This window comes from Streptomyces sp. UNOC14_S4 (genome assembly GCF_020740835.1).
Taxonomy (GTDB): Bacteria; Actinomycetota; Actinomycetes; order Streptomycetales; family Streptomycetaceae; genus Streptomyces.
On record NZ_JAINFC010000007.1, the window covers coordinates 1 to 42,243 of the forward strand.

The window sequence follows — 42,243 nt, forward strand, 5'->3', positions numbered from 1 at the left end:
GCGGCTCGACCAGGGCCCACTCATCATCCGTCAGATCACCACGCGCCATACCTCCGGCCTACCAGGCCACAGGACATGGCGCGGCCGAAATCCACCAACTCGTGATCGCAACTACGAACACGCTCTAACAGAGGTGCGCGCCTATCTCACGGCGGAGGACTTCGCTGACCCGGTCCACCAGCAGCTCTTCCGGGCGCTGGCCGCCCTGGACCACCGCGGCGACGCAATCGACCCGGTCACCGTCGTCTGGGAGGCCCAGCAGCGTGGTGTCTTCGTCCGCACTACGGCCACACCCGACTACGTCCTCGCTATCTGTGAGCGGTCCGGCGCGGACCCCGCCTACTGGGCAACCTGCGTCATACGCCACGCGCTACTATCCGCTGCCACCGACACGGCCAGCCATATTGGGCGGCTCGCCGCTGACACCACGCTCACACCCCATCAGCTGATCACCACGTCCCGCCGCACTCTCGCCGACCTCACCGCCGTCCGGCTTCGAACGCTCCGCGCCCGAGGCGAGGTTGCGCCCCGACAGTCGACGGAATCGCGACGCAGACCCCCGCCAGTCACAAGCAGTCACACGACCTCGACGCCATCAGTGCAGACACCCGCATGCCCAAGCCCCCCATCGAAAGCCACTCCGCTTCTCGATTTGTCTACCGCTCCATCCGTGTCAGCACCGTCACAGATTTCTTCGCGGGCCCCATCACCACGGCAACCCGCGTCAACCTCCCCATCCACCCCGATCGCCCGCTCGTCGAGCAGGCGTTGATCAACCCCTCCCTCCAGCCCAAAGAAGCGGCGAACGGCGGGCACGGCACACACCCGCGCACCAGCGACTCAGCCCGTCCGGCGAGTCGAGTGTCAGGCTCTCCTGCGGATGGATCCGTGGCTGGCCTTACCCATGGCCCGTCGTGCCACCCTTGGCTAACACGGATTCCACAGCGCGCTCGGCTCATACCGCAACTGGTAGGAACGAACCCCAGCTCCGTTCATGCGGTAGATGGTGATCGCGCTCAGGAACTGTGACTTGATCTCCGAGGTGCGCTGCCGCTCTTTTTCCTCAACTCCGCTGATCCACTGCTCGATGTGCTCCGGCAACTTAAAGGTAAGCCGGTAGGCATCCTCATCAGCACCCCATGGAGACAGAGTCCACTCAGCAGCCTCACCATGCCCAGTCCGCCGGAGCCGAACCGAGTGGTCCGGACTGGAATCGGCGTACTTCAAGAACTGCTGTTTGTCATCGGCGGCCAGTGGCAGGATGAACGGAGCAGCGGGGAATCCCAACAGCAGCTCGGCCTCACTGTGCTCCTCAAGCACAGCAACGAAGTCCGCGAGGAGCTGACTGGCCACGCCCTCGAACTGCGTCGCGCTGGTACCCACTTCAGGCAAGAGGCCGGCGGGGCCCATACCCAGAGCTTTTCTCAGCTCGTTCCGCATCCAGGACACGGGGAAGGACCTCAGGTGGTACGTATTCTGGGCGTCGAACAGCGCACGCGCCGTTGCGTAGAGCGCGTTGCGGAGCCAGTCGAAGGACTCACCCGACAGGTCTACGAGCGATATCTGGTGAGCCAGGGCATACTTCTGGGCGTCGGTGGTGAAGCCGTTGGCTGAGAACAGGGCGTACGAATATTGGTAGCGCTGGCGAGGACGGGTACTCGGCAGGGTCATGAAGTTCTCGTTGACGTCGTGAAGCACTCCGTGGGCATTGCGCACTACCTCCAGACGACACGGCGTGCGGTAGAACTTGGCCTCCAGGAACAGTCGGACCGGCAGCGAAAAGGCTGGCGTGAAGGCGAACTCTCCCAGCACATCTACCTGATGCAGAGCACCACGCCCACGGACCCGGAGCGTGTTCCCTTCTGAAACGAGCTCTACCGGGTCCTGTTTGGCGTCGACCAACAGCCGGTAGCCGCTGTGCCGAAGCAACCAAGCCAACGACTCTTCCAACAGATAGCCCCTCAACGTGGCACGCGTGGCCATGTCGCCCTCCTCTAGTCAGCCTGCCGAGCAACGGGAAATCAGTCTGCGATCATCTCATTCAACTGCTCCTGAGCCGCGTCAACTTGTCCATTGATGCCACCCTTTACCAGACCACTGGCACTAGACCGTGCAATCCAAGCTGGACGCGTTCGCAAGTTCAGTTCTGGGGGTCGATGGGGTACGGGATTGCCAACTCGTGCTCTTCCAGGCTGCGCAGCACCACCGTGTCATCCAGCACCTCCGGGCGTATGGGTGCGGGCAGGCAATCGAAGAGCCGTAGCACGGTAGACGGCAAGGCAACGCTGCCATATTCGGACGTCTTGGAGTCTCCGCGAAGAAGATCCGTGAGCGACCAGATATGTCAGGAAAGCTGCGTCCCCGAATCACTCATGGCGTTCCCCTCCGGCCACCCGGCCCTCTCCCACGCTCAAGGTCGATCTTCACACAGTCAACGGACCTTACGCTCAGAGGGCATCACCGTGACGGCCCGTTCCTGCCTACAGCTCCCCCGGCAACCGGTGGCGCATGGGCGCCGCTCTGGCATCGCCGCGTCAGCCATCGTTGCGACACAAGGCATAACGTCACCGTTTACGGCGATACGATCGCTGGCCCCGCAACCCACCGCTTCATCCGTACATGCATCGACTCGGCACCGCCACGGCTGAAAATCACTCTGGTCCGCCTGGCCGAATCCTTTCGCCGTGCCCTCCGCCCCGGTCCATCCCCGCCAGGTCTGGGCTGCAGGGCCTCTGCCGTAGCAAGCTCAGGCTGCCCTTGGCGTCAGTATCACCCTTTAAGATTCATCCGAGGGTTGAGCCGGGTTTCCTGACACGCTGACAGGAATGCGGCAGGCACACATGCGCACAAGCAGACACAGGCGGGGGGCCGCATGCTGGAAGGCCGGTGGACGACGGTCACCGAGTCCGAGTACGAGCACGAGCGCCGCGGTCTTGAGGCGATCCGCAGGCGCCTGCCGGACGAGGAGCCGTGGCGCGCCTGGGCGAACTTCCAGTTCACCGCGAACAGCGGGCACGTCCGTGAGGTCGATCTTCTGGTCGTGGCGCCGGCCGGAGTGTTCCTGGTCGAGCTCAAGGATTGGCACGGCTCGGTCCACGGCGGCGGCAACGACTGGGTGCAGACCACGCCGGGTGGGACCAGCCGTCGGCACGGCAACCCGCTGCACCTGTCGAACCGGAAGGCCAAGGAGCTGTCGGGTCTGGTCAACGGTGTCTCCGGTCGGCCTGCGGGCCGAACGAAGATCTGGGTGGGTGAAGCGGTCTGCTTCACCGACGACAAGCTTCGGGTGAACCTTCCGGCCGCCGATATGAACGGCGTGTTCACGGTCAAACAGCTCGTGGAGATGCTGGCCGTTCCGCCGGGAGACGCCCGGTACCAGACCACAGCGGCGACGTCCCGCCTTGTCGATGCGGCTCTGAAGAAGCTCCGTATCGCGCCGATCCGCCGTCAGTACGAGGTGGGCTCCTACCTCCTGGAGGCGAAGGCGTTTGACTCCGGGCTCACCTGGGCCGACTATCTGGGCCGCCATTCCCAGCTGCACGATCTGGCACGGGTACGGGTCTTCCTCAGCGAACGTGGCGCCTCCGACGACGAGCGGCGCTCGGTGGAGCGAGCCGCCGCCCGCGAAGCATCGGTGCTCAGCCGGTTTCGTCATCCAGGCGCAGTGCAGCTGAAGAACTACCTGCCGTCGGGGCACCCCGCCGGCCCCGCGATCCTCTTCGACTACCACCCGGAGACGCTGCGCCTGGACGACTACCTGGTCCAGCACGGGGACGGTCTGGACCTGAAGGCTCGCCTCGCTCTGGTGCGGCAGCTTGCCGAGACGGTGCGCTCCGCGCACTCCCGGCGGGTCCACCACCGCACGCTCTCGGCACACGCGGTGCATGTGATTCCGCGTGACCGCGGCCCGCGCGGGCGGGAGCTCAGCGAAGAGCAGCGCTGGCTGCGCCCGTGGCCGCAGATCGCGGACTGGCAGATCGCCACCGGGGAAAGCGCCAGCCGCGGTCGGCCGCTGACCTTGGCTCCGACCAAGGTGTCGGGGTTCCATGTCGCGGAGCAGGCCGATCCGTATCTGGCTCCGGAGCTGAAGATCCCGAAGGCCGATCCGGTACGCCTCGATGTATACGGGCTCGGCGTGCTCACGTATCTGCTGGTCACCGGGCAGGCGCCGGGCGCGAGCCAGAGCGAGGTCATGGCACGCCTGGAGGCCGGCGAGAGTCTGCGTCCGAGCGCGCTGGTCGACGGTCTCCATCCGGATGTCGACGATCTGGTGGAAGCGTCCACTGCGTACGAACCCGGTCGGCGTCTGTCCACGGTCGACGATTTCCTGGAAATGCTGGAGTACGTCGAGCAGGCGTTCGTCGAGGAGGTCCCGGGCGGCAGGGATACGGCTGCAGGTGCAGGCGGGGACGGCGGTTCGGCCACAGCCGGGGGCGAGGAACGGTCCGAGCCGGAGAAAGATCCGCTGGAGGCGGTGGCCGGGGATGTGCTGGCCGGGCGCTGGGAGGTCGTGCGCCGGCTCGGTACAGGCTCGACCGCGCGGGCATTCCTGGTGCGGGACCTGGAGGGCGAGCCGCGGCGTAGCGGCGCCCTGCCGGTGGCGGTGCTGAAGGTCGCGCTGAGCGAGGCCAAGCACGCAGTCCTGGATCGGGAGGCAGAGGTCCTGGGCCGTATCCACCGGGATTCCAGCATCATCTCGCTGTACGAGCCCGGGCCTCTCACGCTGGCCAAGCGCCGGGTCCTGGTCCTGGAGTACGTGGGCGACAGTCGGGAGCTGAAGGACCAGGACGGCGGGACGGTCAAGGGGCCGCGCCGCCGTGAGGACACCGTCGCCCGCCAGCTGCGGGACAACGGCCGTCTCGGCATGGACCAGCTGGAGGCGTACGGGAAGTACCTGTTCGGCGCGGTGGAGCACCTCGAGGCGGAGGGGATCTGGCACCGGGACCTGAAGCCGGACAACATCGCGATCCGGATCCGCCCCAACGGCACCCGGCAGCTAGTGCTGATCGACTTCTCGCTCGCCGGATATCCGGCGAAGGAGATCGAGGCAGGCACCGAGGGCTATCTCGACCCCTTCGTAGGGATCATCACGCGCGGCTCGTACGACGGACACGCCGAACGATATGCGCTGGCCGTGACACTGCACGAGATGGCGTCGAACGAGCTGCCCCGCTGGGGTGACGGCTCGGTCACGGCCCGGCAAACGGATGCGAAGGAGTGGCCCTACCCGCAGCTTGTGGCCGACGCCTTCGAGCCGGCCGTCCGGGACGGCCTGGTGGCGTTCTTCCGTAAGGCCCTGGCCCGGGACGTGAAGGACCGCTTCCCGGATCTGAAGCCGATGGAGCGCGCCTGGCAGAAGATCTTCCTGGACGCACAGCAGACGACGGCGCCGAGCACTGGTCATGGTGAAAAGTCGGCGCGCGGAGCGAAGAGCGGCACGGACGTGGTTGCCGGGTCAGCGGCGGAGCCGCGGATCGGGCGGGAGGACGACGACGTCTCCGCTGAGCAGGTCCGCGACCAGCAGGCCGAGCGCGCCGACCGCAAGACGCCGCTGTCGGTGGCCGGTCTGACGGTGGCGGCACAGTCGCAGCTGTTCGCGATGGGGCTGAACACCGTCGGGGACGTCCTGGAGTACTCGGCGAAGAAGTTCCTCACTGCGCCGGGCATGGGCTCGCGTACCCGGGAGGAGATCCAGCGCCGGCAGAAGGAGTGGAACGCGCGCCTGGGCAAGGCGGCTCCCGCGCCGCTCAGCGCGGAGGCCCGCAAGGCGGCGGGCCAGGAGCTCTCCGACCTGGAGCGGGCGGTCGCGGAGTCGATCGCCGCAGCCGACGAAGACGTCACCGACCCGCAGGTGCTGGGTGGCCTGAGCCTGGACGCGCTCGCCGCCCGCTTGGTGCCGAAGCCGTCCAGCGGCAGCGCCCGCTCCAATGCCAAGGAGCGCGAGGCGGTCCGGCTGCTGCTGCGGCTGCCCGACGAGGCGGGCACGCTGCCCGTGGGCCTGGCGTGGGTCCGGCAGCGGGACGTCGCCGACGCGGTGGGGCTCACTACGGGCCGAATCCCGCAGATCGTGAAGAAGGCGCGCGAGCGCTGGTACAACGACCCCGCCCTCGCGCTGCTGCGCGAGCAGGTGGTGGAGCTCCTCGCCGAGCGCGGCCGGGTAGCCCCGGTGATCGAGCTCGCCGACGCACTCATCGCCCGGCGCGGCACCCAGCACGTGGAGCGACGCGACCGGCGCGCGCTCGCCTTGTCGCTGCTGCGTGCCGTGGTGGAACGTGAGAGTTACGACAACGAGTCCCCGCCCCTCTTCCGCTACTTCCACGCCCGGATACCCAAGGGCGCCGATCCGGTACTCGGCCTGCTCGCCCTGGATGTCCGGGAGGACTTGGACGGCCCGGACACCCCGGCGCTGCCGGCCCTGCAGGAATACGCGCTGAACCTGGGCGTGCGGGCCGACCGGCTCGCGGCACTCGAGTCCCTGCCGACGGCGAGCACGGTCCTCACCGACCTGGACGCGGTGCGACGTCCGCCGGGCAGCCTGGGCTGGGACGAGCGACGCACCGCCGAGATCGCGGTCGCCGCGTCCACCCGGGCTGCTCTCACCCCGCGCCTGGAGATCTACCCGCGTGACCTGGACCTGGTGCGTGCGCTGCGGATCACCCAGGCCGGCGTGGTCGCCGTGCAGCCGGGCGTCGAGGAGGAACGGCAGCCGGGCCTGACGGTGGACGCCCTACACAAGCGGGTCACCACCCGCTTCCCCGACCTCGGCACCGATCCACTGGCTCCGCGCGAGCTGCCCACGGGCAGCGCCCTGGTCCGCGACCTGAAGCAGGCCGGCTTCGAGCTGAAGCTGGCGACCCGCTACGACAAGGTGCTCCGGCTCATCCCGGACCGCCCGTACGGAGACACCACCGCCGGGCTCACCTCGGCGAGTTGGGGTGCCTCGGCAGCGCGCCGCTCTGCTCCCACCCAGTACGACGCAGACACGGCCGTCGCCGCCGCCGTCAAAGCTGAGCAGCGGCTCGCGCACTCGGCACGGCAGGACGGATTCCGGGTCCTGACCGTGCCCCAGCGGCGCGCCGAGGACGCAGTGCGGCGGCTGGCCGACGAGCCGTACGGGGCTCGGCCGGTGTCGCTGACCGGACTGTTCGTGGACGAACTGCGCGGCGTAGTCAGCGAGGCGGCCCGCCCGACCTGGGAGACCGTCCTCAAGGCGGACGCCGCCGAACCAGGCAGCCGGGCCCACCAGCAACTGCGGATCCGCACCGACAAGGCGTGGGGGCGGATCGAGCCGCGATTGCGGGAGCGGCTGGCGGAGGGACATGGCCCGCTGCTCCTCACCGACACCGCAGTCCTGGCCCGGTACGACGCGCTCGACCTGCTCGGGCGGCTCGCGGAGGAAGCGCGACAGGGCGGCAGCCCACTGTGGCTGCTCGTCGCCCAATCCGATCCAGCGCGGGCCCCGCGGCTGGCCGGACAGAGTGTTCCGTACCAGGCAGGGTTCGACGAGTGGATCGCCGTGCCCGACGCCTGGGTCGCACGCAAACACCTCGAGCCGAACGCCTAACCCGCCTCCCCCCTTCTGCTGATCTTCTCCGTCCTCTCCCATTCCCGACTGGAGCCGTTCGTGATCGACCGTCAGAACCTCCTCGCCGACCTGCAGAAGCAGGTCAAGGCGGCAGAGACCGACCTTGAGCAGCAGGTCAAAGCCGTCTCGGAGGTCGGAACGCGGCTGCGCGGCGAGTACGACCAGGCCCGGAAGCTAGGCCGTACAGCGGCGACATGGAATGCCTGGCTCGGCGAGCGGATCACCCAGGTCGCGGTGGCTTGGGTACTCGGCACGGTCTTCGTGCGGTTCAGCGAAGACAACCGGCTGATCGCCGAGCCGTACATCACCTCTCCCGACGTGGCGGGGCGGGAGACCGCGCAGGCTCGGTACGAGGAGTACCTGGAGAAGGACGCCGACCCGACGTACCGAGGCTGGCTGGAGACGGCCTTTGCTGAACTCGGTGCCGGGCAGGCCGGCCGACTGCTCTTCGACCGCGACCACAACCCGCTCTACCAGATCCCGCTCTCGCACGACGGAGCGGGCGCGCTGCTCGCGTTCTGGCGGGAGCAGCGGGCCGGCGAAGGCAGTGGAGACGAAGGTGAAGGCGGTACGGTCCTCGTGCACGACTTCAGCGACCCGCTGAGCGAGGACGGCACCGAGGGCTGGGACACCCGGTTCCTGGGCGACCTGTACCAGGACCTGAGCGAGGCGGCTCGTAAGACGTACGCGCTGCTGCAGACGCCGGAGTTCGTGGAGGAGTTCATCCTCGACCGGACGATGACCCCGGCGGTGCGGGAGTTCGGCTTCGAAGAGCTGAAGATGATCGACCCGACCTGCGGGTCCGGCCACTTCGTGCTCGGCGCGTTCCGGCGCCTGGTGCGAATGTGGGCCGAGCAGCGGCCCGAGGTGGGCGCGTACGAGCGGGTGCGAGCAGCGCTGGAGTCTGTGCATGGGGTGGACCTCAACCCGTTCGCGGTTGCGGTGGCCCGCTTCCGGCTGCTGGTCGCGGCGATGGCCATGAGCGGCATGCGAACGTTCGAGGAGGCACGGCGGTACGAGTGGCCCATCCAGCTCGCGGTGGGCGACTCGCTCATCAAGGACCGGCAGTTGGAGCTGCAACTGGGGTTCGCGCTTGATGGGGATGGCGGCGGACCGGCTGGTGACCCGCTGGCCGAGTTTTCCTACGCGACGGAGGACGTGCACGAGTATCCCGGGATTCTGGAGCAGGGGCGTTACCACGTGGTGGTGGGTAACCCGCCGTACATCACGGTCAAGGACAAGAAGCTCAACCAGCTGTACCGGGGGCTCTACGACGCCTGCGCGGGGACGTACGCGCTGTCTGTCCCCTTCGCCCAGAGGTTCTTCGAACTGGCAAAGCAGGGCAGGACCGATGGGAACGGCTATGGCATGGTCGGCCAAATCACAGCGAACTCCTTCATGAAGCGAGAGTTCGGCACGAAGCTCATCGAGGAGCACTTCGCACACAAGGTCGAACTCACCGAAGTCATCGACACGTCGGGGGCGTACATTCCGGGACACGGGACGCCGACGGTGATCCTCGTGGGACGGCCAAGGGGCGGATCGAAGCGGCAAGCGACGATTCGGACAGTGCGAAGTGTGCAAGGGGAACCCTCCGCGCCGGAAAAGGCCGAGGAGGGGTTGGTCTGGACGGCAATTGTCGAGCAGATCGACCACCCCGGTACCACAAGTCAGTGGGTGTCGGCAGGTGACCTGGCACGCGACCGATACTTCAATCAGCAGCCATGGATTCTTACAGACGGCGGCCTCGAAATGAACGAGGCCATTAGCCAGGCTGGCACAGCAACTCTGTCGCAAGTCTGTCAGAGCATTGGATTCAACTGCGTAACACGCGAAGACGACGCCTACATGCTGGGCACGGAAGCGGCATGCAGGCTTCGGGTACCCGACACGCATATTCGAATCTTTCACGGTGGCGGCTCGATCCGCGACTGGCAAAAGACCGAAGGGGTCGGCACAGTCTTCCCGTACCTGGAGGAGAGCCGCAAAGCCGGAATCCCGGAAACCGTCGAGCGCCTCCTATGGCCCAGCCGCACCCCCTTGCGGCATCGCCGTGCCCTATCAGGTACGCAGGAGGAGCAGGGTCTCGAATGGTTCGAATATTCCAGCTTCAACCCTAAGCGCTACTGGTCAAAGTTCCTGATCGCATTCCCATTTGTTGCGACACACGGCAGTTTCACCCTGCGACGTGATCAAGATGGTTTTATCCGCACCGCCCCAGTAATCATGCTGCGAGAGGGCGCGACGGAAGAGGAGTACGTGCGGCTGCTGGGGCTGCTCAATAGCTCCACGGCCGGGTTCTGGCTCAAGATGGTGAGCCAGGCGAAGGGTGGTAGTGGCCTGGGGCGTGGGATTCAAAGTGAAGCCTGGGAGGAGCGCTACGAGTTCACGGGAACCAATCTGGAAGATTTCCCCCTCCCTGCCGAATACCCCGCTGCCCTCGCCACCGAGCTTGACGCCCTCGCCCAGCAGCTCTCCGCGACAACCCCCGCCGCCCTCGCCACCGAGGCCGTCCCGACCGCCACCGCTCTCCGCGAAGCTCAAGCCCACTACAACTCCACCCGGGCCCGCATGATCGCCCTCCAGGAGGAGCTGGACTGGCAGGTGTACTCCCTCTACGACCTGCACTTCGAGGAACTGCGTATGCCCGACGTCTCCGCCGTGCCCGAACTGGCCCTCGGCGAGCGGGCTTTCGAGATCGTGCTCGCACGACGGGCCGCGGCCGGTGAGGCCAGTGGCGAGTGGTTTAAGCGGCACGGGTCCGAGCCGATCACGGAGATCCCCGCGCACTGGCCCGCCGACTATCAGGCGCTCGTGCAGAGGCGGATCGAGGTCATCGAGTCGAACCGTGGCATCGGCATGGTGGAGCGCCCGGAGTACAAGCGGCGCTGGGCCACCGAGGGCTGGGACGCGATGCGGCAGAAGGCGCTGAAGTCCTGGCTCCTCGACCGCACCGAGGACCGTACCCACTGGTTCGACGTCAGCGGCAACCCCACCCTCACCACCCTCGCCCGCCTTGCCGAAAACCTGTCGGCCGACGAGGACTTCGCATCCGTTGCCGAGCTGTACGCACCACGGCAGGATTTCGTGAAGACCGTGCGGGAGCTGCTGTCCGAGGAGCACGTGCCGTTCGTGTCCGCACTGCGATACAAGCCGACCGGTCTGAAAAAGCGTGCCGACTGGGAGCAGGTGTGGGAGTTGCAGCGGGAGGAGGACGCTGCGGCCGACGAGCCGGCCAAGCGGCAGGTCCGTGAGCGGACGCCCATGCCGCCGAAGTACACCTCGGCGGACTTCCTGAAGCCGAGCTACTGGCGTGCACGCGGCAAGCTGGATGTACCCAAGGAGCGTTTCGTGTCGTACGGCGCGGTCAACGCGCAGTCACCGGAGCTGTACGGGTGGGCCGGCTGGGATCACCTGGAGCAGGCCCTCGCGCTCGCCTCGTACATCCAGCAGGCTGGGCTCGATATTGGCGAGCTCGTGCCCTACCTGGCCGGGTTGCTTGAGCTGCAGCCGTGGCTGGAGCAGTGGTACGGCGAGTACGACCCGGAGTTCGGGGCGTCGCCGGCCGCCGAGATCCTGGCGTTCCGGCAGCAGAAGCAGGGCGAGCTCGGGTTGACGGACGATGCGCTGCGGGCCTGGCGTCCGTCCGCGGCCACGCGCGGACGCGGCGCGAAGAAGGCCGCTGTGCCGAAGCAGCGCACGAGCACGAAAGCCGCCGTCCAGACGTCCTTCACCGACGCCGACACGAACACCGTCACCAATGCCGTCAGCGGCACAGAGTCCGCCTGAACAGGCGAGGAGTTAAAACACCATGGCCTTCATGAGCAGGAACACCCCTCGCCCCGAGGACCGCCCGCTGCTGCGGGAGTTGATCGACATCCCGGAGTCGGTGTCCACCTCCGACTTCGTGTTGAAGCTGAACGAGGCGGTCACCCCCGAGGGGGCCGAGGCGGCGCTGAAGGACTACGTCGTCACCGACCGGCTGCTCGGCAACTTCGACGAGGCCCTCGACTTGATCAAGTCGGCGCTGGACAGCCGCTCGTCGAAGGCTGCCTACCTGCACGGCTCGTTCGGTTCCGGTAAGTCGCACTTCATGGCGGTGCTTTACGCGCTGCTGTCGCGGAACCAGGCCGCCCGGGCGCGCGGCGACCTCGACCCGGTGCGGGCCCGGCACTCCTGGCTGGACACGGACGACCGCAAGTTCCTGCTGGTGCCGTACCACATGCTGGGCTCCAAATCCCTGGAGCAGCGCGTGCTCGGCAAGTACGTAGAGCACGTACGCAAGTTGCACCCCGGATGCCCGCTGCCGCAGGTCTACCGGACCGACGGACTCTTCGAGGACTTCGCCGAGCAGCGCCGCCGCAACGGCGACGACCGGGTAATCGAGCAGCTCGCCGACGCCGGCGACGGCCAGGAAGACGAGTGGGGCGACTCCTTCGCCTGGACCACCGAGCTGCTCGACCAGGCAGTGAACGCGCCGGAGGAGCACGAGAACACCAAGGACCTCGACCTGGAGAACCCCTCCACACCGCGGGAACTGCGGGCGCGTCTCGTCCAGGACCTCACCCAGACCCTGTTCCCCTCCTTCTCGCGCAGCGCCTCCGAAGATGCCGACGGATTCGTCTCGCTGGACAAGGGGCTCGGCATCATATCCGCGCACGCCAAGTCCCTCGGCTACGACGGTCTCGTTCTCTTCATGGACGAGCTGATCTTGTGGCTGGCCTCCCGCATCCACGATCAGAAGTTCGTCTCACGCGAAGCCGACAAGATCACGAACTTCGTGGAGGGCGGCGACGAGCGGCGCGCCATCCCAGTGGTGTCGTTCATTGCCCGCCAGCGCGACTTGCGCGAGCTGGTCGGCGAGGAAATGTCGGGGGCCGCTGAGGCCGCCGTCCAGGACAGTCTGAAGCTCAGCGGCGGACGCTTCGACAAGATCGTTCTGGAGGACCGCAACCTCCCGCAGATCGCGCAGGCCCGCCTGCTCACGCCCACCAGCCCCGAGGCCGAGGCGAAGGTGGACGTGGCGTTCGCCGAGGCCAAGAGGCTCGGCCCGGACGTGTGGGACACCCTGCTCGGCCACGACAAGTCCACCACCGGCGCGGACGAGGACGCCTTCCGGCGGACGTACCCGTTCGCGCCGGCGTTCATGGACACCCTGGTGCACATCTCCGCCGCGCTGCAGCGCTCCCGCACCGGCCTGAAGCTGATGAGCCAGCTGCTCATCGACCACCGCGACGACTGGCGGCTCGGGCAGCTCGTACCGCTGGGCGATCTGTACCCGGCGATCGCGGGCGGCGGTGACAAGGCGTTCAGTGGCGAGACCAGTGTTCACTTCGAAGCCGCCGACAAGCTGTACCGGGACAAGCTTCGCCCGTACCTGCTGAAGACCAACCAAGTCACCGAGGACCAGCTCGAGGCGTACCGGCGCCGTCCCGATACCCTCGGTGATCCGCAGCTCGCCGCCCGTTGCCGCGACTTCACCGGCGACAGTCGGCTGCTTCAGACCCTGCTGCTCTCCGCACTCGCGCCCAGCGTGCCCGCGCTCGCCGACCTCACCCTGGCGCGGCTGCACGCCCTCAACCACGGCTCCATCACCACCCGCATCGCGGGCACCGAGGTCGGTCGGCTCGAGCAGAAGGCCAAGGAGTGGGCGGCGACCTTCCCTGAAATCAAGGTCACCGGTACCGGGCCGGGTGCCGTGGTGCGTCTGGAGCTCACCGGCGTGGACCTGGACGCCGTTCTCGCGAACGCCCAGGTCCACAACAACCAGGGCAACCGGCGTGCCAAGATGCGCGGCCTGCTCAAGGAGGCGCTCGGCGTCAGCGACGGGCCCGGTGGCTTCGACGCATACGACGTGCTCAACTTGGTGTGGAGGGGGACCGAACGGCAGGTTGAGGTGGTCTTCGGTAATGTCGCCGAGGTCGACTCGCTGCCCGAGGCGACCCTGCGGCCCAGCCAGGACGACGCTTGGCGGCTCGTTGTCGACTTCCCATACGACGAGGGCGAGTTCGGGCCGATGGACGACCTGCAGAGGCTGCGTGCCCTGCGGGAGAAGCCGGGCGGCGACTCGCGCACCCTGGCCTGGCTGCCCACCCACCTGACCGATGCCTCCCGGGGCGACTTCGAGCGCCTCGTCGTTATCGACAAGGCCCTCGCCGATGAGGTCCGCTTCGACTCCGACTTCGCGCGCAGCCTCAACGCCGACGACAAGGCACGCGCCAAGGGCATGCTTCAGTCGCAGCTGGCCATCCTTACCGAGCGCGTCACCCAGGCGCTGCGGCAGGCGTACGGGCTCGCGCAGAAGCAGGAAGGGGTCGTCGACCTCAGCTTCGATACCCATCTGGTCGCCCAGCAGGATGTCCCCGAGCTGCGGCTTCCGCTCGGCGCATCCCTGGATGCCGCCGCGCGTGACCTGGCCGGCAAGCTGCTCGCCCATCAGTACCCTGCCCACCCTGACCTGGACCCCGACGGCACGGGCAAACCTGTGAAGCCTGCAGATATCAGGGCCGTCTTCGAGTACGTGCGCAAGGCCGCCGAGGACCGCGACGGACAGGCCGAGGTCGACTCCAAGGACCGCAAGACCATGGCGCGGATCGCGGGCGGCCTCGGGCTCGGCGCCATGCGGGAGGCGTACTACCGGCAGTCCACGGCCTGGCCCGACCACTTCAACGCCCAGGCACGCCGGAACAGCACCGCCGAGCCGACCCTGGTCAAGCTCTCCGACTGGAGCGATCTTCCCGATCCGCGCGGACTGCCTGAGCCCCTGCGCCGGCTGCTCGCCGCTGCGTACGCGGAGATGACCGACCGGGTGTGGGTGCGCGGTCGCATGCCGGTCGAACCCGCGCCGGCACCACACGAGCTGAAGCCGGACTACGCCCTGCGCGAGCAGCAACTGCCCGACGAGAGCGACTGGGCGGAGGCGCGCAAGCGCTTCGAGACCGTGCTCGGCGACCGGGCGCCGCAGCTGCGGCGCGGGCGGATCGTCAACCAGTTCGCCGGGCAGATCAAGCGGGCCGCCGCCGCGCTCGCCCAGGACGCCGGACGGCTCGTCGGGGAGCTGGAGAAGCATCGCGACTTCCTCCAGCTGAATGACGGTTCACCCCGGCTCGTCCTCGCTCGGCGGGCGCAGGAGCTGGTCAAGGAGGTGACGGAAGCGGGGATCGAGGCGAAGACCGTCGTGGAGCGGCTCGCCCGCTTCGACCTCGGCGATTTCACCGCCCACCGGTGCGGCATGTCGTTGAAGAGCGCCGGGAAGGTCGCCGGCGCGCTGCAGAGCACCAGCTGGGACCAGCTGGGCCTGGCCGACACCCTCGGCGTGGACGGCGCGGCCGTCCTGGAGCGGGTGCGGGATGCCGCTGCCGGCGACCCGGGTGACTACCCCGACCTTCCGGGCGTGTTGAACACCAGCGGCCGGGAGGTGCTGTCTTTGCTGAGGTCTCGCCAGACCCCGGGCGAGCGCCCCCAGCCGTCGCCCATTCCGCCGTCGAGCTCCGACAGCGTGGACTTGAACGGCGGTTCCGCCCACCCGTTGGTGCTGCCGGAGTCGACGCAGCGGCCGGGCCCGCGCACATCGTCGCGGACCGCGGCCCGCTCCGGCGGCGGGCGGACCACCGCCGCACGGGCCGCCGCCGAACTGCAGGCGGAGATCGCGGCGCTGGCGGCCGAGCAGCCCAACGCCACCGTCGAGGTCATCTGGAAGGTCGTCGACTGATGTCCGACACCGTCACCACAGCTTCCGCGACTGCCGGCCCCGCCCGGCTGTCCGCGGGAACCGTCCGCCAGTACCTCGCAGCCCGCAGCCGGCTCGGCGACGGCGCGGTTCGCGTACTGCTGCTGCGGGCCGCTCCCATCTGGGACGGGCCCGCCGTGCAGCGGACAGCGGGCGGGCTGCAGGCGCGGGTGGCCGTCGCGCCGTCGGTGCTGGCCGTGCACGAGCAGATCCTGGGCCATCTCGATGCGGCGGCTCCTCCCGACCCCAAGGTCCTGGTCGTCCTCACCGACCGCGAGGACACCGACCTCGACCCTGGGCTGCTCGCCCGCGTCTACGGCGGAAGGATACGGTCCGTCGACAACTGGGAGGTCGTACAGGAGGCATTCGACGCGCGCGGCCTCGACGGGCGGCTGCGCAGCGAGACCTGGGCGGCCGAAGCGCTCCTCGACGCAGCGGCAACCCGCGGCTGGCCCTCGCTCGGCAAGGGACTGCTCTCCCGCGACGAGGCCCTCACGCGGCTGGCCAGGCGACGGCTGAGGCTCGACCGCCACAACACGGACGCGTTGGGCGGGCCGGCCGCACACGACGACGGAGACCGCATCGACCCCGTCGCACTGTTTCGGTGGACCCTCGCCTCCGGCGGCCCCGACCTCCTGCGTGACCTGCGCGGACCGGAACGGGCCGGCCTGGCCCGCTTCCTCGCCGAACCCGAGCACGGAGGCTCCACCGGCAGGATCGTCACCGCCCTGGTAGACGCCGAGCACGGGGCGGACGCGGCCGCATACGCGGTCGTCTGCGCGGCCCTGTGGGGGCACGCAGAGGCCGACCACGACCTGTACCGGGCACGCGGTCGCGCCGAGCGGTGGCTCGGCGACCAGCCGCCCGCCCAAGGCGACGAACTCGACAGACTCCTGACTTCCTTCGGGCGCAACGGCGAGGCGTACGTCCGCAGCCTCGTCGACCGGGGCGAGCACCGGCTCGCCGACCCGGTCCTGAGCCGGGCCGCACAGCTCGTCGCCCAGTTCGGGGCGCAGACCGCCGCCGCTGCCAGCCCGCTGCTCGCGGCCGGACTCGACGCCCGCTTCACCGCCGCGGGACGCGCCCTCGCCGACGGCGGTACCGAGACGGTCACGGCCACCGTCACCGCGCTGGCCGAGCACGCCCTGGCCTCCGACGGCGCCACCCGCGCCCGTATCGAACGGGTACGGATGGCAGCGCGGCTGCGGCGGTGGCTCGCGTCCCAGCCTGACTCCGACATTGCCTCGGTGGCCGACGGTACGGCCCGCCAGATCCGCGAACTCGGCTGGGTAGACAGGGCATTGGAACACCTGGACGCGGGTGGCGACGCGGACAACGCCCTCGCCGACGCCTACAGCCAGATCGGCGCGCAGGTGCAGGCCAAGCGCCGCGAGCTGGACCGCGCATTCTCCGAGCGGCTCGCAGTGTGGACCGCGGACGGCACCGTCCCCGGCGCCATGCTCACCGTGGAAAGCTTCCTGGACCGAGTCGTCGCGCCCGTCGTGGCCTGCCCCGGCCGACGCGTCCTGCTCCTCCTCGTCGATGGGATGAGCGCGGCGATCGCAGCCGAACTGGGCGAGGAACTGCACGGACACTGGTCCGAGTTCGATCCGCTGCAGGACGCGGCCGGAGCACCGGTCCGGCGTGCCGTGGCCGCTGCGCTGCCCACCCTGACCGCCGTTTCCCGCACTTCGCTGTTCGCAGGCACCCTGATGAAGGGCGACCAGAGCGACGAGAAGCGGCTCTTCCCCCTGCACCCCTGCTGGAGCGGGGCCCCGGCGGCCGTCTTTCACAAGGACGACCTGCGCAGCCCCGACACCGGTTCACCCTTCTCCACCGCTCTCACCGAGGCGCTCGCCGATGGGCACACCCATGTCGCGGTCGTCCTTAACACTGTGGACGACCGGCTCGCCAAGGAGCAGAAGCTCGGCGACGGCACCTGGGAGGCCAAGGAGATCGGCGGCCTGGAGCCGCTGCTGCGGGCCGCCCGCGCCAACGACATGACCGTGCTCCTCACCTCCGACCACGGCCACGTGATCGAGCGACGCAGCAGCAAACTCGATGTGACCGGCGCCACCATCGGCTCGGCCCGTCACCGCAACCCCGGCGGTCCCATCACACCGACCGAGATCGAGCTGGCCGGGCCGCGGGTGGTCTGGCCAGAACCCGGATCACAGATCGTCGCGCTGCGGGACCATGACACCCGGTACACCGCGCTGAAGGCCGGCTACCACGGCGGAGCGACCCTCGCCGAATTCACCATCCCGCTGCTCGCCCTGCTGCCGTTCGGCGCTGAGCCGCCCACGGGGTGGCGGGAGTTGGGCGACCCGGCACCCTCCTGGTGGGCGGAGGACGCTGAAGACAGTGCCGAAGCAGAGAGCGGGGCCATCGGAGCCGACGCCGGTGCCGTGCCCGACGGCTCCGTAGCGCGCCCGCGTCGGAAGCAGGCCACGAAGGCCGCCGCGCCCGTAACCGAGGGATCCATCAGTCTCTTCGGCGAGGACGAGGTCGCGCTGGCCGCGCCGCAGGAACCTGCCTCCCCTGCGGTGGAGCCTGTGACCGTACCCACCTCCGCCTCAGCAGAGGACCCGGCCGCCGCTCTGGTGGAACGCCTCATGGCCACCGAGCTGTACCAGGCACAGCTGGACCTGCTCGCCCGTAAGCCACGCGACAAGGCGGTCCTCCCGAAGGCCCTGGCCGCGCTCGTCGAAGCGGGCACCCTGCCGATGACGGCCCTCGCAGAACGTGCAGGCCAACCCGCTACCCGGGCCCCCGGCTTCGCCGCGACCCTGGCCCAGCTACTCAACTACGACGGCGCCCAGATCCTGGAGATCCTCCCCGACAACCGCACCCTGCGCCTGCACCGGGCCCAGCTGATCGAGCAGTTCGGGCTGTGAACCGGAGTTCTGCGACCGCGACGGGCGGAGCGGTTTGCCAGACCGCCCCGCCCGCGTGCCGGCGACCCGGTGCCCGCATGGGTCTCCGGCCAGGTGGGCGGCCGGATGGGAGACTGTTCGGGTGAACGCGTTTGGATCTTCAGCATCCGGGGCCGCCGTCCCGGTCGGCGCCGTGCGACGGCGGGCCGTGGTGGACGCGCTGCGGCGCGGTGCCGTCCCCGAGAGCGGCCTCGACCTGCTCGCCACCGGACTCGGCCGCTTCGAGCAGGCAGTCGACGAAGAGCTGGACACCGTCGCCGCTGGCGGCTCGGTGTTCAAGGCCGTGCGCGGCGAGTACGGCTCCGGCAAGACCTTCTTCACCCGCTGGCTCGGCGAGCGCGCCAAACGGCGCACCTTCGCCGTGGCCGAGGTGCAGGTGTCGGAGACCGAGACTCCTCTGCACAAGCTGGAGACGGTCTACCGGCGACTCACCGAACGCCTGACCACCGCTAGCTTCCCGCCCAGCGCCCTGCGCCCGGTCGCTGACGCCTGGTTCTACGCGCTGGAGGAGGACGCACTCGCCGACGGCGCGGGCGAGAGCGAGCTGCCGGAGGCCGTGGACAGGCTGCTCACCGCCCGCCTGGCCGAAGTGTCCCGGCAGGCCCCCGCGTTCGCCACCGCCTTGCGCGGATACAAGCAGTCTCTGGACGCCGGCGATGAGGCTACCGCCGCTGCGGTGATGTCCTGGCTCGGCGGCCAGCCGCACGTCGCCGCAGCCGCCCGGCGCAGCGCAGGCGTCCGCGGCGACCTCGACCACTTCGGCGCTTTCGGGTTCTTGCAGGGCCTGCTCACCGTGCTCCGGGACGCCGGGCACGCCGGACTTGTCCTCGTCCTGGACGAGGTGGAGACCCTGCAGCGGGTCCGCTCCGACGCCCGTGACAAGGCGCTCAACGCGCTGCGGCAGCTCATCGACGAGGTCCACTCCGGTCGCTTCCCCGGCCTGTACCTCGTCATCACCGGCACGCCCGCCTTCTACGACGGACAGCAGGGCGTGCAGCGACTCGCGCCGCTCGCCCAGCGACTCGCCACCGACTTCACCACCGACCCCCGCTTCGACAACCCTCGGGCCGTCCAGATCCGGCTGCCCGGATTCACCGAGGAATCACTGACCGGCCTGGGCGCCACCATTCGTGACCTGTACGCCGAGGGCTCCCAGTCCCCCGACCGGATCAAGCAGCTCGCCGACGACGCGTACCTCACCGACCTGGCACGGGCCGTGGGCGGGGCCCTCGGCGGAAAGGTCGGAGTAGCACCACGGCTGTACCTGAAGAAGCTGGTCGGAGATGTACTCGACCGGATCGACCAGTTCCCCGACTTCGACCCGCGCTCGCACTACAAGCTGACCGTGGGCAGCGGCGACCTCACCGCCACCGAACGGAACTTCGCCGCGCCCGCGTCGGCCGCCTCGGCGGACGACCTCGAACTCGAACTCTGACGACCCATTTTCCGAAGTCCCGAACTCTGACGACCAGCGCAGGAGTCACAGACGTGCAGGAGCAACGACGCGACACCGACCCGGTGGAACGCCTCGACGCGGTAGTCCTGCACCACATCGTCAACACGCTCGGGTGGCCCGATCTGCGCCCGCTGCAGAAGGCCGCCGTGCATCCGCTGATGGACGGCGAGGACGCGGTCCTTCTCGCGCCGACGGCGGGCGGGAAGACGGAGGCCGCCACCTTCCCGCTGTTGTCCGCCATGCGAGAGAAGCGCTGGACCGGCACCTCCGTCCTCTATCTGGCGCCGCTCAAGGCGCTCCTCAACAACCTGGTGCACCGGGTCGACAGCTACGCCCAGTGGCTGGGGCGCCGAGCCGCCCTCTGGCACGGCGACACCCCCGAGTCCGTACGCCGTCGCATCCGCATCGATTCCCCCGACTTCCTGCTCACCACACCCGAGTCCCTCGAAGCGATGCTCATCAGCGTCAAGACCGACCACGCACACATGCTGGGCCGGGTGCGTGCCGTCGTCGTCGACGAGGTGCACGCCTTCGCCGGGGACGACCGCGGCTGGCACCTGCTCGCCGTACTCGAACGCCTGGAGCGACTGGCCGGTCACCCCATCCAGCGCATCGGCCTGTCCGCCACTGTGGGCAACCCTGACGACCTGCTCACCTGGCTCCAGGGCGCGCGCCCTGCCGAACGCCTCGGCCGGGTCGTCGCCCCCGGCGTCACTCTGCCCGCCACTAACAGCACCACCAGCACTACTGAACTCCCGCGTCCCGCAGGAGAGGTAGAGCTCGACTACGTCGGATCGCTCGCCAACGCCGCCAAGGTGATCTCCGCCCTGCACCGGGGTGAGAAACGGCTCGTCTTCTGCGACTCCCGCAAGCAGGTGGAAGAACTCGGTGCGGCACTGCGCGCCCGCGACGTCACGGTGTTCCTCTCCCACGCCTCGCTCTCCACCGACGAGCGCGCACGCTCCGAGCAGGCATTCGCCGAAGCCCGCGACTGCGTCATCGTCTCCACCTCCACTCTCGAACTCGGCATCGACGTCGGTGACCTCGACCGCGTCATCCAGATCGACTCACCCAGCACCGTGGCCTCCTTCCTGCAGCGCATCGGCCGCACCGGGCGCCGCACCGGGACCTCCCGCAACTGCCTGTTCCTCGCCACCCGGCCCGACACCCTGCTCCAAGCCGCCGGCCTGCTCACCCTGTGGGCCCGCGGCTGGGTGGAACCCGTCACCCCGCCGCCCTCACCCCGCCACCTTGTCGCACAGCAACTCTTTGCCGTCACCCTGCAGGAACACCGCATCGGAGACCGTCTGTGGCCCGAGCAGTGGAACGGCCTCACACCATTCGACCGGTCCGCCGTGCCCATCCTGTCCCACCTGGTCGCAGGCGGCTTCCTCGACAGCGACGGCGGCATGCTGTTCATCGGCCCCGAGGCCGAGAAGCACTTCGGCCGCCGGCACTTCATGGAGCTGACCGCCTCCTTCACCGCACCCCCCGAATTCACCGTGCTCGCCGGACGCACCGAGATCGGCACCACCGATCCCACCGTCCTCACGGAGGAACGCCAGGGCCCGCGCCGCCTGCTCCTGGCCGGCCGCAGCTGGCAGGTCACCTTCATCGACTGGGCCCGACGCCGTGCCTTCGTGGAACCCGTTGAGGACGGTGGCATCGCCAAATGGCAGGGCAGCGAAGTCCGCGGCCTGTCGTACGTCCTCACCCGTGCCATGCGCGACGTCCTCCTCGGCACCGACCCCGACGTACGCCTCACCCGCCGCGCCACCGCCGCCCTCGCCGAACTCCGCATGGACCGCGCACCCCACGAAGTACACCCAGCAGGCACTCTGCTGGTCCACGACGCGGACGCCGCCCGCTGGTGGACCTGGGCCGGCTACCGCGCCAACGCCACCCTCGCCGCCTCCCTCGGCAACCTCGCCGACCCTGTGCAGCGCCCAACCGACACCCATGTCCGGCTCCGCCAGGACCTCTCCCCCGCCGACTGGAAGACGGCCCGTGCCGAACTCCCCGACTCCCTCACCCTGCCCACCGTCGACCCGCGAGCCGTCCGCGGCCTGAAGTTCTCGGTGGCCCTCCCTCCCCGCATCGCCACCACCACCCTCGCCGAACGCCTCGCCGACTTCGATGGCGCCCTCGCCGTGGCCCGCGAACCGGTACGGGTGGAATGGAGCGCCTGAACAACGCGCGGCCCGCCGACCCTCAGCAACAACCGCAGCCCCGTCCCTGCAAGAGTCCATCGGGGCGCCACTCCGGCCTCCAACTCCCTGCCCTCGCCATGCCGGGATGACCCACTTCGCGTCGAACTGCCGCCCGTCCGGGGTCTGTGCGGCCGATGGAACATCTGCCGCGATCCCAACTGGATGTTCACCGGCCGGGGTCAGGAACCAAGCCCTGTTCACGAGCCGTGCACGCCAGAACTCTTCCGGTTGCTCCTGCCCCTCCTCGACATTGGCGGCTTCGAGGAACACCGCACCAGGCATAACCAGCCATCGTGAGACGCTGGGGCAAAATAGCAAATAACTGCTAATTCCGGTAGATCATCGTCAGCAGTCTCTGCCAGGAGCCCGGTTCCCCTCTCAGGAGGGCTGCTCGTGGCACCAGCCGCTTCCCATGCATGGGCGCACTCCGGTTGCCACGGTCTGCAGCTAAAACCTCTACAAGATCGAGAAGTGGGATCGGCGATTACTTCCGGCCAGAAAGATGAGAATCCCTTGTGGCCTGTGTTGTTTTTGTGAAAATCAAGTCCGCGAAAGGTAGCGGCAGCGCCGGGGGCGACTGTGTGACAGAAGGCCACTGTCCTTGATTCCGAGGGGCGGGGACTCAGACCTGATCGTTTGCGTGGCACGGCCCTGATCGACGGTATCGACTGAACCCAACGCGACCCGGAGGACTGCCTGCCATCGACGGGTAGCAGGGGCGGGCGGACAACGAGGCCGATATAGCGCCTCACATAAGGAGAGTTACCCGGACCCGGCAAGACGTGAATCAGCGTAAAGACGAACTGAACAACGTATTTGATCGACCGTTCACACTCAGTGATTTGCCCCTGCGCAGGTCACACAGGCTTTATCTTGGGGAGGGCGCTGTGCTGCCTGGCCGCTCGGATCGTATCCGAATCCTGCTGTGTCTCGCTGTAGTTTGGGCTGTACTGCTGACCGGCACGGCCTCCGCGCTTCCACGCTACCGGAACTCGAACGTCACTTCCCTACCTGTCGGGCGCGAGAGACCCAAGCCAGCCCAAGCGCAAAGAGCCATGACGCTCGATCAGCGGCGTGCGCAGGTACAGCGGGAGCGATTCAAGGAACCAACCTCAGCGGCGGACCGCTCACAGCGGGGAACCGCAGCTGAAGCCGAAAAGGCGGCGGCTGCGGCCCACAATGCCGCCCGGAAGGCCGCGGGGAATGCCACTGAGCAGTCGGCTTCCGGCTCCAACCCTCCCTGGGGAGTCCCTGCTGACTTGCGCGTTGTCGGCTCTGAAGGCTCGTACAGGGCGGTGCTCGATGCGAGGCCAGGCCACAAAGGTGGTGCTCTTACCGGGCAGGTCTTCCCGGGGGAGAAAGTCGCCGTCGCAACCGTCATGCAGAACTCTGACAACAAAACGGTGAACGGCCAATGGGTCGACACTCTGCATAAAGTCAAGGTCACATGGGGCACCCGATGCGGCTCCGTGGAACATCGCTACGATTTGAACCAAGTCGTAACGACGCATTCCAGCACCTTCTCAGCCCTTAACCCAGGGACCGATGACCCTATCGTCACGCTTGACGCGCCCGTCGATCCAGATTGCACTCAAGCAGGAAATCCCGGCCTGCCCGCATTCAACGTATGGGCTACCGGAACTGTTACCGACAGCCCGGATGGAGAAAACTCCGGAAGCCTCTACGTAAACATGTACGCCGTCCAGGGAATCCCCGACGATCAGACTTACGGCTGCGCTACAGACTGCCGCTCATCCTCCACAGGATTCGCTCAGCCACAAATGACGCGCGGCTCAATAAATGCGGCAACCGGCGCCTTCGCCAACTCATTCAACGACATACTACAGAAATCTCCTGGCGGTGGGTTCGATATCACCCGTCGATACTCGTCGAATAACATGAATGCCGGGTCATTCGGACAAGGCTGGGCCGCCCCATGGGATTCATCGCTCAAGTCGGAGGACAACGGCGATGTCACCTTCACCGCCGAGAGCGGCTCGAAATATCTATACCACAAAGGCTCTGACGGGTCATTCACTGGCCCCGTCACCACACGGTCAACATTGAAGAGGCTGACCGACGGGTCGTACTCGCTGTCCACACCACAGCAGCGTACCCTTTCATTCGATTCGGACGGGCGCCTCACAGCATCCAAGAACCGATCGGGCCAAGGAATAAGATTCACCTATACAGGCCGCCATCTCACGTCGGCCACGGATTCCGCTGGAAGAACTTCCACAGCAACATACTCCGGCGATCTGCTGACTCAATTAAAACTGACCAATGGCCGACACGTCGATTACGACTACACTGACGGGCGGCTGACAACTGTTACCGCAACCGACAAGTCAAAGACTGTCTACGGCTATGACAGTCAAGGGCACCTGGATGCAGTCAAGGATGCAAACGGAAACTACCCGATCCGGAATTCCTACGACGCACAGGGTCGCGTAATCTCGCAGAAAAGTGCCGTAGGTGAAGTGACGTCCTACTCGTACAAGAGCGGCGAAACCGATACCACGACACCCGACGGGGGCGTTTGGTCCGACATCTACTCGTCAAACATCCTCACCGCCCAATACGACCCTTTCGGAAACAAGACTTCCTACAACTACGACGGTCTCGTCAATATCTCGTACGTTACTGATGCGCTGGGAAATCGAACCACATTCGGGTATGACGGTTCGGGGTATCTCACAAAGAAGACCACAGCCGGCGGTTCGACTGAGCAGTACACGTACGACGGGAACGGGAACGTCACCAAGGCCACGGATGCCGGATCCCACGCCACTGCGTATGAATACGACTCGGGGAACCTGCTGACTTCCGTCAAAGACGCTCTGGGTAACACGGCGAAGTTCACCTACACCCCCGCCGGGTTACCGGAGACCGTCACGTCACCGCTGGCCAAGGTGACGCGCTACGCCTATGACGCCGCGGGCAACCAGGTCTCGCTTACTGCTGCCGACAGCAGCAAGACCACGCGCACGTTCGACGGCTCCGGTCGCCTGCTCACGGTTACCGACCCCCGGGGTAACGCCTCCGACGCAGATCCCGCGAAATTCACGACCACCTACACATACGACGACGCGGACCGTGTAGCGTCCGTCACCAGCCCCCCGATGTCTGCCGGAAGTACAGGCGGTGTCACCCGGTACGTCTATGACGCGGTCGGGAACCTGACCTCTGTCACCGACAGCGCCGGCAATACCTCCACCTATACCTACGACGCGGCGAACAGGCTGACAGCGTTCAAAGATGCGGCCGGTAACGTCTCGACACGGTCCTACGACGCCATGGGCAACCTCTCCGCCAGCGTCGACGCCACGGGTGCCAAGACCACGTACGCCTACGACAAAGCCGGCCGCCTGCTCGCGATGACCACGCCTCGGGGCAATTCGGACGGAAGCAACGCGGCCGACTACACATGGAAATACGGCTACGACCAGGTCGGCAACCAGCTCACAGTCACCAATCCGTCAGGTGGCACGGCTGCCACCGAGTACGACGTCGAATACCGTCCCGTCACCCTCACTGACCCGCTGGGAAATTCCAGCAAGGTCAAGTACGACGCGGTCGGGAACACAGTTCAAACCACCGACGCCTCAGGGAAAATCACCGCATACACCTTTGACGCCAACAGTCGACTCACTGGGATCAAGGACCCCAACAGAAACACCGCCACCTTCGCATACGACGCTGATGGCAACCGGATCTCCCAGACGACGCCGTTGGGCTACAAGACGACCTACCGGTACGACGACAACGGCCGCCTGTCAGCAACGGTCGATCCCCGCGGCAACGTGACCGGCGCGGACCCGGCCGCCTACACCTGGAGCACCGCCTACGACACGGCGGGGAACCCGGTCAGCCAGACTGACCCGCTCGGGAACGTGACGAAGAGTTCCTACGACGCGCTGAACAACGTCGTCTCGAGCACCGACCCGCTCGGCAATCGCAAAAGCTTCGAGTACGACGCGCTGAACCGGCTGACCAAGGTGACTGGCCCAGACGGCGGGGCGACGGCGTACGACCACGACGTACTCGGCAATGTGACGACGCGCACCGATGCGAACGGGCACACGGCGACCTACACCTATGACAGGAACAGCCGTCTGATCGGCACCACAGACCCACTCAAACGGAGCGTCGCCTACACCTATGACCCCGATGGCAACCAGACCTCCGTCCGCAACGCGCGGGGCATTACGACGACGGCCTCCTACAACTCCCGTGGTCTGCTCAGCGGCCTGGCCTACTCGGACGCCACCCCCAAGGTCACGTACACCTACGACGCCGCCGACCACATCACCAACGTCAGCGACGGAACCGGGTCGCGCACCCTCACCTACACCCCTGTCGGACGCCTTGCTGCTGTGACCCCCGACAGTGGCAAGGGTGGGTTCACCTACGACTACGACGACGCAGGGCGTCTCAAGAGCAAGGTGACCGTGCCTACCGGCGCCGCAGCTGGCACACGGGTCACTTACAAGTACGACGCCGACGGACGCCAGACCGCTCAGGCCAACCCGGGCGGCACCACCAACTATGACTACGACGCGGCTGGCAACCTGACCAGCACCACGCTCCCCACCGGCAACGGGCATGTGGAGAAGCGCAGCTACGACGCGGCCGGCCGCCTGACCGCCATCGGCAGCACCAAGGCCGGAGCAACCCTCGCGAACTGGCAGCTCGCCCTGAACGCCACCGGGCAGCCCACCCGCATCGACGCCACCCGGGCAGGCCAGGCCGACACCTCGCAGTACTACACCTACGACCCGGCGGGCCGACTCCTGACGGAGTGCCTCGCCTCGGCAAGAGCCGAGACATGTCCCAAGCCCGGCCCCGATATCGCCTACACCTACGACAAGGCCGGAAACCGGACCACCCAGACGGTCGGCAGCGCCAGCACCACCTACACCTACGACTCCGCCGACCAGCTCACCAGCGCCGCCGCCGGATCAGGCACCCGTACCTTCGCCTACGACGCCGACGGCAACCAGACCGGCATCGGCCCTGACACCGCCGCCTACGATGCCGCCAACCGCCTGACCACCCTCAAAGAAGCAGGCGGCAACACCTTCGCCTTCACCTACGACGCCGACGGCAACCGCACCACCGCCTCCAAAGCCGGAACCCTGCAACGCACCACTCAGTGGGACATCAACAGCCCCCTGCCCCAGGTCGCCACCGAGACCAACGGCTCCGGAGGCGTGATCGGCAACTACGCCTACAACCCAGTCGGCCAGATCGAGTCGACACTCCAAGGCACAGCCGCCTTCTACTACCACCACGACGGCCTGGGATCGGTCACCGAGCTCACCGACGGCAAGGGCACCAACCAGTACCGCTACCGCTACGACGGCTTCGGCAACCTGACCGCGGACAAGCTCACCAGCAACCCGCCCAGCAACCCCTTCACCTACACCGGCCAGTACAAGGAACCCACCTCCAGCACGCTCGGATACAACCTGCGTGCCCGCTCCTACGCACCCGACCAGGGACGGTTCCTCAGCCGCGACCCAGTCTCCCGCAGCCAGTCCGAACCCTACGTGGCGGACTACGCATACGCCGACAACCAGCCCACCAGTCAGACCGACCCGTCCGGCCGCTGCCCCACATGCGTCTCCGCCGGCATAGGTGCCGCCTTCGGCGCCCTGATCGAAGGTGGCAGCTACACCTGGAAACACCGCAACGACGGCCAGTTCTCCCTCGGCGGCCTCGCCAAGACCAGCGGCAAGGGAGCCCTCACCGGAGGAATCGCCGGCCTGCTCATGCCCGGCACCGGCAACCTCGCCGCCCGCACCCTCGGCCTCACCGGAGCCCGCGGCATCGCCACGTCCGGCGCGGTCAACGCCGCACTCGGCGCCGGATACTCATGGGCGCTCAACACAACCGCCTGCCGACCTGCCGACCCATGGGACCTCATCCTCGGAGCGGCAGGAGGCGGAAGCAGCAGCCTTCTCGGCCCCGCATCCCGCTGGCTCAAGGGACTCTTCGGCAGCAACGGCGAGCGCGCGAATGTCGGCTACCGAGCCCTGCGTCCCGGAGAGAGCCCGAAAGGGATCAGCCGACCAGGATCGAACCCGGATGTAGAGCCCTGGCAGCACGTCATGGAGGCCAACAACTCCCCTTGGATCTCCCTGACAAGAGACCCAGAGGTCATGTACAACCGTTACGGGGAAGGCGGTCCGAGGCCGGGGGCAGGCAGTGACGGATACGTTGCCGTCGACTTGAACAGCGTAGATTCAGAAATGGCGGACGTAGCACAGCATCTTCACGTCCCTGACCACATCAAGGCACTGGGACTGGACTTGGGCGAGACAGCATTTCGGGACAGAGAGCTTCTCGTGAAGTTCGAAATCCAGCACGGGAGTATTCTGAAGTACTGGAAGCCGGGAACCAGCCTGGAGAAAATCCTCAGGGACATCAGACGAGGACTGTAGGCGGGAAAGGGTGTCGATGAGCGTGTGGCGACGAACGCAGCGCAAGAAGCAGCAGGAAGCAGCCTGGCAGGTAAAGCATGGAGCTGCGCTCGTCGGTACCCTCTTCCTCCTGGAGATTGACCAGCCATGGTTCAGGTGCCGGTTTGAACCATCCGGCGAGTGGGACTCGCTCAGCACGCTGTTCGAGGCCCAAGAAGAAGCCAGAGCCATGAACTTTCCCGAGGATATGGTGTGGTCCATCGCTGCAGTTCGGGATCTTGACCTCGAACTGCACCCGGTGGATGGCGGAGAAGTCATTAGACCAGTGATGATCTATATCGGAAAGGAACAGTCGAGCTTCCGGTACTGACCAGCTCGTACTGTCCCAGTCCGTTGGCTACGACCCGGCACTGGCTGCGCATGCCGCCTGGGCTGAGGGCAGCTGACCGTCGGCCAGGCCGGCGCTCGGCACCACTGCGGACCAACGGGCAGAGACAGCCATGGCGAGGAGCTGGCTCTGCTGGCGGGCCAAGCGACCTGTTCCTGTATGCAAGAACGGGATGTCAGTGGTGTCCCCCATGATGGGCAATCATGAGGAACGCGATCATCAGCGACTGCGTCTTGGCCGGGGCGATATATATCGGGCTGCGCATGCCCTTCATCGGCCCGCAGTGGTACGCGCGGAACCGCCAACCCCAAGGGACTCTGCTCAAGCTGCCTCTCCTACGACGCTGGGCAGAGTCACCAGCCCCCGCCCGCATTGCGCGAGCACGGGTCCTCCTGGCCAGGCCCGGCAATGCGCCTTCTGGAGACCTGGAGGCGAGCTGGGGCCGTCTCGAAACATTGGTGCGGACACGCGAGTTCGCAACGACATGCGTCGTCATGTCCTGGATGCCGCCTGGGCTCCTGGCGCTCGCGGCCTGGTTCACCCTGCTCATCGGCGATCCTCCAGGGGCACACTGGACCACCACCGTCGGTATCTGGCTCGTGACCGCGGCCGCCATCGGCTTCGGCACCTACGACTGGCGTCGCTACGAGGAATCCGAGCCCACCCAGCACACCGTGCACCTCGCTCTTTACGCGCTGGATGCCTGTCACGGCCCCGCTCCCGATTTTGCCGGCGGTCAGGACCCCGACGTGATCGCTCCGGCAATTGAAGCGTTCTGCGCCGCGCTAGCTCGTCAGGCCGAGTACGTGCCCAAGACGAGCGACCCCGAACTACGCAATCAGGCACGCACGGATGCGGAACTGGTCATCAAGAATGTCCAAGCAGCGAAGATCAGGTTTTTGCGCAACGACGCAACCGCACTGAATGAGCTCTCCCGTATCTTGGCGTCCGTGGTCACTCATGCGGTGAAGGCTCCCTCATCTCCGCCTGACATGCGCGTTGCAGATGAGGCCCTGCTTTCTTCAGATCCCGGTTGGAACGGCCCCATTCCACGGCCTGCCTTCGCGGTGAGGACCGTCGCCTCCTATGCGCTGTTCACTGCTTATCTGACGGCTATCGCCCTCCTGGTCAACTGGGTGGACTTCCCCGAACCCGTCTCGGCCATTCTGATACCCGTCCTCGCGCTCCCCGGGCTCAAGGCCCTGCAGAGGCACCGCAGCCCCACCGCGAACACAGCGCCCGACGGAGCGCCGACAGCCAGCACAACTGACAGCGCAGGGCCCTCGTGACAACCACGGCCAGCGGGACGTCTTCCCCAACTACGGGCAGTCAAGGCACCCGCTGGCCCACGTCCCCACTCGCCATGGCGACCGGCCCGCCGACGGCTTCCCTGCCTGAGCAGCTCGCTCAAGACGATCAGCTCCTCCTCGTAATAGCACACCACCGGTTGGGCTTGATTCATCACGGCCAGGCGTCGGGCCCTCTGGTACGGCTGCGTCGAAGCAGCGATGTCAGAGCCTCGTGACACGATCACCGGAGTTGCACAGCATGCGTTGCCCTGGCCGGGGCTACACATCTGACATCCCGAGGGGGAATTGTGACCGCCGACCCTGTTTACCTGCTCAACGGAGGCGTCTCGCGCATGGAGCACACACCCTATGAAAGCGAGGCAGAGCTCCAGGATCTGATAGCCGACCATCCACAGGTCCTGGCCTGTGGCCCTCTCATAGACTCCCCCAGCCTGGTCCTTGTGCGGAGGGAGATGCCCACGCCCCTCAGCGAGGAGAGTCCCAGGGGTTTGAGCCTTGACCACCTCTTCGTCGACGTGGACGCACTGCCTACCCTCGTCGAGGTCAAGCGGGCCAACGACACCCGCATACGTCGCGAAGTCGTAGGGCAGATGCTCGACTATGCCGCCAACGGAGCTCGGTACTGGACCGAACAAACACTCCGCGACAACTTCGAGCACACTTGGCGATCCCGTGGCCTCGAACCAGAGCAAGCGTATGAGGATCTCCTGCCCGGGCGCGACCCGGACATCTTCTGGCGAGAAGTACGCCAGAACCTCCAGAGAGGGAACATGCGCCTGCTGTTCGTCGCGGACCACATTCCGGATGAACTACGCGCCATCGTTGAATTCCTGAGCGGCGCATTGAAGACCACCAGCGTCGCAGCTATCGCCCTGCCCCGATTCCGCAGCCCGGGCAGTCTCACGATGCTCTCCCCACGCGCTTATGGAGCCGTATCCGACACCGTTGTTCGCCGTCCCGCAATCAGGCGCGGCAAAGAGCCGGACATCTTCTGGAGCGCGTTGGAACAACACGGCGGCCCCGAGCAGCTTCAGGTCGTACGAGACCTCATCAGCACCTGGGAAAGCCGAGGTGGTGCCCCCTGGTACACCACCACCGAGAACGGCTCCGCCACATGCACCCTCCGCGCACCCTACGCCGATGGCAACAGCTACGTCTGGCTGGCATGGATCGCCGTCTATCCGAACCATCGGATCCGAACCAAGGTCGTGTTCGATTTTTCTACCCCCGCACAAGAGAAGCTCTTCCGCGACGAAGCCCTGCGTGACGAGCTGTTGGCTCGCATGAGTTCAGTGGCAGGAATCCCTTTGACCACAGGCCGCCGCCCGAGCTTCCCTCTGGAGAGACTGCTGGACGAAGTCACTCGCGAAGAGTTCCGGCAAACCGCGTCCTGGTTCCGAGAGCAAGTTCGGTCGAAGAACCCTCCGTTGGACACCGTGCCCTCAGCGATGGCAGAGGCCGCTGAGTCCTCGACGCCCGAGTAGCAGCAGCTCAGCCGGGTTCGTGCGAGGGCGTGTTCCCAGTCGCGCGTTCGCAATCAACAACGGGGCAGCAGTCCTGCGTACTCGGGCATTCCAGCGGATCATCAGGACTGACACCACGAGCACCAGCACAGTCAAGTGCGCTTCCAGGAGAGCCTGGAAGGTACCTCTCTGCCAAAATCTCGCGTTGCACAACCAGGCCACAGAGCGCAGCAGCGGCGCCTCCGCGTATAGCGTTGATTTCCCGGTTCACCAAACCGGCTCCCAGCCGGATCATGGGCTATCCACCGCCAGCCCCTGTCCCTCCGGCTGAAAGGACATGTCACGCCGCTCCCTCAACTTCAGACACCCGAATCTCCTCGGGCACCTCGCTTCTCCCCGCTGCGACGGACCTCATGTTGCCGGTGAGCCTGGCCCTACGCAGCCTCGTAGCTCAGCCGGAACAGATCGCCGGCGCGCTGCAGATCCGCCTCGGATCGCAGGCGCACTTCCAGCGCCCCCGTGCCGTGGTGGCCGATCTCCCGTACGTCCCGGGTGAAGCCGGGGACGAGGTCGACCGTGTCCGGGTCCGCCTTGAGGTAGACGACGACCTCGCGCTGCTGCGTGCGGCCGACGCAGGCGAAGTTCTTCAGCCGCCGGTAGGCGAGGTACTGCTTGCGCTCCACCTGTGTCACGTCATCGCCGAGCGACACCAAGACGTCGTCCAGGGCCGATCGCAGCTCGTCCAGTGGTTCGTCGGCGGCACAGGGCTGCGCGATCGTCGTGGCGGCGCGTTCTCGCTTGCGCACGGTGCGCCGCTCCTTGGCCGACGGCGTTACGGAGACGACCGTCTCCAGGGCGAGCAGCTCGTGGCCGAAGTAGCGGTAGCGGACGAGGTCGATGTTGCGCTGGATCTCGCGGACGGCGTGGACGTCGTACCGGGTGAAGCTCTCCGCGACGCAGATCAGCCTTGGCGCGCTCCACAGCACCTGATCCGCCGCCGCTGCCCCGAGGTGTTCGCGGACCAGGAGCTGGAACTCGGCCCGGTGGTCGGTCAGCCAGGAAAGGTAGAAAAGGCCCTGCGGGACTACACCTGCGCTCTGGCCGCGCTTGTATTCCACGATCACGGGCGAACCGTTCTCGTCCAGGCCCAGCGAGTCGATCCGTCCGCCGTGCAGCGGTCCAGTGCTGTACTCGCTCGCAAGGAAGCGCACGCCCAACAGCGCCTCCATGTTCCTCTCGACCAGCTCCTGCAGATGCCACTCACGCACCGCCGCGGCCGATACCACCTCTGCCGCGCCACCACCCGCGATGTTGAACAACCTCAGACTCGACACCCGTCCCCCTTGCCCTCGCAGGTCACAACGATCCGCGAGGACAGGATTGTTTCCGGAGGCGTGAGCGCACGTCAAAGGACTTCGGGAACAGCGTCGTGCACCCTGGGCAGGCCCTTCGCCCTGCCCAACACAACCGCCCGCCAACCGGACTCAAAGCCCAGTCGACGGGCGGTTTTGTGCCCTCTGGCTACCCTCCCGACGAGCGTCACACGAGCGTCAGGAGAGCGTCACGAGCGTCATTTCAGCGTCAGAATTTCGCCCCTACCGCCCATAGCGCACATAATGCACGCCAGGTAAAACCGCAGGTCAGAGGCCCTTTGCGGCAGGCTTAAGGATCGCGACGCACTCGACGTGATGGGTCATCGGGAAGCGGCAGATGGAAAACATGTGGAAAGAAACCGCAGGTCAGGAGCCTGCTGCGCGAGCATCGCACTGACCGGCAGTGTGCATTACGTGCGGCGTGGGCGCTACGGACACCTGCGCGACGCTCCCCTGTGCAAGGGGGCGTTCCGCCGACCTTCCGTGGGTCATATCGCCGACCGTACTGGCGGGGTCCACGTCAGAGCGGGAGGTCGTCAGGGAGGACCCGGAATGCCTTGTAGCGGCCGAGCGGGCGTACCGCGCGGAAGTCCCGGCGGTCGAGGGTGAGGATGGCATCGGTGTCGAAGTCCGCGGCCAGCGCAACGTTCACTGCGTCCGCCAGGTCGAGGTCCAGGCCCGAGTAGCGGGCGCGGACGGACTGCGCGACCCCCAGGTGGTCCTCCGTGATCTCCGGTACCGAGATACGCCCCCGGCGCATCCAGTGTCGAATGTCGTCGACCGCACTGACCGCGGCCTCGCGGCCGAGTTCACGGGTGGCGACATGGTCGATCTCCGCGAGCAACAGCGGCGACAGGACGAGCAATCCCGCCACCATGATCGCCTCGTTCGCCGCCTGATGCTCGGGGTGCGTGGAGTCGAGCGCGGCCAGCAGGCCGGACGTGTCGGCCACAACGATGATCACGCAGCGGTCCCCGTCTCCCGCTGAACCGCATCCGCGACCGCGTCACGGACCTCGGCCTTGGAGGGAGTGCGCCCCGAACCCTCGAAGGTCCGGGAGAACAGCGGCTCGTCCCAGACCCGGTTGGCCATGGCAGCGAGGTGAATACCCTGCCGGATGATCTCGGCCTCACTGATGCCACGACGCTTGGCCGCTTCCTTGATGATCGCGAGATCTTCCGGATCGGCGTAGACGTTGGTTCGCTTCATCGACATGTACCAAGATTAACCCATGTACCAAGCTGATGTATATCGGCGTCGGCTGGCGCGCTCTTGGCACGGCTGGCCCCGACCATTCACCGTGGCGACGCTGTCCTCCGCCACCCGGCCCGCATCCTGCTCTGCTCTGCCATGCTTCCAGGCATGCCGAAGAGTCGTGGCCGCCGCAAGCCGGGCAGTGCCAGGAAGCCCGTACGCCGTTCACCGCGCCCCCTGCGGCTGTCGGACCGTGCCTTGCGGGAGGCCCGAACGCTATGCCTGGGAGACAAGGACATCCTCGCCGTGGAGGCGTGGGCAAGCGGGCTCCTGGGAGAGGCGTGGCTGACCGCAGGGATGACGGAGCGCGAGCCGGAGCACACGCTATGTCTTGAGGTGGTGCGACGGGCCTCGACGACACCGTCCCCGCACGGCCTCGCCGCCGTGGGCGCCCTGGAGCGGGTCGGCCCGCCCGGCAGCCGCTCCCTGCTCCACGGGACGGTGGAGATCCTCGCCGACTCCCAGCCGCTGCCCGCCTGGCACGGAGCCGCACCGCACCGCCCGGTGCGAGCCTGGTGCGCGGAGGACGTATGGGACAGCGAGCGGGTGCTGTTCATCGAGTACGACGGTCCGGTCCCACACACGCTGATGGCGCAGATCGGCGAGGTCGGCGGCACGCTGGTCGACAAGCTGGCGCTGCTGGCTCCGGAGGCCGTCACCGCCTGGGAGGAGGCACGGGAGACGGGCGAGGTACCGATGCCGTTGGCCGGACAGAACGTCGACGATGTCCTCGCGGATCTCGCCGCGGCCCTGCGTCTGACGGACATGACCTGGCCCCGCCAGGACGACGAGGACGTCGTCGCCCTGCGGTCGCTGGCCTGGGCGCGCTGCCGAGACCGCCTGCCGGACCGGCCCGGGCAGCAGCCGCTGGAGGAGGCTGAACGGGCCCGTTTGCTGAACGTGTTCACAGCTTCCCGCACCGGCGCAGCGAAAGAGGTCGGCACCGTCCGGTCTCTGGGCGAGCTGTTCCTTGACTACGGGGAGAACTGCCTGAGTCGCGGGCCACTGTGCTGGAGTCCCGGCCAGGTCGCCGTCTTCCTGAAGGACTGGCTGCCGCGCAAGGCCGTACTCGATCAGGAGCACCGCGCATTCCTGCCCGACGCCTTGAAGCAATGGGTGACTTTCGCGCTCACCGAACGCGGCGTCGAGGCGCCGTGGATCGCTCCCGTCGTCTCCGCGGTCGACACCCATGTGCCCGCCTTCCGCGCGGTCTTCGACGACGAGGCGGCATGGGGCCCGGCCAAGCAGTTCTCCGCCGCCCTCGCCGCACGGGGCGTCGACCTCACCGACCACGATGCCGTCGACGCCGCCGTGCGCGCCCTCAACGCCGAACGGCTCGCCCGGCAGCTCACGGGCCGACCACGGCCGTCCAGCTCCTGACACATGTCGCAGCCAGGGGCGCACGCACCCCAAGGAACGCCTCCCGGCAGCGACAGAACCCGAAAGAGCAGGCAAGAAGAAGTGGAGCAGTAGGAAGAAGTGGAAAAAGGCGACTCCCCCATGGTTCTCCCTAAAATCGACATGCTGGTGGCACGGAGCGGGGATCTCAAGAGCGAGCTGGTGGCCTTCGCGCAGAGTCCGTACTTCGCGAGGCGGCTGGATGCCCGGCTCGACGAGGCAGCGGACCGGCTCGGCTTCCTCGATGAGGCGACCGTCATCGAGACGATCGACCACTTCGCGCTGCAATACCGATTGGCGAACGGCTCCACGGTGGTCGAGCGGTTCGTGGCCCAGCGCCGGCCGCCGCTGCCGGAGGACGAGCGTGCGATGCTGCTCGGCTGGCGCGACGTGGTCGAGGGGATCTTCGAGGTACAGAGCCTCGACCCCAACGCCGCCACACTGCACAACCTCCTCGACGATCTCGTCTACCGGGTCCACTCCAACATGGGGCGGCGCGCCCTGGGCAAGCTCCGTAAGGGGATGTTCGTCGCCGCCCGCATCGTGCCCGTCCACCCCGACACCGACGCCTGGCTGGTCAGCGGCAATCTCGCCACCTACCGGCCGAGCGATGGTAAGAAGTTGGCGCAGGCCGCCGTCCAGACTCTCACCGCCAATCCACAACTGCTGCGCCGCAACCCCGAGATGCTGCGCAAGGGCTGGGAGATGCAGGCTGAGGCCCGCGCCGACTTCATCGAGTTGTTCGGCACCGATCTGCTCATCCTGGACCCCGGCGAAACACAGGACCGACTGCGGGAGTACCACCGCCACCGGCAGGACAAAGCCCTCGCCGAACTCAAGGGCAAGGCCGCCGCGGAGGCGAGGAGCGGCGTCCCCTCCCTCGACGAACTCAGCGCCCTGCCCGAAGAACTCCTCGACGCGGACACCATCGCCGTCATCTGTGACGAGACCGAAGGCATCTGCTACTACGCCGACTTCGGTCGGCTCGACGCGCTGTTCGCCGATCCGTCCCTGGTCCGCGACCGAACTTACCTGGCGCAGTTGCGGGAGTACCTGAACGACGGCTCCGTCTCTCCCATGGCCATCCGCCGCCTGATCCAGCGGCATCCCGAGAACGCCGACGCCGTCTTCCGCGCACTCCTACGCAAGCCCGCGTTCAGCTGGGAGCGGGACGGGGAGGAGCTGCTGCGCCGCCGCAAGAAGAGCCACTACGACCACGAGCCCCTGCCCAGCGTCACCCCGGTCGGCGCCCGCCTGGCCCAACTCCTGCGCGCACAGAGGCGGCACGGGCGATGAGACTCACCACCGCGGAACTCGACGCCATGGTCGAGGAAGCGACCGTCGACGCGTACGAACAGTTCGCCGCACCGCCGTGGCCGATACCACCTCTGCCGCGCCACCACCCGCGACATTGAACAACCTCAGACTCGACACCCGTCCCCCTTGCCCTCGCGGGTCACAACGATCCGCGAGGACAGGATCGTTTCCGGAGGCGTGAGCGCACGTCAAAGGACTTCGGGAACAGCGTCGTGCACCCTGTGCAGGCCCTTCGCCCTGCCCGACACAACCGCCCGCCGACCGGACTCGAAGCCCAGTCGACGGGCGGTTTTGTGCCCTCTGGCCACCCTCCCGACGAGCGTCACACGAGCGTCAGGAGAGCGTCACGAGCGTCATTTCAGCGTCAGAATTTCGCCCCTAACGCCCATAGCGCACATCATGCACACCAGGTAAAACCGCAGGTCAGACGCGGTTTCCCGTGGGCTTGAGGATCGCGACGCACTCAACGTGATGGGTCATCGGGAACAGGTCGAACGCCCGCAGCGTCACCGGCTTGTACCCCTCCTCCGCGAAGTACTTCAGATCCCGCGCCAGCGCCGCCGGGTCGCACGCCACGTACGCGATGCGCCGTGCCCCCAGCGAGGCGAGGTGACGCACGGTCTGCTTGCCCGCGCCCGCCCGCGGCGGGTCCAGGACGATGATGTCGGCTTCCTTGATGCCCGTGCGCGGGAGGACCGATTCGACCTTGCCCTGTTCGATGCGGACGCGGTCCAGGTCCTGGAGGTTGTGGCGGGCGTCCTCGACGGCGCGCTTGCCGGATTCGATGCCGAGGACGGCGCCCTTGTCGCCCACGCGCTCACCGAGGGCGCCGGCGAAGAGGCCGACGCCGCAGTAGAGGTCGAGGGCCATGTCGCCCTTGCGGGGCATGAGGCCCTGCATGACGGCCTTGACGAGGGTGTCGGCGGCCTTGGGGTGGACCTGCCAGAAGCCGCCTTCGCCCACGCGGTAGGTGCGGTCGTCCGCGCGCTCGCGGACGAAGGGGCGGCCGTGGACGCGGTGGATCTGCTTGTCCTTCTCGCCGATCCGCAGCACCGACACCGGCTTGTCGAGTTCGACGATCGGCAGGCGGCCGCCCGGCTTCGGAGTCAGGATCACCTGGCGGTCCGCGGAACCGGAGGCGGCGATCGCCTCGACCGTGGCGATCTGCGGCCACTCGCGCTTCTCGATGCCCAGCTCGGAGACGCCGGGCGCGGCGATCATGCAGTGATCGATCGGCTGGACCTCGTGCGAGCGGTGCTTGCGCAGGCCCGCGTGGCCCTCGGCGTCGATCGCGTACTGGACGCGGGTGCGCCAGGCCGGGACCTCGCCCGCGGGGAGCTTGTCGCCCTCGGCCGGGACGACCGTGCCGTCCCAGCCGGCCTCCTCGGGCGTCAGGCCGGCCAGGCGCTGGAGCTGCTCGGCGACGACCTCGCCCTTGAGGCGGCGCTGGGCGCCCGGCTTGGCGTGCTGCCAGTCGCAGCCGCCGCACTTGCCGGGGCCGGAGAACGGGCAGGGCGCCTCGACGCGATCCTTGGACGGCTGGAGGATCTCCACCGCGTCGGCGCGCAGGAAGCGGGAGGTCGACTCGCCCTCGGTGACGCGGGCGATCACACGCTCACCGGGGAGGGTGTGGCGGACGAAGAGCACCCGGCCGGAGTCCGTACGGGCCACGCAGTGGCCTCCGTGGGCGACCGGGCCGACCTCGACCTCGTACTCGTGGCCGACCAGCGAGACGTCCGATACGCCGGTTGCTCCGGTCTCGTGCTGCATGCTGGTCGGCTCCAAAACATAAGGCGGCGGCGGGAACGCCACCGAACGACAACAAACGTTCAGTTTACGTCCCGCCGCCGCCTGCTCACGCCGCCTGCTTCCTCGTGGCGGCCTTACTTCTTGGTGGCGGCCTTTTCCTTCTTCGGCTGCGGGGCCGGGCCACGGCGGACCGAGCCCGGGGCGCTCCACTCGGCCCGCTTGCGGGCCCTCCGCTTGGCCGCCTCCGAGGAGTCGAGCTGCCAGGGCACGCTCGTCACCATCACGCCGGGCGTGAAGAGCAGGCGGCCCTTCAGGCGCAGGGCGCTCTGGTTGTGGAGCAGGTGCTCGTACCAGTGGCCGACCACGTACTCCGGGATGTAGACGCTGACCGCGTCGCGCGGGCTCTCCTTGCGGAGGCTCTTGACGTAGTCGATGACGGGCCGGGTGATCTCGCGGTACGGCGAGTCGAGGACCTTCAGCGGGACGTCGATCGAGCGGCGGTGCCACTCCTCCCGCAGCGCCTTGGTCTCGGCCGCGTCGACGCTGATGCTGAGGGCTTCCAGGGTGTCGGAGCGCATCAGCTTGGCGTAGTTGAGGGCGCGCAGGGTCGGCTTGTGGACCTTGGAGACCAGGACGATGGAGTGCACCCGGGAGGGGCGCACGGCCTCGTCGCCCGGCTCCTCGCTGATGGCGATCTCCTCGGCGACCCGGTCGTAGTGCTTCCGGATGGCCGTCATCGTGGCGTAGAAGATCACCATGCCGAGCAGGGCGACCCAGGCGCCGTGGGTGAACTTCGTCAGCAGGACGACGACGAGCACCAGGCCGGTGAGGAAGGCGCCGAAGGTGTTGATGGCCCGGGAGCGCATCATGTGGCGGCGCTTGGCCGGGTCGGTCTCGGTGCGCAGGTGGCGGTTCCAGTGCCGCACCATGCCGGTCTGGCTGAGGGTGAACGACACGAAGACGCCCACGATGTACAGCTGGATCAGCTTGGTGGAGTCCGCGCCGTAGATGTAGGTGAGGACGGCGGCGGCACCCGCCAGCAGCACGATGCCGTTGGAGAAGGCGAGCCGGTCGCCGCGCGTGTGCAGCTGGCGCGGCAGGTAGCGGTCCTGCGCGAGGATCGAGCCCAGCAGCGGGAAGCCGTTGTACGCGGTGTTCGCCGCCAGGAAGAGCACGAGGGCGGTGGCGGCGGCCAGCACGATGAAGAGGAACGAGCCGTTGCCGAAGACCGCCTCGGCGACCTGCGAGATCACCGGGTTCTGGGTGTAGCCGGAACCGACGGGCGTGCCGTTGTTCAGCAGCTCGGTCGCCGGGTTCTCGGCCATGCGGACCTTGGTGGCCAGGGCCAGGCCGATGATGCCGCAGAACATGGTGACGGCCAGGCCGCCCATGAGGGCGAGGGTGGCGGCCGCGTTCTTGCTCTTGGGCTTGCGGAAGGCGGGGACGCCGTTGCTGATGGCCTCGACGCCGGTGAGCGCGGCGCAGCCGGAGGAGAAGGCGCGCAGCAGCAGGAAGACGAGGGCGAACCCGGCGAGTCCCTGGTGCTCGGCGTTGATCGTGTAGTCCGCGGTGGGGGCCTTCATCGTGTCGCCCGCGACGAGGCCGCGGTAGGCACCCCAGGCGATCATCACGAAGACGCCGCCGACGAAGACATAGGTCGGGATGGCGAAGAGCTTGCCGGACTCCTTGACCCCGCGCAGGTTCATCAGCGTGAGCAGGACGATCACGGCGATGGCGCAGGCCGTCTTGTGCTCGACGACGAAGGGGATCGCGGAGCCGAGGTTCTCGATGCCGGAGGCGATGGAGACCGCGACGGTCAGGACGTAGTCGACGAGCAGGGCGCTGGCGACGGTGAGGCCCGCCTTCGGCCCGAGGTTGACGTTGGCGACCTCGTAGTCGCCGCCGCCGCTGGGGTAGGCGTGCACGTTCTGGCGGTACGAGGCGACCACCGTGAACATCAGCACGACGACCGCCACGGCGATCCAGGGGCTGAAGTGGTAGGCGGACACACCTGCCACGGACAGGACGAGCAGCACTTCGCCCGGCGCGTACGCCACGGAGGAGAGCGGGTCGGAAGCGAAGACGGGGAGCGCGATGCGTTTGGGGAGAAGGGTCTCGCCCAGCTTGTTGCTGTGCAGCGCCCGGCCGATGAGGATCCGTTTCGGCAGGTCGGTCAATTTGGACACGCAGAGGATCGTAAGGGTTCGTTCTCCTGTGCGCCCACCCGCCACCCACCGGGAGTCGATCCTTCGTACGGTACGTGATCGCTCCCGGCAGGTAAAGGGCTGTTCAAGTGGCGGCCCTCACGGGCGCAGCCGAACAGGCAGCGAGCGGTGGCCGTTGGAGATGAAGGACTCCACCGGACGGAGTTCTTCCGGGGCGCTCGCCAGCGACATCGCGGGGAAACGGGCGAAGAGGGCGGGCAGCGCGACGGCCGCCTCCAGCTTCGCCAGGGGCGCGCCGAGGCAGTAGTGGACGCCGTGGCCGAAGGCGAGGTGCTCCTTGGTGGCACGCATCACAGCGAAGTGGTCCGCGTCGGCGCCGTGCACCTCCGGGTCGCGGCCCGTGGCGGCGTACGCGGCCAGGATGGCGTCGCCCTTGCGCAGCACCACTCCCCCGTCCAGCTCGATGTCCTCGGCGGCGTAGCGCAGCGGCAGGTTGGCGACGGGCGACTGCACGCGCAGCGCCTCCTCGACCACGTCGTCCCAGTCGGCCAGGCCGTCCCGCACCAGGGCCAGCTGGCCGGGGTTGGCGAGAAGGAGATGAATCGCGTTGTCGAGGAGGTTGACCGTGGTCTCGTGGCCCGCGCTGATCACCAGCAGCAGGGTGTCGATCAGCTCCTGCTCGCTCAGCCGGGAGCCGTCCTCCTCGCGCGCGGAGATCAGGACGCTGGTCATGTCGTCGCCGGGGCGGGCCCGCTTCTCCTCGACGAGGGCGCCGAGGATCTCGTAGGTGCGGGCGTAGGTGGCGGTGACCTCGTCGGGGTCGGCGGAGGTGTGGAAGATGCTGTCGACGCAGGTGCGCAGCCCCTCGCGCAGGTCCTCGTCGGTGAGGCCGAAGAGCTCGCAGATCACCTGGATCGGGATGGGGTAGGCGAATTCCTCGCGGAGGTCGACGGGCTCGCCGGCCGGGCGGGCGGCGAGTCCGTCGAGGAGGTCCGCGGTGATCTGTTCGATGCGGGGGCGCAGGTCGGCGGTGCGGCGGGCGGTGAACGCCCTGGAGACGAGGGCGCGCAGCCGCCGGTGGTCGTCGCCGTAGGCGGTGAACATGTTCTGCACGGCGACCCAGGTGAACAGGGGCCATTCCGGGGAGATCTCACCGTTGATCCACGCGGGCCAGTGGCGGCGCGGGTCCTTGGAGACGCGGGGGTCGGTGAGCAGCCTCTTCAGCAGGGGCTGGGACGTCACTGCCCACGCCACCACTCCGCCAGGAAGCTCCACGGGCGTCGCGGCGCCCCGGGACCGGATCCGGGCTGCCTCGGCGTGGATGTCGCTGCCGGTGGGGTCGATGGCGAAGGGACGGAGGGTGCTGGTCTGGCTGTCCATCTGCTGTCTCCGGGGGGCTCGGGCGACGGGTGCGGGGACGACGGGTGCTGCGTCGGCACGTACTGGGACGACAGGTGCGGGGACGACAGGTGCGGGGACGACAGG

At 67.5% G+C, this 42,243-nt stretch carries 23 protein-coding genes; 14 read left to right on the top strand and 9 right to left on the bottom strand.

Features of this window, described 5'->3' with window-relative positions; translation table 11 throughout:
- Positions 1–34 precede the first annotated feature (34 nt).
- Entirely contained in the window at positions 35–772 is a 738-nt protein-coding gene (locus K6I34_RS38780) for a DnaB-like helicase N-terminal domain-containing protein (RefSeq protein WP_374230767.1), read from the top strand.
- A 155-nt stretch (positions 773–927) separates the two neighbouring features.
- On the opposite strand, the gene K6I34_RS01475 is transcribed toward K6I34_RS38780, so the two are convergent.
- Both K6I34_RS01475 and K6I34_RS38785 read right to left on the bottom strand, forming a co-directional pair.
- Positions 928–1,983, bottom strand: a complete 1,056-nt coding sequence (locus tag K6I34_RS01475; protein ID WP_229322134.1) for a restriction endonuclease — start codon at positions 1,981–1,983, stop codon at positions 928–930.
- Between the two features lie 157 nt (positions 1,984–2,140).
- Positions 2,141–2,341 (bottom strand): hypothetical protein, encoded by a 201-nt coding sequence (locus K6I34_RS38785; protein ID WP_374230768.1) that lies wholly within the window; start codon positions 2,339–2,341, stop codon positions 2,141–2,143.
- Positions 2,342–2,872: 531 nt separating this feature from the next.
- Between K6I34_RS38785 and pglW the strand changes: the two genes are divergently transcribed.
- The 8 genes from pglW (at position 2,873) to K6I34_RS01515 (ending at position 28,711) form a co-directional block, all read left to right on the top strand.
- Positions 2,873–7,564 (top strand): BREX system serine/threonine kinase PglW, encoded by a 4,692-nt coding sequence (pglW, locus tag K6I34_RS01480; RefSeq protein ID WP_229322135.1) that lies wholly within the window; start codon positions 2,873–2,875, stop codon positions 7,562–7,564.
- A 60-nt stretch (positions 7,565–7,624) separates the two neighbouring features.
- Positions 7,625–11,374, top strand: coding sequence for a BREX-2 system adenine-specific DNA-methyltransferase PglX (pglX, locus tag K6I34_RS01485; protein ID WP_229322136.1), 3,750 nt, complete (start codon positions 7,625–7,627; stop codon positions 11,372–11,374).
- A 22-nt stretch (positions 11,375–11,396) separates the two neighbouring features.
- A complete protein-coding gene (locus tag K6I34_RS01490) occupies positions 11,397–15,296 on the top strand; it encodes a phage resistance protein (protein ID WP_229322137.1) in 3,900 nt (1,299 codons plus the stop codon).
- The gene (gene pglZ / locus K6I34_RS01495; RefSeq protein ID WP_229322138.1) at positions 15,296–18,211 is read left to right on the top strand and encodes a BREX-2 system phosphatase PglZ; all 2,916 of its coding nucleotides are present in this window, start codon (positions 15,296–15,298) and stop codon (positions 18,209–18,211) included. The genes K6I34_RS01490 and pglZ overlap by 1 nt, the downstream gene beginning before the upstream one ends.
- 121 nt (positions 18,212–18,332) lie before the next feature.
- On the top strand, positions 18,333–19,685 hold the full coding sequence (gene brxD, locus K6I34_RS01500) for a BREX system ATP-binding protein BrxD (protein ID WP_229322139.1): 1,353 nt from the start codon (positions 18,333–18,335) through the stop codon (positions 19,683–19,685).
- Positions 19,686–19,738: 53 nt separating this feature from the next.
- Entirely contained in the window at positions 19,739–21,895 is a 2,157-nt protein-coding gene (locus tag K6I34_RS01505; RefSeq protein WP_229322140.1) for a DEAD/DEAH box helicase, read from the top strand.
- Between the two features lie 1,076 nt (positions 21,896–22,971).
- The gene (locus K6I34_RS01510) at positions 22,972–28,362 is read left to right on the top strand and encodes an RHS repeat-associated core domain-containing protein (protein WP_229322141.1); all 5,391 of its coding nucleotides are present in this window, start codon (positions 22,972–22,974) and stop codon (positions 28,360–28,362) included.
- 10 nt (positions 28,363–28,372) lie between these two features.
- Positions 28,373–28,711, top strand: a complete 339-nt coding sequence (locus K6I34_RS01515; protein WP_229322142.1) for a hypothetical protein — start codon at positions 28,373–28,375, stop codon at positions 28,709–28,711.
- 193 nt (positions 28,712–28,904) lie between these two features.
- On the opposite strand, the gene K6I34_RS01520 is transcribed toward K6I34_RS01515, so the two are convergent.
- Positions 28,905–29,054, bottom strand: a complete 150-nt coding sequence (locus tag K6I34_RS01520; protein ID WP_229322143.1) for a hypothetical protein — start codon at positions 29,052–29,054, stop codon at positions 28,905–28,907.
- Between the two features lie 169 nt (positions 29,055–29,223).
- Here K6I34_RS01520 and K6I34_RS01525 point away from each other — a divergent pair, with 169 nt between their 5' ends.
- Both K6I34_RS01525 and K6I34_RS01530 read left to right on the top strand, forming a co-directional pair.
- Positions 29,224–30,018: a hypothetical protein gene (locus K6I34_RS01525; protein ID WP_229322144.1), complete on the top strand. Its 795-nt coding sequence runs from the start codon at positions 29,224–29,226 to the stop codon at positions 30,016–30,018.
- Positions 30,019–30,527: 509 nt separating this feature from the next.
- Positions 30,528–31,523, top strand: a complete 996-nt coding sequence (locus K6I34_RS01530) for a hypothetical protein (protein WP_229322145.1) — start codon at positions 30,528–30,530, stop codon at positions 31,521–31,523.
- Between the two features lie 413 nt (positions 31,524–31,936).
- Here K6I34_RS01530 and K6I34_RS01535 read toward each other — a convergent pair whose 3' ends face one another.
- The 3 genes from K6I34_RS01535 to K6I34_RS01545 all read right to left on the bottom strand — a co-directional run bounded on the left by K6I34_RS01535 (position 31,937) and on the right by K6I34_RS01545 (position 34,090).
- The gene (locus tag K6I34_RS01535) at positions 31,937–32,836 is read right to left on the bottom strand and encodes a DUF5655 domain-containing protein (RefSeq protein ID WP_229322146.1); all 900 of its coding nucleotides are present in this window, start codon (positions 32,834–32,836) and stop codon (positions 31,937–31,939) included.
- A 559-nt stretch (positions 32,837–33,395) separates the two neighbouring features.
- On the bottom strand, positions 33,396–33,839 hold the full coding sequence (locus tag K6I34_RS01540) for a PIN domain-containing protein (RefSeq protein WP_229322147.1): 444 nt from the start codon (positions 33,837–33,839) through the stop codon (positions 33,396–33,398).
- Positions 33,836–34,090: a CopG family transcriptional regulator gene (locus K6I34_RS01545; protein ID WP_229322148.1), complete on the bottom strand. Its 255-nt coding sequence runs from the start codon at positions 34,088–34,090 to the stop codon at positions 33,836–33,838. The genes K6I34_RS01540 and K6I34_RS01545 overlap by 4 nt, the downstream gene beginning before the upstream one ends.
- A gap of 147 nt (positions 34,091–34,237) precedes the next feature.
- On the opposite strand from K6I34_RS01545, the gene K6I34_RS01550 reads away from it, so the two are divergent.
- From K6I34_RS01550 to K6I34_RS38160, 3 genes are all read left to right on the top strand, one after another.
- Positions 34,238–35,509, top strand: coding sequence for a hypothetical protein (locus K6I34_RS01550; RefSeq protein WP_229322149.1), 1,272 nt, complete (start codon positions 34,238–34,240; stop codon positions 35,507–35,509).
- Positions 35,510–35,629: 120 nt separating this feature from the next.
- A complete protein-coding gene (locus tag K6I34_RS01555) occupies positions 35,630–36,823 on the top strand; it encodes a hypothetical protein (RefSeq protein ID WP_229322150.1) in 1,194 nt (397 codons plus the stop codon).
- On the top strand, positions 36,820–36,942 hold the full coding sequence (locus K6I34_RS38160; protein WP_275126947.1) for a hypothetical protein: 123 nt from the start codon (positions 36,820–36,822) through the stop codon (positions 36,940–36,942). Before K6I34_RS01555 ends, K6I34_RS38160 begins: the two co-directional genes overlap by 4 nt.
- 325 nt (positions 36,943–37,267) lie before the next feature.
- On the opposite strand, the gene K6I34_RS01560 is transcribed toward K6I34_RS38160, so the two are convergent.
- The 3 genes from K6I34_RS01560 to K6I34_RS01570 form a co-directional block, all read right to left on the bottom strand.
- A complete protein-coding gene (locus tag K6I34_RS01560) occupies positions 37,268–38,614 on the bottom strand; it encodes a class I SAM-dependent RNA methyltransferase (protein ID WP_229322151.1) in 1,347 nt (448 codons plus the stop codon).
- Between the two features lie 113 nt (positions 38,615–38,727).
- On the bottom strand, positions 38,728–40,779 hold the full coding sequence (locus K6I34_RS01565; RefSeq protein WP_229322152.1) for an APC family permease: 2,052 nt from the start codon (positions 40,777–40,779) through the stop codon (positions 38,728–38,730).
- Between the two features lie 117 nt (positions 40,780–40,896).
- Positions 40,897–42,138: a cytochrome P450 gene (locus K6I34_RS01570; RefSeq protein ID WP_229322153.1), complete on the bottom strand. Its 1,242-nt coding sequence runs from the start codon at positions 42,136–42,138 to the stop codon at positions 40,897–40,899.
- Positions 42,139–42,243: the final 105 nt, after the last annotated feature.

Excerpts from the sequence above, each read along its gene's own strand:
- K6I34_RS01560 (WP_229322151.1), bottom strand. The coding sequence starts at position 38,614 with ATGCAGCACGAGACCGGAGCAACCGGCGTATCGGACGTCTCGCTGGTC.
- K6I34_RS01545 (WP_229322148.1), bottom strand. The coding sequence starts at position 34,090 with ATGTCGATGAAGCGAACCAACGTCTACGCCGATCCGGAAGATCTCGCG.
- K6I34_RS01510 (WP_229322141.1), top strand. The coding sequence starts at position 22,972 with ATGACGCTCGATCAGCGGCGTGCGCAGGTACAGCGGGAGCGATTCAAG.
- K6I34_RS01525 (WP_229322144.1), top strand. The coding sequence starts at position 29,224 with ATGTCCTGGATGCCGCCTGGGCTCCTGGCGCTCGCGGCCTGGTTCACC.
- pglW (WP_229322135.1), top strand. The coding sequence starts at position 2,873 with ATGCTGGAAGGCCGGTGGACGACGGTCACCGAGTCCGAGTACGAGCAC.
- pglZ (WP_229322138.1), top strand. The coding sequence starts at position 15,296 with ATGTCCGACACCGTCACCACAGCTTCCGCGACTGCCGGCCCCGCCCGG.
- K6I34_RS38160 (WP_275126947.1), top strand. The coding sequence starts at position 36,820 with ATGAGACTCACCACCGCGGAACTCGACGCCATGGTCGAGGAAGCGACC.
- K6I34_RS01490 (WP_229322137.1), top strand. The coding sequence starts at position 11,397 with ATGGCCTTCATGAGCAGGAACACCCCTCGCCCCGAGGACCGCCCGCTG.
- K6I34_RS01475 (WP_229322134.1), bottom strand. The coding sequence starts at position 1,983 with ATGGCCACGCGTGCCACGTTGAGGGGCTATCTGTTGGAAGAGTCGTTG.
- K6I34_RS01550 (WP_229322149.1), top strand. The coding sequence starts at position 34,238 with ATGCCGAAGAGTCGTGGCCGCCGCAAGCCGGGCAGTGCCAGGAAGCCC.
- K6I34_RS01570 (WP_229322153.1), bottom strand. The coding sequence starts at position 42,138 with ATGGACAGCCAGACCAGCACCCTCCGTCCCTTCGCCATCGACCCCACC.
- K6I34_RS01555 (WP_229322150.1), top strand. The coding sequence starts at position 35,630 with ATGGTTCTCCCTAAAATCGACATGCTGGTGGCACGGAGCGGGGATCTC.